We start from the raw sequence: 57,551 nt of genomic DNA, 5'->3' as shown, positions 1-57,551 counted from the left end.
TCGCCGCGCTTTAGGACATCTTGCACTAGATCATATACTTGAATTGCGCGGTTGATGGTGTCCGTTCTGGTATCTCCCGACTTCCGGACGGCACTATCGAGCGCCAACATTGACCTTTGAGTAAAATTGACGGTTACACGGGTTAGCGGCCCGCTGCTCCCACTCGCACCTCCAGACGCAACTGCCGGAGGGGTGATGCCGCCATCGGACTCACGCCGTTTCGGAACGCCGCCATTGCCCGCTTCAACAGACCCCTTCGCTGGCATATATATCCCCTTCTCCCATGCCCGGTACTCTTTATCGCTGCTGACAGTTCCCAGGAAAATTTAAGACACTTCGCGTTACCAATGGGCGCCCGTCAACAGACTCACGGGTTCAGGGCTGCTAGTCAACCGTCCCTCCAAGCTGGAACATCGCACACCATGTGCGACGGGTCTTGCGATGCACGTTGAGACCATGACAATGGGCCTAGGAGTCTCGTCCTACGACCCATGTCGGTCAGTCTTTATGCACAGCGACCGCACCCGATCCAACACGCAGGAAGGAAGTGAAGCTTGTTCGCTTGCACGATTGGGGTTATGCAGTGAACCAGGGGCGTTGCCCGTCCCAGCAGATTGACCAAGAGCTCAACCTGGCCGATCACACTGACCCCATCGAGTCCGAACCGTCGGACAAGGCACGCGTCTGGGCGCATCACCGAACAGAAAGATCAACGGAAGGGAATTTCTTCGCAACCTGGTGGCGATTCGCCATTGAGATAAAGTTTCTGCCTTCGAAGCGAACGGCTCGACACGCCCTAACCCTATCCGGGCTACTGGTAGCCGCAATCGCCGCAGCGGTTACATGGGTTGCCGCTTCGGTGAATGAAATTCCCGACGCCATTTCCGTGCCTACACCGATACTGGTCCCGTTGATCCTTCTAGCAGTTAGGGCAATCGTGACGAAAGGTCGGCGATAACTGGCCCGACTGCACACTTCGGACGCCAAGGCCAGGATCGACCGAAGCGGTTCAACCATCACGCACCAGCACTTTACTTGGGGCCGGACGATGTGTCCGGCCCCGCCAGCGCTTCACGACCATTGGGCACTAGCCCCCTCTGTGAGGAGTCTGCTGTGTCTTGAACTTGCAAGCGCCGCGCGACTGGGCGCATCGACCTCTGTTGGCGGTACCGCAGATGGTGGTACGGGTTCGACCGGGCGTGGCCACTGCTCGCCTGGCGGCACGGGGGCACGGCCGAAGATGGCTTCCGCGGCTGCTTGGGCGAGGACGGCCTGGGTTGTGGCGGGTATCCCGATCCGGTTCCAGTGGAAGATCACGTGCTCTGCGATCACGGCGCGTAGCCCACGGGTGAGTTTTCCTGTGTCGCGTAGGTGGCGGAGGGCTGTGCCGGCGTTCTCGAAGGCGGTCTGCCAGTCGCTGGTGGTGCGGGTGGTGCCGAGTTGCAGGTGACGGACCTTGCCGGTGAAGGCTTCCCAGGTGGCGGGGTCGGCGGCGGGGGGCCAGGTGCGGTGTTCCAGGCGGTGTCGGGCGACTCGCGCCCATACGTCGCCTTGTTCGTTGAGGTCGAGTCCGGTGGCGCGCATGAGTGCCGTGCACAGGATGAGGGAGCGTTCCCGTCGGTCTGCCGGCTGATGGTGAAGGTAGGTGAGGAGGTGGCGGCTGTCGTGGTGGAACAGGGTGTGTGCGGTGTCCATCGCGTCGGGGCCGCCGAAGGCGTGGATCTCGGGTTCGTAGATGTCGCTGGTCCAGGCGCGCGTTCCGGTGAGCAGGTCGTGTACCGGGCCGGGGTCGGTGTCGGGCGTGGTGGGCAGGTAGCGGATGCGCCACGGTCCTTTGCGGATGAACCACCAGGAGGTGATGAGGCCGGCGGTCTCGGCGGCGGGTAGGACGCGGTGGAGGTGGGGTATCGCGTGTTGTTCGCGTTCGTGGCGGCTCTGGCCAGGGTAGGTGATGTTCACCTGTTGCCAGGGGGTCTCCTTCATGGCGGGCCTTTCGTCAGCTGAGTAGGAGGCAGGCGTCCCACGAGGTTGAGGTTGTGGAGGCTGCGGCCAGGGCGTGACCGGCTGTGCCGTCAAGTAGTCCGGTGGGTTCGTCCGCGGCGGGGGTGGCGTGCCGGTGGAGGCGGGTCAGTGGGGCGAGGGGTGTCGGGGTGAGTGCGTCGGCGGCGATGCGCCGGCCGGTGGCGAGGAGGCCGGCGGTGCCGTGGCAGAGGCTGCGGTCGGTGAGACGGCGGATCTGTGCGGGGTCGTTCACGCAGGTGGTGAACGCCGTCTCGGCGAGGAGCTGCCGGGTGGTGTCGTGCAGGGCGAGGGCGGCCAGTTGTTGGGCGCGGGCGATGCCGGGGGTGCCGTAGCACCAGGAGGGGCGTAGTGGGTGTTGTTGTGCGGGTGCGCCGTGGTGCAGGTCGTCGAGGGTGAGGGTCTGCGGCCACCAGATGGTGCCGGCGGTGTGCTGCTGCCAGGTGTCCAGCCATCGGCATATCCGCAGGATCGCCTCGGTGTGTCCGTCGACGGTGATGCCGGCGCGCTGGGTGAGGGCGAGTAGCGCGAGTGGGCCGGTGATGCCGTGGGCGATCCCGTGGTTGGCGTGGCCTCCTGGTGGTGGTGGCTGGTGTCGGTCGGGTCCGTTCGCGCACCACCAGCCGGGGAGGTCGTTGACCGGTTCGGTGAGCCGGACCAGGTAGGTGAGTACCTGGCGGAGCAGGTCGTGGTCGCCGAGGCGGTGCAGGGCGACGCCGAGGCCGGTCAGGCCGCGGATGAGGTCGTACTCGGCGTAGTGGGGCCGCTGGTGGGAATCGATGCGGCGGTGGGCGGCGCGCAATCGTCGGCGGGTGACCGTGACGGTCCCGGTGGCGGCGATCGCTCGTGCCCGGGTGAGGCCCGGTTGGTTGGGGGTGGCGAGGACGAAGGCGAGTGCGGGTGCGCCGTAGAAGAGGCTGGCGCCCGCGGCGATGCTGACGCCGTTGGCGGTGGCGGCCCGCAGTGCCGCGTGGGCGGCGGGCCGGTTGCCGGTTTCCAGGTGTAGAAGGGCGACGCCGGCCGCCCCTTCGGCGAGGGACTGTGCTGCGGTCATGACGTCGCCTGGCGGGTGCGGGCGACGGCGCGGGCCAGGCGGAGGCAGTGCCGTTCGGAGGCGGGGTCGACGCCGATCATGCGGGCGTGGTGCAGGTGCAGAAGGTCGGCCAGTACCTGGTCGAGGTCCAGGTTGTCGGCGTGGGCCAGTGTCCGGTAGGTGGCCAGTGCCTTGTCCAGGTCGTCGTCGCGGTAGGGGATGCGGGCGAGGTCGAGCTGGACGGGTTCGAGTCGGGGGCCGCTGTGGTGGGGGACGTGTTCGGCGAGCCAACGGGGTCCGTCGCCGGTGAAGGCGTCCGCGATGGTAATCATCGTGGCGGCGGTGGTGGCCTGGCGGTCACCGGTCAGCCGCTGCAGGGTGGCGCGGGAGTCAGCGGCGAAGACCGCTTCGGCGGCGGTGAGGGTGGGGCCGGTGCCGTGGCGGGTCTCGGGCCGGTAGGTGTGCAGGCTGTAGTCGTGCAGGACGCGGTTGTGCTCCAGTTGTTGCGCCCAGTCGGCGAGGCCTGCGGCGGTTGCCGCGAAGGTGGTGTCCTGGAGTGGGATGCGTAGCCGCAGGTGGGGCTCAGGGTTCGGGTACCGGAGGAACCACCAGCCCGCCGCCGGGAGGTTGCCGGTCCGGTGGGCGAGGTCGGTGAGGATGTCGTCGAGCCGGCCGTACAGGCGGGCCTCCAGCCACGGTGACTGGCCGGGTCGATGCTGTTGTGCGGTCGCGGCCCGCGCTGGTCGGCTCGGGTGGGTGGCCGGACGGGTGTGCGCGAGGGTGAGGAGGAGTTCGGCGGGTCGGCCGCCGATCCAGCCGGCCGGGCCGGGAGCCTCGGTGAGGGTGGTGCGGGCGTGCCGGTCGAGGTGCCGGCGCAGTACTGCCAGGTGGGTGTTGTCGTTCAGGTCCAGACGTACCTGCACGTCGTCGGCGCCGACCAGGACCTCGTCCGGGAGCCGGTGCTGTTCACGGTATCGCTGCCAGGCGTCGCGCCAGTGGGACCATGCCAGGGTGCGGGCGGGGAGCGCGGTCCGGTCGATGGTCCAGCGGGCGGGGTGCACGATGCTGCGTCCGCGTCGCAGGCGTGGCAGGAACGGCAGGCTACGCGCGTGCCCCCAGTCGAATCGGCTGCACGGAGCCGTCCACGCCGTCCAGATCTCGGTCAGGAACCGCATCAGGGGCTGCTGGAGGTCGGGTAGCAGCACGCTGTTGAGCAGCAGCGGCTCGACCGGTCGCCCGGAGGTCCGCGACACCAGCCACAGCCGCTGGCCGTCGCCGGTCACCGCGAGGTCCGCGAGCGTCCACGGCGGGTCCGGGTGGAAGTCGCCGACGGGCAGGACGGGCAGCACCGCAGGTGTCCGGGCGACCGCGGCCAAGCGGGCATCCAGCGGCGGGCCGGACAGTTGCACCGTGTCCGCGCCGGGCAGGGCGGTCGGCAGGTTCCGGTAGACGTGCTGGAACGACGCCAGCTCGGCGGGAGAAAGCAGGTGCAGGAACCGGCCGGCGGCGACCCCGGCGTGGCGGGCTCCGCTGACCACCGTCAACGTGAACGCGCCTCGGTCCAGGTCCTGTGGGGTCGCGGCGGCGAGGGTGAACCGTAGTTCGGTGTGTGGGATCGGCGGCCGGTCGTCATCTCCTCGTAGGCGGCCTGTCAGCTCGTCGTCGAGGATCACCTCCGTACAGTCGTTCAGCGCCGACTGCTGGGCGAGCTGCGCGAGGAGCCGGTCGCGGGCGGTGAACACCGCAGGTACACGCCGGGTGGAACCCCGGTATCCGGCGGGAAAGCCCAGAACGTTCAGGACGTCGCGTAACGGCACGGCCGCGCCCGGGCCCCACCGCTGAATGAACGCGCCGTGGTATTCCGCCCATCCCGGCAGGGGCGCTGCCACCGCCACCAGCGTCGACGCGGCACGGGCCGCCTCGTGGAGCACCGCCGGTGGCAGCGTCACCGAGGCGTCGACACGCAGGTCGACCGCGACCCGGTCGCCGGGATCGGGCATCGGGACGTGACGGGCCAGGTGGGAGGCCGGGTCGGTGACAGTCGTCGCCGGCCGCAGCGCCGACAGCAGGACACCCGCCTGGACGAGCGACGCCAACATCCGTTCGGCCGCCCCGGTAGCGGCGGGCAGCGGCCCGGCGACCCGGGCGGCGAGGTCACCGAACATGACCGGGGAACGCGCCGCGCGGATCGCCGCCCGCACCGGCCTGGTCAGACGGATCTCTATGTCCCACCTGCGGTCGCCGTCGCCGCGCAGGCAGGGCAGCACCCACACCTCGCCGCGCTGGTACCCCACCGAGTTCGTCACCACCGCGACGTCGCGCAGCGCCGCCAGGTCCTGCTCGGTGCGCCCGGTGTGCTCGGCGACGAACGTCCCGTCAGGGCGGGTCACCACCTGATGCGCCTCGCCCCACCGAACCGATGCGCGGGCGCCGAACTCGACCGGAGCCACCCCGGCGAAGGTGCCGAACGGTGTCGCCCGGGTGGTCCACCTCAGCAGGTACCGGACCGTCGAGTCGACCATGCGCCCGAACCGGCGGTCGGTGGTCGGCGCACTGGCCACGGTCCGGGTGATCTGTTCGGCCAACTGGGGTGTGGCAGCGGCGACGGCGGTGGCGAATCCCGGCAGCGCCCACACTGCGGCCAGCCACTGCCGCCACTGCTCGGGCTGATCCGTCGTCAGGTCGGGCCACGCGGGCAGGGTCAGACCGCTGGGGTAGGCGGCAACTCTGATCAGCGCCGCACCGGCCGTGGGGAACATGAACGCACCCTCGAAGACGGGGGCCCGGCGCTGGAGACGCCGGGCCCGGGGTGGATCGTCAGGGACGGTTACTTGCTGCCGCCGGAACAGGCGTTCGAGCCCGTGTTGCCCGAGCCGCAGCCGTCGTCGGTGCTGGTGGCGTACCCGCTGGCAGCGGGGCCGGCGTCCACCAGGGTGATGTCCAGGTCGAACTCCTCGAGTTCCATGGTCTCCACTCGCGTGTTCCTTCCTATGCGGAGGTGAAGGTGAGGACGAGGCGACTGTGTCGCTTGTCCAGCACCGTCCCGGCCGGCAGGGCGCCGTCGGGAGTACCTGCGGGTAGGACGTGCAGCACCGGAGAGGGCTCGCCAGCGTCCACCCACGCGCGCATGTGCCCGGCCATCCGTCCCGCCGCCGCGGCGGCGTCGGGCCCGTGAGCGCAGGCGCCGAGGTCGAACGTGTCGTCGGTCCAGCGCAGCGTCGACCGGTAGGAGAACGTCCCCTCGTGCAGGGCGGCGGGCGTACCGAACCGCCAGGCAGGGGCGACGATGCCGGCGTCGACGGCCTCCTGCTGCGCCGAGAGCACCACGAACTGGTCGACCTCATCGGCGAGGCGGGCCGCCAGCCACAGGTCCAGGTCGGCCAGGACGCTACGAGGCGGCAGGCCCACCCCTGCCCATGCCTGCTCCTGCGGCTGCGACAGCAGCCCACCGACCGATTCCGGGTCGACCTGCTGGCCCTCATCCAGCCGCAGGTGGACACCGGCGGCGATGTCGACATACCGCATCTCGTGGGCTCCGGTGCCCCGCATCGCCACGAACCCGCAGAGGCGCTGGCTGTGGCTGACCAGCCGGTCACCGACCCGGCGCAGCGCCCACGACCGGGTCATCCCGAACGTCCGTAGCGGCACCACCAGCACGCCGTCCTCGGCGAGCTGCGCGATCCACGCCGCGGGGATGTCCCACGCCCCGGCCGTCACGATGATCAGGTCGTAGCAGCGCCCCAGGTCGATCGGCTGCTCCGCGTCCGCGCACACCACGCTGACATCGCCGTAACCTGCCACCGCCAGACACGCCACCGCCCGCTCGGTCACCTCCGGGTCGATGTCCACGGTCGTGACCGAACCCGACGGCCCGACCAGCTCGCGCAGCAGCGACGCGTTGTAGCCGCCCGATCCGATCTCCAGCACGTGCCGGCCGTGCAGGCCACCGGTGAGGGCGTCAGCCGCCTGCCCGAGCATCTCCGCGATCAGCCACGGCGCGGACACCGAACTGACGGTCTCATCACCGAGCCGCTTGGTGACGACCGCGGTGTCGCTGCGGTACGCCTCCTCCATCGGGACACCCGGCGTGTACAGCTCGCGGGGAACCACCCGCAGTGCCGCCTCGACCTCGGGCCGCATCGTCAGCCCCTTGGCCGCATGGTCAGCGACCAGCTGGTCGACCATCGCGTCACGGAGGTCGTCGCTGCTCATCGTGTCGACGCTCATGTGCGCGTCACTCTCCTGTTCGTCAGGACCGCCGCCGTTGCGGACGGCCCGCACTTTCCGTTATCCGCCAAGGACGAACACGGCCTCAGACGCCCGAGGACTGTTCCCCTGCTGGGCAGGACGCAGGCCGAACTCACCGGGTGCCCAACCGGCAAGGCGACGCAAGGCGGCCCGGGTTCGATCAAGCCGCAGTCAACGTGAGGTCCGAGCCGTCCCGGCCACCAGCGGTCCCGGATTCCTCGGCAGCGGCGAGAAACTGCGGTACAGGGTCACACGGATCAACTCCCCTCGGGTTGGGCGGTGCCGGGGACCCCTGAGCGGCGGGCGCCGAGCGGTCATGTCCACCACTCAACGCCGGTCTGACCGTGTCGAACACCCTCGACACGGGATTTCGACACGGTCAGACCGGCCCCAGCGCCTCTCGGGGGCCGACTACGACAGGCGGGCGGACAGCCTGTGGAGTTCGTCGAGGATCACGTTCCAGCGGAAGGGCTGATCGTCGTGAGCTGGTCGCAGCGCCTCGGTGGCGGTGAGGCGTACGCCGTGGTCGGCGAGGAGCCGCAGGTGGGCGTCGAACGCGGGGTGGCGGGCGAGGGTGGGTTTGACGTACGGGGAGACGATGATCGGCATGCCTGCGCCGAGAGCTTCGTTGAGGATGCCGAGGGCCAGACTGTCGTTGATGCCGGTGGCCCACTTGTTGATGGTGTTGAACGTCGCCGGAACGACCGCGACGGCATCGGCGCGTGGCAGGACGCTCGGTTCGTCAGGATGCCGCTGCCGGTAGCTGACGGGCCTGCCCGTAACGGCGGCCAGCCGATCGTTGGGAAGCCAGGTGTGCGCGGTTTCGGTCGCGATGACGTACACATCCCAGCCGTCGCGCCGCACCGCCTCGACCAGCTCGACGATGCGGCGGGCCGGTGGCGCGGCACAGACCACCAGGTAGAGCAGACGGGCATTCGCGGATCCGGACGTCACGCGGCGATTCCGGCGCGTTCGGCGAGTGCCCGCAGGCCGGGGGTGACGGCGCGCCGCTCACGGGTGAGCAGGTCGCCGATCAGATGGCGCGTCCGGCCGTGCACGTGCACCGTCTGCGGCGCGATGCGTTCGGCTTCGAGCAGGTGCAGCACGGCTGCGGGATCGTTGCCGGGCGAGCAGGCGTAGGCGGCGGCGAGGTCGAGGTGGACCCGGGCGCGGCGGCTCACCAGGGCCGCCGGCAGCGACGAGGTGTCGAGCTGTTCTCCAAGGTGGATCGCCAGCTGAGGCTGGTCCGTTCGGGCGGCGATGCTGATGCGGTGGATCATCACGTTCGTCGGACCGAACCCGGTCCACAGGTCGTTACGATCGGCGCCGAGCCGCCGGGCCAGGGCGTTCGCGTCGTCGAGGTGCCGCTCGACAGCGGCGGGCTGGGCCTGCCGGGCGGCGATCAGCGCCGCGAGCAGAGTCAACGCCCCGTGGGCCGACAGGACACGCGGACCCGTCGACGCGGAGTCCCTCGTGTCCGTCACACCATCGAGAGCGGCCAGCACCACCTCCTCGGCATCGCCGACGCGGTCCGGCATCGCCAGCAGCGCAGTACCCACCGAGAACGCCGCCGCAGCGACGAGCGCAACATCCTCGGCCTGCTCGGCGGCGACACGAGCGGCACGGTCCGCCGCCACCCAGGCAAGGCTGGGATCGCCGAGTTTCACGGTGAGTTTGGCGGCGGCGAGATTCGCCGCCGCCAGCGACCCGACGGCCAGGGCGCGCTGCGTGCCGGTGCAGGTCCGGGTCAACAGGTTCGCCTGCTCGAACGTGTCGGGCAACGCCCGGACCGCCTCGGCATAGTTGCCACGCTGGTAAAGGCTATGGAGATGGGCCACCCGCTGACGGACCTCCGAAAGCGTGAGAGGCTCGACCGGCTGTTTCGGTGCGGCAGGTGCGAGCAGGTGCCGGCGCAGCTCGGCCAGCAGTCGCGACCTGGCATCGTGGTCGGCTTCCTCGCCACGGCCTGCTACCGCGTTGACGACTGAGACCTGCCCGGTTCGTGTGGTGCGGCCCGCCTCCGGGCGCTCGCCGTGGAACCGGTCCGGCGGGCGTCGATTGTCGCCGACTTCGCCGTACCTTTCGCCTGTGGCCTCGCCGGCTGCCATCACCGCCTCGGGTACCGCTCCCCACCGCGCCCGCTGTGCCGCCTCGGCCTGCTGTGCCTGGAACCGGGACTGGAGGTGTCGGTAGGCGTCGTAGGCGGCGAGTAGCTCGCCCTGGGCGTCCAGCAGGGTGTCGCACTGCAGCCAGAAGATCCGGTCCACGACCTGCCGGCCCCGCTCGACCATTCCCAGGGTGCTGCGCGTCGTGTGCACCTGGCGTGCGAGGGCTTCCTGAATGAGTCCCCTCGACCTACGCAGGGCGGCGAGCTTACGGCCGAGATCGTCCCTGGCCTGTTGAAGATCCTGGCGATCAATCATGGGCTCGCCTTTCCGTTCGCATCGGCCTGCGTCGAGCCGACTGTTGCGGCGCCCCGACGCACGGCGATTCGACGTTAGCGGATCGCACGCGACCTGGGCGTGGAGCTGGTGCGAATGGCGTGCTGGCCTGGCAGAGAGGGCGCCTGTGTCGAAAACCGGGGGAGCGGGGTTGGCACCTCGAACGTCAGCCACGATCACGGCGGAACACACTTCAGCCATCCCCACTCCCGGCCCAACGGGCACGGCAACCTCAGCCTGCCGCCGTCACCGACAGACACCCCGGACACGATGTGCGAGTTCGGTGGGCATCGGCCCTCTTCGACGAGCGCGGAAGAGCGTGCGGTGATGCCCATAAAGGGCGCGCGGCGCCAGCCCTGCCGCAAGGGCTTTCGGCGGTTCAGTAGCCCCACCGGTGCCGGACGCGGGTTTCGCGTACCGGGATTTCGGGGTGGGGACTTCGGGTTCGTCGCCTACGCCGACACCGCCCAGGACGTCCTGGTCCGCGTTGTCGGTGGCGACACCGACCCGGGAGCCCAGACCGCCCCCCTCGCACGCGCCCGCGAGTTGTGGTGGCTCTCCCGCGCCGTACGGGCCAAGTACACCGCCATCTCCCGCGCCGTGCCGCTGCTGCTCGCCGGGTACGCCGGCGCCGCCACCACCGCAGCCCTGGCGATCTGGGCCCGGTGACCACGATGACCGCGACCACCACCCTCGTCGTGCAGGACCCCGTCGACGCCTACGAACTGTTCGCCCACGCCCGCACCGTGCTCAGGCTGCCCCTGGACGGCCGATGGCACCTGGTCGACCACGGCCGCGTCCACATGCTGCAAACCCTGCCCGGACAGGGCGCACCGGCCCTGGCCAGCGTGCACCTCCCCGTCGACGGCAGCCGGCACCCCGGCGAGCCCCACGCCGGCATCCCCGGCGGCTACGCCCTGCTCGCCTTCACCACCGACGGCGGCGACACCAACAGGACCCAGCGCCGGCACCGCGACCTCGCCGGCCAGGCTAGTGCGTGGCTGACCCACCGACGGCTTCGCTGGACCTGGTCACACGCCGACGGGCCCTTCACGACCAACCACGCCGATCTTGCGACCAGGGGCCAAATAGTTGATCTTTTTGGGGGTCTGCGCGGTCCCTGATCGCTGCCACGGTGGTTGACCGCTGTGAGTCGATCTCCTCTGAGCATCGGCGAGCTGGTCGAGCACTGGACCCTTGTCCCTGCTGAGCTGGACCTGGTTGCGTCCAAGCATGGCGAGATACGGCCGGGTTCGCGCTGTTGCGGAGGTTCTACGACCGGTACGGCCGCTTCCCGCGAGGTTGGGCAGATCTGCGCCCGGAGGCGATGGACTTCGCCTCTCGCCAGGTCAAGGCGGAGCCGGGTTACTTGGCGTTCTACGGAGACCAGGGCCAGCGGATCCATCACACCCCCAATCGGCTAGATCAACCCGACAACGCACCCAGAATCCAATCCACGGATTCAGGCTAAGGTCCGGTCCGGCAGCGGAACAGGGGCGCAGGACCTGCGGCAGGGTGGGGCGAGCGCCCCACCCTGCCGTTGAACTCAGCCGATCTGCAGGGTCACGTCGTCCAGCACGAAGCTGGTCTGCAGGTAGGCGTCCTCGGTGCCGGTGAAGGTCAGCGTGACCGTCTGGCCGGCGTACGCGCCGAGGTTGACGGTGCGCTGCGTGTAGCCCGTGGCAGCGTTCATGTTGGACAGCGACGCCACGGTGGTGCCGTTGGCCTTGATCGTGAACACGTCGTAGGCGAGCGCCCAGTACTCGCTCGTGTCGATGTGCAGCCAGTAGGTCAGTACCGCACTGGTGCAGCCCGACGGGATGGTGACGGTCTGGCTGATGGCCTCGGTCGCGGTGTAGCCGTTTCCGCCGAGCCACGCGTACCGGGTGCCGCTGCGCGGCACCTGCCCGATAGAGGTGCCGATCACGCCGGTGGAGCCGGTCCACGGCGAGGTGCCGCTTTCGAAACCGCCGTTGAGGATCAGCTGGGCGGCGGTGCAGCCGCCCGGCCCGCCGGTCACGGTCAGCGTGTACGTGGTGCTGTGCGACACCGAACCCGCGCCGGTGATGGTGATGGTGTAGGTGCCGCCGGCCACCGACGAGCCGACCGCGATGGTGGCGGTCGACGAGCTGCCGGAGGTGACCGACGACGGGCTGAACGAGACCGTTACGCCCGTGGGGGCGCCGCTGGCGGTCAGGGTAACCGTCTGGGCGCTGCCCGAGGTGGTGGCGGTGCCGACGGTGGTCGTGGTGCTGGACCCCGCGTTCACGGTGCCCGACGCGGGGCTGGCCGAGATCGAGAAGTCGTTGGTCGGCGTCGAGGTGCCGACCGCCCGGTTCCACAGCGTGTAGGCGATGCCGTCGGCAGCCCGGTTCAGCGCGGTGGCGTCGATGTTGCTGAGGGTGTCGCACGAGGAGTGGTAGCAGGAGTCGTAGGACTGACCGGCCGTGCCGCCCCACTTCGACGCCTGGGCCGACGTCTTGGTGGCGCTGGCGCCCATCGCGTAACCGGAGGTCGGGATGCCCGCGTTCTGGAACGAGTAGTCGTCGGAACGGCCCTGGCCCTCGACGTTCTCCTCCGGCTGCAGGCTGAGGGAGTCCCAGTACGCCTTCATCGGCTGCGACGCGGTCGAGGTGATGTTGTTGATGAAGTAGCCGCCGTTCTTCGACGCGATCATGTCGAAGTTGTAGTAGGCCTTGATCGCCGTTCGCTGGGTACTGGTCAGCGAGTTGACGTAGAACTTGGAGCCGTTGAGGCCCTGTTCCTCGTCGGTCCACCAGCCGAAGCGGACCTTGTTCAGCATGGTCGGGTTCTGCGCGGCCAGCGCGAGGGCGACCTCGAGCAGCGCCGCCGAGCCGGAGCCGTTGTCGTTCATGCCCGGACCGGCCGAGACGCCGTCCAGGTGGGCGCCGAACATGTAGACGTTGCTCGCGTTACCGCCCGGCCACTCGGCGATCAGGTTCGGGCCTGCACCGCTGGTGCAGCCGGAGGTGCAGGGCTGCTCGGTGACGGTGAAGCCGGCGGCCTGCAGCTTGCCCTTGACGTACGCCACCGACTGCAGGTAGCCCTGGCCGGTCGAGCGGCGGGTGCCGCCGTTGTTGGTGGCGATGGTGCTGAGCTGTGTCAGGTGCGCCTGCACGTTGGCGACGTCGATGTCCGGCGCGGTGCCACCGGGGGTGCCGCCGTTGACCGTGAGCGTGTACTGCGCGGTGTGGGTGATCGAACCGGTGCCGGTCACGGTGATGGTGTACGTGCCCGCAGCCGCACTGGAGGTGGTCGCCACCGTCATCGTGGAGCTGTTGCCCGACGTCACCGACGTCGGGCTGAACGACACGGTGACCCCCGACGGGGCACCCGAGGAGGTCAGCGACACGGTCTGCGCGCTGCCGGAGACGGTCGCGGTGTTGACCGTCGCGGTGACCGAGGAGCCCGCGTTGACGCTGCCCGAGGTGGGGCTGATCGACATCGAGAAGTCGGTGCTGGTCGCGGTGCAGGTCGGGTCGCCGGTCTGGGCCGGGACCGCGACCGCGTTCCACGCGTCCTTGGTCCGGTTGAACAGGACGCACGAGGAGTCCAGGTTCTTCGCGGCGGTCAGGGTCGCGGTGCGGTACTTCTTGTGGGTCATGCCGGAGGTCTTCAGCAGCATGCCGCCGTAGAAGATCTTTCCGGCGGACTGGATGCCCACGCCGGTGACCGACGACGGGCCGCCCGAGCAGATGGGGCTGTTCGGCTTGCCGCCGCCCGGCGCGCTGCCCTCGGCGAGCAGGTAGAACCAGTGGTTGAGCGGACCGGCGGCCGCGTGTACCTCGGTGTTCGGGATCGACGAGGAGTAGCAGTTCGGGTGGCCGCCGACCAGCGAGGGGTTGTACATGTTGCGGATCGGGCCGCTGCCGACGAGGTCGATCTCCTCACCGACCAGGTAGTCGGGTTCGTCGTAGGCGCTGGACTGGTTGGCGTATGCCTCGGTCAGGGCGCCGAAGATGTCGCCGGTGGCTTCGCCGAGGCCGGCTTCGGAGCTGGTGCCGCCGGGGGTGTTCTGGTCGAGGCCGTGGCCGAACTCGTGGCCGACCACGTCCATCGAGGAGATCCAGTTGCCTGCCGAGTTCTTGCCGATCGTGATCGTGGAGCCGTCCCAGTAGGCGTTCTGCTCGTTCAGGCCGACCTTGATCGGCCAGCTGCCGCCGTTGCCGTTGTGCCCGTTGCGGCCCAGCCAGGCCGACAGCATGTCCCATTCCTTCTGCGCCGAGTACAGTGCGTCGACGCAGCCGGTCTCCTTGCTGGTGCCCACCCCGTTGCCCCAGCTGTCGTCCGCGCCGGAGAAGACGGTACTGGTGCTGTAGTCCTGGCAGTTCAGGCCGGTGCGCGTGGTGTCGCGCAGGTAGTACGTGCTGCCCGACTGCGACGTGGTGATCGACAACGGGCTGGGCCCGTTCCACTTGCCGGTGCCGGAACCGGCCGCGGCGTCCTCCTGCTTGGCCAGCACCTGGCCGGTGCGCGCGTCCACGAAGACATGCAGGTGGCTGGGCGCCGAGGCGGTGCGCCCGGCGACGACGACCTCCCACGCGAGGCGGGCGGTGCTGTCCTTGACGTGCACCACCAGGGTGCGCGACTCGACCCGGTCGACCTTCGCGAGCAGGCTCTTGGCGGTCTGCTCGGCACGGTCGACGGCGACCGTCGGCACCACCGACACGTTGATCTTCGTCTTGGTGGCGGCCGAGATCGCCCGGATCGCGCCCTTGCCGTCGGCGAGCACGGCGGCGTCGCCGCCGACCACCGGCAGGCCCCGGTAGGTGCGTGTGTAGGCGATGGAGAACAGCCCGTCGACCCACGGGATCACCATGCGCCGGTCGTACTGCTCGAAGGGGCCTTTCGCCAGCGCGTCGTGACCGCCGTCGGCGGCCCGGTCGGCCGCGGAGATCGCCAGCGACAGCGGGCTCTGCGCAACCGTGGGTGTAGGGGGCGGGGTGGCTGCGGTCGACTGGGTGGCCACCCCGGTCACGGTGCCCAGGGTAAGCGCAACCGCGACAGCGGCCGCCATGGCAGTTCTTCGATACATCGCAATCCTCCCGCCGAGATGGGTTGAGGGGTGTGGCAGCAGGGCCCGTGTTGATGGGATCTCCGGCAACCGGTGACAGCTCGGCTTTGGCGATGACACTAGGAACGGCGGAGGCTGGCCGAAATCAGGGCAACCCCTTGCTCTGGTGCGCGAAGGACCGTCGGGCGCACTATGATCCGGTGCCAGATTCTGCGACGGCAGTGAATGCGCATCAGGGGGCCACCGGCACCATGCTGCCGGTGGTACCGGGCGTCGTGCGCGGCGCCCGTCGGGTGGTGCTGTTCGGTCCGCCCGGGATCGGCAAGACCGCTGCGGCCGGTGTACTCGGGCAGCAGCTGGGCATGCCTGTCCTAAGGCTGGCTCCGAGCCCACAGGACGCCCAGGTCCCCTACACCGGACTGCTCGAACTCGCACTGGCCCTCCAACCGCTGCCGGCCGCGCGGGAACTCGCGACCGGAATCGACAAGGCCGTCGGAGTGCCGGGCTCTGCCGATCCCGCCGGGACCGCTCTACGGCTGCGCCGGTTGACCGCCACCCTGCTGCTGGACACCCCGCCTCTGACACTGGTGGTGGACAACGCCCAGTGGCTGGATACGGCCAGCGCGGCCGTCTTGCGTTGGGCACTGCGCCTGGCTCCCGACCTTCCCGTCATAGCCGCAGAGCGAATCTGGCGCCCGGGGAGCGAAGGCCACTGGTGCGGCGAGGACCCCTGTGCGGTACGCATCCCGGCGCTGACACCCGATCAGGTCGCAACCCTGCTGTCGCCGTACCGGCTAACCCCCTACGAGGTCACGCAGACCCACATCCGCAGCGGAGGGAACCCGGCCCTAGCCCTCGCATTCGCCGGGGCCCGCAGCCGCGCCACCGACCTGCCGGCCGCTCAGGGTCTCGTAGACGACCTGGTCCTGCCGCTGGCCGCCCGCCGACTGGTGAACGAATGGCTGGGCACTGTGTCGGCCGAAGTTCAGGAACTGTTGACGGTCGCCGCACTCGACGACCGGCCCGACCGCGAACTGCTGAGCCGCCTCGCCGGCCCGCCCGCCGAAAACCTTCTCGCAGAGGCCGAGGCAGCCGGACTGATCAACATCGGGCAGGTCGACGGGAAGATCCGGTTCGCCGCCGCCGCGATCGGTGCCGAACTCGCGGCCCGACCGCCGGTCGCCACACGCAGGCTCCTGCACGCCCGCCTGGCCGAAGCCAGCCGCGACAGCATCCGCCGCGACCGTCACACCACGCTGGCGGCCGACACCAACGACCCGCAGTCGGCCGACTGCGCCGACCGCGCCGCCGCCCGCGCCCGGCTGCGCGGAGAACCCGCACTAGCGGCCGAGCTCTCCCTGCTCGCCGCCGAACGTACCCCGGAGACCGACGCCGACCTGCTCACCGAACGGGCGCTGACCGCCGTACGCGACGCCGCCCACAACGGCGACCTGCCCCGCGGCCAGGCTGCCGTCCGCCTCGTCCTGCACCACGACAGCAGCCCCGCCAACCGCGTCAACGCCCTCATCTCCCTGATCGACTCAGGCGGACAGCACCTGTACAACGGCGACAAGCTGTTCGCCGACGCACTTCACGAAGCGGCCGGACATCCGGACCTGACCGCGCAGATCCTCGTCCGCCAGGCGATCTGGGCCAACGTCAACGGCGATCCCGACCGGGCGTGCGCCCAGGCTGCCCGGGCCGCCAGCCTCGCCCGGAGCGCTGGCGACACCGCCACCACCGCCATGGCCCTCACGATGCAGGCCCGCATCCAACGCATCCTCGGCCGCCCCCAAGCCGAGACCACGCTCGGCCACGCCCTGTCCCTGCCACGCAGCACTCACATCCCCGTCAACGCCAGGCCCGAACAGCTCTCCGCCCGGCACGCCATCTTCGACGACCGTCTGGACGAAGCCCGCAGCGCACTGCTGCCTCTGCTCGTCGAAGCCGAGCGGACCGGAGACGCCGAAGCCACCGTGGATGTCCTGCGCAGCCTCGCCGAAGTCGAGATCCGCGCCGGACGGTGCGGACTGGCCCTCGACTACGCCGGCCGCGCCCTGTCGCTTACCGACAGAGCCGCCTTGGACCCCGCCCCAACGTGCTACACCTCCGCCCTGGTCGAGGGCACCGCCTCGTGCACCGACTCCGCCCTCGCTCACGCACGCCGCGGGGCGGACACCTCCCGCCGGGAGGACAACAAAGTCTTCCTCTCCCGAAACCTCTTCGTCCTCGGACATCTTCTCCTGGTCACCGGGCGTCCGAAAGAAGCCCTGGAGGCGCTGGAAGAGGTCCGTACGCTTGAGAAGCGCCAGCAGGTCCGCGACCCGTCCGTCCTGCGCTGGCACGCCGACCTCGCCCAAGCCCTCATCTCCCTCGGCTACCTCGACCAAGCCCGCAAACTGCTGACCGATACCCGTCGCACCGCGACTGATCTAGATAGAAGCTGCGTCCTCCCCGTGCTCGACCGCTCCCAGGCACTCCTGGAAGCCACCCTGGGCAACTACGATGCGGCCGCCGACCTCCTCACCGCAGCAGCCGACCACCTCCGCCACCTGCCCATCGAACACGGTCGAACCCTCCTGGCCCTCAGCCACACCGAACGACGCGGACGCCGACGCGCCAGCGCCCGCACCGCGGCGCAGAGCGCCGCCGACCTCTTCAGCACGCACCAGGCACACCCCTGGATCGAAGCCGCCACCCGCACCCTCCACCAACTGGAGCCCGTCCCCGCGCACAGCAGTACGCTCCCCTGCCTCACCTCCGCCGAACAGCGCTGCGTCGAGCTCGCCGCCAGCGGAGCGACCAACCGCGACATCGCCACCGCCCTCACCATCAGTGTCAAAACAGTCGAAGCAAACCTCACCCGCGTCTACCGGAAGCTCGGCATCCACTCACGCGTCCAACTCGCGCACCTTGCAGCCCTGACGGCAGCGCCGGCAGAAGCCCTGCAGCCCGGCCTGGCGCATCAGCCTGGCAACGCGTTTGCGCCCACTTCCGACTCCGGTGCCCAGGCGTAACTCGGCGTGCGGCGTAAAGGAGCGGGTTGGGCGAGGATCGCACGTGCTTCCCCGGACAGCATCCTCGCTACGTCAAGTCGCAAAATGCCGTGACGAGGATTTAGAATCGAGAAAGTTGACACAAAAAGCAACAGAGGCGGCCGGTTTGCTACTGTAACCGCCAGCAACGGAGCGCAGCAGCTATCCAATGCGACCAACAAACAGAGGTAATGAACGGCTGAATCGCAGGCAGTCGGCCTACCGACATGCATAGATGACGGTCTTAGGAGTCTCCATGTGACTCCGGTTTGATCTTGGTGGGCAGGGTGAAGCGGCCGGCGCGTGGGCTCGCGCCGGCGGGGAGCCGATTGGTTCAGGCTGCCGCGCGGATCACCGGTGCCGGTCGAGTGAATGTCTTGCGGTCGCGGATGAGTGCCCAGAGGACGTCGACGCGTCGCCGGGCGAGGGCGAGTATGGCTTGGCGGTGGTTCTTTCCTTCGGCGCGTTTCTTCTCGTAGTAGGCGCGGGAGGTGGGGCATTCTCGGGCGGCGGTGAACGCGGCCATCCACAGGATGTGTCGCAGTCTTCGGTGGTAGCGGCGGGGCTGACGGTGATTGCCGGAGACCGTTCCGGAGTCGCGGGAGACGGGTGCCAGGCCGGCGTGGGCGGCGAGTTTGGTGGGGCTGTCGTATTCGGTCATGCCGGCGGTGTGGACGAGTAGTTCGGCGGTCAGTAGTGGGCCCATGCCGGGCAGGCTCCCGATGATCGGCGCGAGGGGGTGCTGGTCGAGCTGTTCGGCGATGAGGTCGTCGACGGCGGCGATGCGTTGGTCGATGGCGAGGATCTCGGTGGCCATCTGCCCCACCACCACGGCCGCGGCACGTTGGCCGGGGAGCGTGACGGTCTGCTGGCGGGCGGCGGCCACCATCGCCTCGGCGACCTGGACGGCGTTTTTCACGTGACCGCGTCGGAGTAGGGCGGTGATCCGGTCGACGCCGGCGTGCCGGATTGCGGCCGGGGTCTGCCAACAGGCGAGGACCATCATCGGGGCCTTCCGGTTCAGGTCCACAGCGCGTTCCAGGGCGGGGCTGATGCCGGTGAGGAGTTCCTGCAGCCGGAACAGGGTGGCGACGCGCTGGCCGACGAGGTCGGCGCGGTAGCCGGTGAGCACGCTGAGTTCGGCCAGGAGCCGGTCGGAGGGTTCCAGGATCGGAATGTCGGGGCGCAGGCGGATGGTCTGGGCGATGACGACCGCGTCGCGGGCGTCGGTCTTGTTCTCCCCGGCGAACGCGGCGGCCATGTGGAACGCAACGGTGCCGGAGACGTAACGAACCTGCACCTGCCGCCGCCACAGCAGGGTCAGCAGCAGCGCCGACAGGCCGGTCGTGACGTCGACCGCCCAGCAGACCCCACGGCCGTGCGTTGACACCTCGGCCATCACTGTCAGGAGCGCGGTCTCGTCGTTGGCTACTCGACGGGAGTAGACGAGCCGGCCGTCACCGTCGACAGCGGCGACGTGGTGGTGGGTCTTGCCGATGTCCACGCCGATCCACAGCTTCGCCACCGTCGTGCTCTCCTTCGTCGGTCGGCTTTTTCTCGAATGCGCCTCGTCTGGGGTTCGGGTTTGCCGGCATCTTCTAACGATGCGAACGCAGGTCGCGGATCTCCATCAGCGGTCTACCGAATCTCACAGACGACGAAGCGGCGGGTGGCATCTCCTACCGTGAGCCAAGCGATCTCGACGAAACACACGCAGCCATACCCACCGCTCTCGGGCATCTCCGGGTCTACGGCCGCCAGGGCCGCGCCCGTTCAACCCGGCCCGCCCGCGGAGCGAGAAGTGGGTGGCACCTCGAGGCTCAGCCACGATCACGGCGGAACACACTTCAGCCCTCCCCACCCTCGGACCCCGCGGGCGCGGCAACCCTGAGCCTGCCGCCGTCTCCGGCCGGCACCCCGGACACGATGTGCGGGACCTGCGAGCATCAGCGCTCCACCGAGCGCGGGGCAGGCGTTGGGCATCGTGGCCCACGACGGCTGGTCGCCGGCCGCCGCTCCGCGACCGGCCCGATTGCCACGCCAACCGTCGCCGCAGCGGCTTGAATGGTGGTGTGCAGGTCAGCAAGGACGGGCGGGGCTGGTGCGTCGGCACTGCCGCCGACGTGGGCTGGATCGCCGGGCACACCACTGCCGGCGTCTCGATCACCACCGCCATCCCGCCGATCTTCGACGCCTACGCCACCACGTACCAGACCGACGACGTCACCGCCACCGCCTACGAGCACGCCCTGATCGAGGACCTCACCACGCATACCCCCGACCAGCCGTGGTGGCTCGCCTACCTCGACACCGGCGCCCACGACGTCGTCTTCCCCCACGCCCCGAGGGTGTGCCTCTACTGGAACTGGCCGTACGTGCTGGTCCAGGCCGGCCCCGAACAGGCCCTCACCTGGCGGACCGGTGGTCATATCCGCCGCCCGCACGGCGCGCTGCCGGACATGTTCTTCCCCGCCGACCTGTCATGGCTGGTCTCCGCTCTCTGGGACGACACCTGGACCTGCGTCGGCGGCCCGGCACCACTGATCCACACCCTGGAACATGACCCGGTGGCCAGTGCCCGCCAGGTCCGACCTGGCGAGGACGCGCTGCCACCGGGGCTGACCCGCGAGTGACGACCCACGCCCCACGCCCCGGGCAGCGGGCAGCGGGCAGCGGGCAGCGGGCAGCGGGCAGCGGGCAGCGGGCAGCGGGCAGCCTCCGATCATGGCTAACGCCCCCACGTCTCGGCGGGACGGCAGTCGCTGGTCGGTTTGCCGTAGATCCGCTTCCCGTCCGGGTCCGCGTAGCAGTGCTCGAGTTGGTCTTCGGCCTGGAACAGCGGACGCCTGTCGATCTCCGTCCCGCGGGCGTCGTAGCTGACCAGTTCAGGGTCGTTGCCGGCCTTGAGTCGGGCGTCGTTGGTCATCAGGCCGAACGCGCCTTCGGACAGTCGTGCTGTGGTGGTGTGGCCGTCGCCGTGGTCGAGTACGAGCCGGTGGACGCGGCTGCTGGCCCGGCCGCTGACGCTGACGTCCCCGCCGTCGTGCTCGGTGGAGGTCAGCAGCAGCCGCTGCACCGGCCCGGGCAGCAGGTCACCGTGCGGCCACGGCTCAGTGGCGCCCCCGCCGGACTCCCGGGCTGTTCCCGCCCCGTCCACGTCGCAGGTGGCGTAGCCGACGTCGTTCATGAACAACACCAGCGCACGGTCACCTCGCTCCGTGGCCACCGCCAGGTCAGCCAGGGCCACCGGAACGGGTCGCTCCCCTGGTGCCTGGCGGGTCTGTCGTTGCGGGGAGTTCCACTGCAGGCACCGCTGCGCCGCGTCCCGCAGCGTCGGCGACAGCTCACCGGCCCCCATGGCCAGCACCTGCATGGTCGAGCGCTCCGGCCGGTCCCACACCACCGCCGCGGCACCGGAAGCCACGGCCAGCAGCACCGCCGCAGCAATGGCGATCCGCAGTCGTGGAATACGCGGCGGAGGCGGGCTCACGAAGCCGAGGATCCGGGCCCGCATCGCGTGTGCCGCATCCGGCGGCAGGTCCCGCTCCGCGGGCAGGTCGAGAATGTCGTTCACCGCTTCCCCTCCTGGATCTCCTCTGGCATCAGACGGGTCAGGCGGCTGCGCGCACGGCTCACTCTCGACCGCACCGCCACCTCGCTGATGCCCAACACGGCTGCCGCGTCCGGGTACGACACGCCGGACCACAGGCACAACGCCACCGCCTCCCGCTCGGCCGGCGGCAATCCGCGGACCACCGAGAGGACCTCGGTCATCCGCCTTTCGTCGTCGAGCCGAGCGGAAACCTCGTCTGCGAGGTCACCATCGGCGTACCGCTCACCCGGTAGACGCCGTAGCAGCGCCAGCCACCGGCGCGCGGACCGCCACTCCGAGCGGACCGTGTTGGTGGCGACGACCAGCAGCCACGGCAGCGCCGAACCGTCCACCAGGCGGGCGTCGTGCCGGCGGCGCCACGCGACGAGGAACGTCGCCTGAGTGACGTCCTCAGCCGTCGACCACGACCCGGTCAGCCGGAACGCGTGGTTGTAGACCGGGCGGGAGTATCGGTCGAAGAGCCGACCGAACGCCGCCTCGTCGCCGGCGGTGATCGAGGACCACAGTTCCTCGTCCGGCGGCCATACTTGATGCCTCACACCACACTATGGCCGCCCACGCCGACCTTGTTGCAGGCCGACGGTCGACGTCTGAGGTCGTGGCGCCGGCGCGAGAGCCGCAGCGCGTGAAGGCGATGGTGGCCAGCTCACCGGGCGGCGGACCAGGCGTCAGGTGTCGAGGCCTGCGAGGTTGAGGCGTTCGAGCAGGCTGGGCTTGCGGGCGTGCGCCGCCCGCAGCTCGGCCAGCCGGTGTTGGAACGATGCGCTGTCTCCGTCGCGTTCGCCGAGGTCGCGCAGGTCGACGAGGAGTTGTACGGCGGTGTCGTACTCGCGGGGCTTCTTTGTGGCGATGAGTTCGTTGACCCGTTGCCAGGCGGTGGGTTGGTCGACTGCGAGGGTGTCGAGGTGCCGTTGCCGGGCTGCTGCGGCGGAGCGTTCCCGGCGGACCCGGTCGTGTTCGCGCAACTCGGCATCCCGTCGTTCCCGCACGGCACGCAGGTCCGCAGCGGCTGCGAGCAGTTGACCGGCAGTACGGACGGCCGTCGGCGTGGACGCGTCGACGGGATGCGCGTCGCGGTAGCGGCGCAGCAGTCGGTTGCGCAGGTGGCTTTCGCCGCTGGTGATTAGGTCGGTCAGGATGGCGTCCTTGTCCCGGGCGTGTAGCCCGACGACCCACTTCCGTAGTTGTGCGGCGGTCGGTTCGCCGGAGGCGTCCGGCGGCGACCCAGCCGCCGCGGCCGCGATCAGGTCGGGGTCGATGCGCAGGAACTCGGCGACGGCGGTGAGCGGCGCGTCGAGGGTGTCCAGCCCGGCGGGGACGGGCGGTTCGGGCTCGTCGTCGGTGATCTCCTCGGACTGTACGCAGCGCAGCCAGGCGAGGTAGAGCAGGCGCAGGTCGCCGGCGGCGAGGCTGGCCCGGACCGGGATGATCGAGGTGAGCAGGCCGTGGCCGTCGAGGTCCCACTCGTCCGCGCCGTCCTCGTCCTCGTCGTGGAGGTCGATGATGACATGCTTGCCGGCAGTCCACGCGGATGCGCTGTCGCCCTGGCAGTACCGGGCGACGGTGGCGGGGTCGAGCACTTGTTTCGGTAGCCGGAGCATGAGCTGGCGGGTGCCCCAGTTCGCCAGGTACAGGTGCGCGTCGAAGTACCGTTCCATCAGCTTGCGAGGGTCGCCCTTGAAGTCGCCCCACTCGTAGGTGTTGACGAAGCTGGTGGCAGTGATGTCGGCCCGTGTCGACAGCGACCGCAACTCGGCCCGCTCCCGGCCGGTGAGGGGACGGTCGACGGCGGTGAACTCGTAGTACTGGTACTCGCTCACCGTGGCCTACCTCCCGGCCCAGTGCCGGTAGGCATCGATCCACGCGGCACCGTCCGGCATAGGGGTGAGTAGCGGAAGGTCGAGAAGACCGACACGTTGCCGGTGGCGGCCTCGGGCGCAGACCGCGACGATGCTGTCCGCGGCCAGCTCGATCTTGCCTATGGTGACCTCGACGCCGAGGACGGTGGTGGTGAACGGCACCGCCAGATGCTCCTCGATCATGGCGAACAGGCCGGCACGCTCGTCCTCGTGACCGTCCGTGTCGACGGTGGCTTCCTCGATCATCGCCTCCAACGCGGCGGTCCCCTTCGATGCCATCGGCGGAGGATAGCGGACCGGTGTCGAGGTGTTCGGAGCCTGATACGCGAGGATGGTCGGCATGGGCTCGGTGGCCGAGTCCGTCGATCTTCGGCGGGAGGTGGAGCGGTTACGGGCGGAGAACGCCCGGCTGGCGCGTCTGCTGGAGCTGCGCGGCCAGGACACGACTGCGGCGCCGGAGCAGTTGTCCGCTCCGGTTGAGCCGCCAGGGCTGGTCACCATGGCTTCGCCGACTCGGGACAAGCTGGCGCTGTTCGCCGACCGGTTCCGGGCCCGGGCCGACGTGTACGCCGTGCGGTGGGACAACGCCCGTACCGGCGCTGCCGGCTGGATGCCCGCGGTCGCGGGCGGTTGGCGTAAGGGTATGGACCGGCGGGGTGCCACCTACCTGCCCCGCACGACGGAGGTCGTCGCGGCGCATCTGGTCGGCGACGTGTTCATGGGCCTGTATCCGCTGATGCCCGGCAACACCTGCCACTTCGTCGTGGCCGACTTCGACGGGCCGACGGCGGTGCTCGACGCCCTCGCGTACGTGAAGGCGGCACGGGCCAGCGCGGTGCCCGCCGCGTTGGAGATCTCCCAGTCGGGCCGCGGCGCCCACGTGTGGGTCTTCTTCACCGGCGCTGTTCCCGCGGCCACCGCGCGGTCCCTCGGCACCGTCCTTCTCCGTGAGGCGATGGTGCTGCGCGGGTCGATGGACCTCCGCTCGTACGACCGGCTGTTCCCCAACCAGGACGTGCTGCCCGAGGGTGGCTTCGGCAACCTCATCGCCGCGCCGCTTCAGGGTCGCCGCCGCAAGGACGGACTGACCACCTTCCTCGACCTCGGCACCCTCGAGCCGTACGCCGACCAGTGGGCGTTCCTGTCGACGCTGGATCGGCTCAGCCCTGGCGACGCCGAACACGTCGCCCGGCAGGCCAAGCACGCCCTCACCGGCGCGGACGTCGCGACGATGAGCCGGTCCACCGCGACCCAGGTCCACCCTCCGCTCCCTGCGGTGGTCCACGCGGAGGCCGGTGCCGGGCTGAGCATCGACGCCAGGCAGCTCACGCCCGCCGCGCTGGCGACGTTCAAGCACGCCGCCGCCATGACCAACCCGAAGTTCTACGAGCTGCAGCGGCTACGTAAGTCCACCTGGGACACCCCACGCTTCATCCAGGGCTACGACCTCACCCTCGATGACCGCCTGGTCCTCCCCAGGGGCCTGCGGCACACCATCGCCACGATCGTCGAGCGCGCCGGGTCACGGCTGGCCGTCACGGACGTACGAAACTCCGGGACCGAGATCGACGCCGCGTTCACCGCCGAACTCACCAGCAGGCAAGCCAACGCGGTCGGCGCTCTGCTCGCCCACGACGACGGGATCCTGGTCGCTCCACCCGGCTCCGGCAAGACCGTCATGGCCTGCGCCGTGATCGCCGAACGCAGCACCTCCACCCTGGTTCTCGTCGACCGCAAAGCCCTAGCCGACCAGTGGCGCACCCGCGTCGAGCAGTTCCTCAGCATCAAGCCCGGTCAACTCGGTGGCGGCCGACGCAAGCTCACCGGCACCGTGGACATCGCGCTGCTGCCCTCCCTCGCCCGGCGCGACGACGTCGCCACCCTGACCCAGGGGTACGGGCACGTCATCGTCGACGAATGCCACCACCTCGGCGCCGCAGCCTACGAGCACTCGGTCAAACGAGTCGCTGCGCAGTTCTGGCTCGGCCTCACCGCCACCCCCACCCGACGCGACGGCCTCGGCCAACTCGTCACCTGGCAACTCGGACCCGTCCGCCACACCCTGACCGACGAGGAACAAGGCACCCTCGCGGCCGCGATGCACACCGACGCCGGACCCCGTCGAGCGCTGTTCATCCACGAGACCACATTCCAACCCGGCGACGTCGACCTGGACGCGCCCGGCGCGCTCGCCGAGGTGCACCGAAGGCTGGCCCTCGACGAGCCCCGCAACACCCAGATCGCCGACGATGTCGCCGCGGCCCTGACCCGCCGTCGCAACTGTCTCGTGCTGACCCGCCGGGTCGCCCAGGTCGAGGCACTCACCGCCCTACTCGCCGCACGCGGACATCAGGCGCTTGTGCTCCAAGGCGCGATGAGCACCCGCGAACGGCGGGCCATCGTTGACCGGCTCGACGGCGCCAAGGCCGGCGACGGCCTCCTTGTCGTCGGCACCACACCGTTCATCGGTGAAGGCTTCGACGCCCCCGCCCTCGACACCCTCTTCCTCGCCGGCCCGATCTCCTACGACGGCCTACTCGTCCAATGCGCCGGCCGCGTTATCCGCGCCGCGCCCGGCAAGGACCTCGCCGAGGTCCACGACTACCACGACCCGGCCACACCAATCCTCGCCGCCTCACTCCCACGCCGCATGCCCGGATACCGGGCCCTCGGCTTCACCAGAACATGAGCGCATCAATCGCGATCATCATGACTGGTCCGCCGGCTACAGAGCTACGACGTAAGCCAAGCGCGCTGGGCCTAGCCTGGTAGGCTTACGGGCCATGGGCCGGTTCTCCGAGGATGAGCTGCAGGCGGTCGTCTCCCGGTATGAGGCGACGCGGGCCGCCGCGCTGACCGAGCGGGACGAGCAGCTGCGGGCGTTCCACGCCGCCGGCTGGCGGCCGGTGGATCTGCAACGGGTCACCGGGTACAGCCGGGAGACGATCCGCCAGGCGCTACGACCGGAAGTCCGGCGGGCGACCAATCTCAGCCGACGCAGGACGTCACCCCAGCCGCCGGCGGACTACCGGCCCTACGGCGACCGGAAGCCCTACGTGGTAGCCGCGACTCTCGCCGATCTGCATGGCCCGACCGCGGGCACGGTGACGCTTCCGCGTCATCTCGACTGGTCCGGGCACGCCGAGTACGACCTCAACCGGCCCGCACGCCTGGCCAGCATGTACAAGGTGGTCCTCACCGAAGCCAGTACCGTCGAGGATCTGAACACCTGGCTCGACGCCGACCTCCTCCGGCAGCTCTGGCCCACCCTCTGGCTGCCGCCCCAGCTTCGCCAGCGCTGGGAGGACGCCTTCCCCGAACTCGCCGCGACCCGCAGCAACGCGGCATAGCGGTGGACCCGTTCCACGAACGCCTCGCCCGTACCGGGCTCGCGGCTGCCAATCGATACGGCTTCGCACTGGCCGGCGGTTACGCGGTGCAGGCGGCCGGGCTGCTGGAGCGGCCCAGTGAGGACGTCGACCTGTTCACCGCTTGGGACCGCCGCGACGAGTTCACCGCCGCGGTCACCGCCGTCGTGCACGCCTACCGGAACGACGGCCTCACCGTCGAGACCGAGCGGCAATACGACACGTTCGCCCGGCTGGCCGTCACCGACGGCACCCGGGTTTCCAAGGTCGAACTCGGCGTGGACTGGCGCGCCAACGAACCAATCCTCATGGCGATCGGACCCGTCCTCCACCCTGACGACGCGGTAGCGAACAAGATGAGCGCCCTCTACGGGCGAGCGTTCGCCCGGGACTTCATCGACATCGACGCCACCCTGCGGTCAGGCCGCTACACCCGCGAAGCCCTCCTCACCCTCGCGCAGCGCGCCGACCGCGGCTTCGACCCGCGCATCTTCGCCGACGCCCTCGGACAAGCCGCCCAGCTCGACTCCGACGACTTCACCCAGTACGGCATCACCGGCCCAGCGCTGGACGATCTCCGTAGCCGATTCGCGGAGTGGCGCCGCGACCTGCTCGACGGCGAGGAAGGGTGACTCGGTCCCGACTCCCGGCAGCGTAAGCCTGCACACGCAGGGCCCAGAACGTCCAGCTGGTCTTCGGCAAGCGATCGCAGCGAGCCCGCGAAGCGACCGGCACGCCACGAGGGACAGCAGGAGAAAGCAGGTCGTCGGCCTGTGGACACCGGCAGACCGTCGTCTTAGGAAACCGATGCTCTATCCCCTGAGCTACGCCGTTCGCCCGGCCCGGGACCACACGCCGAGTCTCCATGCGGCTCCGATTGATCTTGTCAAGCAGGGTCGACTGATCGGCGGGAGGTGTGCCGACCGGAATTCCGGAGAAAACCCCTCGGATTCACCCTCGACGAGATGCGCGACCTGCTCGCCGTCCTCGACGCCCTCGACCCCGCCACCGGCACCGAGCGCGCCGAGTTCCTCGACCGGCTCGACATGTTCCACACCGCCGCCACCACACGCGTCGCGGCGCTACGCGACCAACTCGCCACGGCCGAAGGCTTCGCCGACACCCTCCGCGACAAACTCCACCACCACGGCGGCCCCGCACTCTGAACACCGCCGTCGGCGCCGGCCAGTACGTGCCACGAGCGGGCCGCCATCCAGGTCGTGCCGGAGCGGGCGGTGATCCGACCGGTGCCGGCGTACCGGATCACGGCCGATTTTGTGGCACGCAAGGTTTCCGTCATCGAGCCCTCGCGGCCGAGGCCGACCGAGTGTGCCCGCGATACGGGCACGACGACCGACTCGGCGGTCCGCAGTACTGAAGCCTCGCGATCCGAACACGCTTGCCTCGCAAAGAGCCTCGCTCCGACGTCCAACTGCCACCCCAGCTCCGCCGACGCCGGGAGGACGCCTCCCCCGAACTGGCCGCGACCCCCAGCGACGCGGCATAGCGGTGGACGCCTTCTACTGACGCCTCGCCCGTACCCGGTTCGCGGCGGCCGATCGATACGGCTTGGCGCTGGCCGGCGGATACGCGGTCCGGGCCGACGCCGTCTGCTGTCAGGCCACGGGAGGAGCGGCGCTCAGTTGCCGGGGCCGGACGCGCCGACGGTGGGTACGGGCTGCCGGTCGATGTCGGGTTCGAGGTAGATCGCCGTGGCGATGGGCAGCGCCCGACGGATCCGCGCCTCGGCGTCGTCGATGGTGGCGGCGACGTCGGCTCCCCGGTCGGAGGTGCTGATGGCGATCTTCGCCGCGACCAGGAGTTCCTCCGGCCCGAGGTGCAGGGTGCGCAGGTGGATGACCCGGTCGACGCCGGGGGTGGAGACCAGCTCGGTGTGGATCGCGGTGACCTCTTCGGGCAGCGCGGCCTCGCCGATGAGCAGGCTCTTGGTCTCGACGGCGAGGACGACGGCGATGACGACCAGCAGGACGCCGATGCACAGGGTGCCGATGCCGTCGAACAGCGCGTTCCCGGTGAGCACGCTCAGGCCCACGCCGGACAGGGCGAACAGCAGGCCGAGCAGGGCGCCCGCGTCCTCCAGCAGGATCACCGGCAGTTCCGGGGCGCGGGCGTGGCGGACGAAGGAGATCCAGCTCCGCTTGCCGCGTACCTTGTTCGCCTCCTTCACCGCGGTCCGCAGCGCGAAGCCCTCCAGGGCGATCGCGATCAGCAGGACGGCGACGGCGATCAGCGGCGAGGACAGCTCGTGCGGGTCGCTGATCTTGTGGTAGCCCTCGTAGAGGGCGTACAGGCCGCCGAGGGTGAACAGGATGATCGCCACGATGAACGAGTAGACGTAGCGCTCGCGGGCGTAGCCGAACGGGTGCAGCGCGGTCGGGGCGCGGCGGGCGCGCTTGCCGCCGACCAGCAGCAGGGCCTGGTTCGTGGAGTCCGCGACCGAGTGCACGCCCTCGGCGAGCATCGACGCCGACCCGGTGATGCCGGCGGCCACGAACTTGCTCACCGCGATACCCAGGTTCGCGATCAGCGCCGTCACCACGGCCTTCGTGCTGCCCTCCGCCGCCATCGGCTGTTTCCCCTCGTCGTACGCCACGGTGTGGGTGGTCAGTGTGCCAGCGCCCCGGCGGACCGCTGACACAGGCGCCGACGAGCCCTTGCCCGGAAGCGCCCGAAACCAACCACACCGGCCGGAGCCGGCGTCCGGCGGCCCGGAGAGGTCTCCCGGGCCGCCGACGGCGGTGCTACTTGGCGCCGGTCAGGGCGACCAGGGCGTTGGCGGCCCGGAAGTACGGGTTACGGCCCAGGTCGCCGACGGTGGTGATGTTGAAGGCGTCTAGTCCTGGTAGGCCTTGCCGACCAGCTTGGTGAGGTCGGCGGTGACGGGCATGCGCACTCCTTCGAGATCCCGATCGGCCCAGACCTGGCTCACGCCTCCTCGTCGCCGCCCTCGTCGTCGCCGAAGGAGTCGAAGACCTCGTCGGCGACCATGCCGCCGGCGAAGCCCAGGGCGGCGCCACCCACCACGCCCGCGGCGACCGCACCCATGCCGGGGCCGCCGTGGCGCTCGTGGTGGTGCTCCTCCTTGTGGTGCCCGCCGGGGTGGCCGTACGCGGGCTGCCCGTAACCGGGGGGCGGGTAGCCGGGCGCGCCGTAGCCCTGGGCGGGCGGGGCGTAGCCGTGGCCGGTGTGCAGGCTCCGGTAGCCGTCGAGGGCCTGGCGGACCCACGTGTCGACCTGCGCGGCCCAGTCCACACGGTCGGCGTCGGCGTGTGCCGCGTGGTAGCGGCCGTACGAGTCGTGACCGCCGGTGAACAGGCCGCCGCGCTTGTCGAACTCCAGCACCACGTCGACGCCGTGCTCGTCGGCGACGAAGGTCAGCTCGACCTCGTTGACGCCGTGGGCGTACTGCGGGGCGGCGTAGTACTCGACCTCCTGGTAGAACGGCAGGCTCTGGTGCAGCCCGGAGATGTGGCCGCGTTCCAGGTCGGCGCCCTTGAACCCGAAGCCGAGCCGGCCGAACGCGTCGAGGATGCGCTCCTGGACCGGCAGCGGGTGCACGTACACCGGGTCCAGGTCGCCCTTGTCGATCGCGCCGCGGATCGCCACCTCGGTGCGCAGGCCCATCGTCATGCCGTGCAGGCGCTGCCCGTACAGGTCGGTCACCGGGGTCTCCCACGGCATCGCCACCTGGAACGGCAGCGACAACTGCCGGCCCTCACGCAGGTGCAGACCACCCGCCACCTGCACACGGTGGAACTCGACGAGGGCGTCGTACTCCTCCTCCGCGCCGTCGATCTCCACGCGGGTGACCAGCCCGACGGTGATGTGGTCGATCTCCACGTCGTGGCTGCCGCCGGTCAGGTTCACCTGCCCGCCCAGCATCAACCCCGGACGGGTGCTCGGATTGGACAGGACCGTATCGACGCTCGGGCCGCCCACCCCGAGCGCGCCCAGCATCTTCTTGAACACCACGAACCTCTCCCTCGACGACTGCCGACGCGCGACACGAGGATCGTGAGGAATTCACGTGAAACCCTTGTGCCACAACGAGATCAACGGCGTCCATAATGGAAGCCGTCGACCCGGGAAGCTACCAACGCCACCTGAGAAGTAGCTGAGTGGATTCAGGGGATCACTCTCTGGAATCGGGGTGGAACGCCGCGACGGCCCGCGTGGCGACGACGTGATCGCGGGGTGCTCCGGCAGCTCACCGCCGCCCGCCGAGGGACACCGACGACGAGGGCCCGGCGCGGAGAACGATCCTCCGTGCCGGGCCCTGGCGCCGGGTCCGGTCAGGCGGCGCAGGTCGCGGTCGCGCCCTGGCCGGTGCCGGTGCCCTGGAAGCCGAAGTTGGTCGTCTGGCCGGCACCGACCTGCCCGTTGTAGCCCACGTTCGTGAACCGGACGGTGCCGCTGGTGCCGCTGGCCTGGGCGTTCCAGGTGCCGGTGATCGCGGCGCCGCCCGGCAGCGCGACCGTCACGGTCCAGCCGTTGATGGCCGCGGAGCCGGCGGTGACGTTCACGCTCGCGGTGAAGCCGCCGTTCCACTGGTTGATCGCGACCGACGCGGAGCAGCCGTTACCGGTCGGCGGCGGCGTGGTCGGGGGCGCCGTGGTGGGCGGCGCGGTCGTCGGCGGGGCGGTGGTCGGCGGCGCGGTCGTCGGCGGGTTGGTCGTCGGCGGGGCGGTGGTCGGCGGGTTGGGCGCGCCGTTCGCCAGGCTGAAGGCCAGGTCCGGCTGGAACGAACCGGCCGTGTAGCGGCAGCCGTCCGCCTCACCCGGCGGCTTCACCCAGAGGTACGCGTCGATGTTGGCGTCGCCGGTGTTCGTCGTCGGGTACTGCCCGATGCGCCGGTCGGTGTTGTCGTCGGCGCACCAGTCCCCGGCGGCTCCCCCGTTGCGGCTGGTGTCGATGACCTGGCGCTTGCCGGAGATGCCCATGCCGTTGAGCGCCGAGATGACCGCCCGGCCGAAGTTCGCCTCGCTGGAGGTGGGGTTGAAGTTCGACACGTTGGTGAAGAAGCCGTCGGCGTACTGCACGCCGGCCGCCCGGAGCCGGTTGGCCGTGTCGTTGGCGCTGTTCCAGGTCGAGTGGCCGCCGTCGAGGTACACCTTGGCGTTCGGGTTCGCCGACTTGATGGTCTGCGTCGCCGTCGTGAGCGCCTGGTTGCGGGCGTTCAGCTCACCGGTGCTCAGGCAGGTCTGGAGCGCGAGCGAGTCGGTCTCCAGGATGATCAGGACGGTCTGGTTGCCGAGTCCCCGGGCGAAGTTGGACACCCAGGTCTGGTACTGGTTGAGGTCCGGCGCGCCACCGGCGCTGGCGCCGCCGCAGTCCCGGTTGGTGATCTCGTACACCGACAGCACCGGGATCTGCTGTGCCGCGTTGGCGGCTCCGATGAAGCTGGAAACCTCGGACTGGATGGTCGACGGGTTGAAGTTGGCGTACCAGCGCGCCTGCGGCTGGCTGGCGATCTTGTCGCGGATGACGGCGGCGCGGGAGTCGCCGGGGTTGGCCGCGACCCAGCGGACCACTGCCGAGCTCGGGTCACGGTAGAGCGATCCGGACACCGTGCCGGCGGATGCGCCACCGACGGCGAACCCGACGCCGGCCGCGGCGAGGCCCGCGACGGCGGCCACGCTGATGGCCGCTGATCTGCGGCGGGACGAGAGGATAGCCACGTCGTGTTTCCTCCTGATCACATAGACGTATCTAAGTTCATGGGAGCGTTCCCACGACGGTAACGGAGGCAGGCGTCGATGCCAAGATGTGAACCCCGGCCACTGCCCCGTAATCTGGGGGTGATCACCGGGCGAAAGGCCCGCCAGTCGACCGACGAGCCGGCGTGGGAGGAAGACCAGGCATGACGGCGCTACCAGGCCAGCGTCCGACCGCTGTGGATTCGCCGGCCGCCGGGCGGCCCGTCGACGAGGATCTGCGGACACTGTTCGGGCAGTCCATCGCCGTCTTCGCGGCGCTCACCGGGCCGACGCACGTGGTGGAGGCGGCGAACCCGGCGTTCTTCGCCGCCATCGGCGAGGAACGCGCACGCACCGGAGTCCCGCTCGCCGAGTTGATGCCCGAGCTGGACGGCCAGGGCTTCCTCGCCCTGTTGGACGAGGTCTACCGCACGGGCGAGCCCTACACCGGGCACGACGCCCGGATCATGCTGGGCACCGGATCGCAGGCGCGGGAGGCGTTCTTCGACTTCACGTACGAGGCACGCCGCGACGCCGCCGGCACGGTGACCGGGATCCGCGTGATCGGGGTGGAGACCACGCAGGTCAAGCAGGCGCAACGGCTGATGGCCGAACACCGCGCGATGCTGGAGCAGATCGCCCGGCAGGCGCCCCTGGCCGAGGTGCTCGACGGGATGGCCCGCTGCATCGAGAACCTCGCACCGCAGGAGGTCCTCGTCTCCGTCCTGCTCGCCGACGCCGACGGCCGGCACCTGCGCCACGGCGCCGCGCCCAGCCTGCCCGACTTCTACAACGAGGCGATCGACGGGATCGCCACCGGGGAAGGTGTCGGCTCGTGCGGCACCGCCGCGCACCGGCGGGAACCGGTCGTCGTCACCGACATCGCCACCGACCCGTTCTGGGCCGACTTCCGCGACCTGGCCGAGCGGGCAGGGCTCGCCGCCTGCTGGTCCACCCCGATCCTGGCCCGTGACGGCAGCCTGCTCGGCACCTTCGCCATGTACCACCGCACCCCGCGCGTCCCGCGGGACACCGACCTGGCCCTCGCCCGGGTCTTCACCGGCACCGCCGCCCTGGCCATCGAACGCCACCGCATCGAGGAGGAGAAGGCCGCCGCGGACGCCCGCGCGCGAGCCGCCCACGACGAGCTGGCCCGGGTGGTGCGGGCGGAGCGGGAGCTACGCGCCGAGGCCGAACAGCGCGCCGCCGCCGCCGCGGAACTCACCGCCCGGCTGCGCACCGCGGCTGCCGCGCAGGCCGCCACTCCCCGCCCCGAGCGGTGTCAGCTCGGCGGCGGCGACGGCTGCACGGCACCCGCCGAGATCAAGATCGCCGACTCGTGGGGCGACTCGGCGTGGGGCTGCCCGGTCCACGTCGAGGAGGCGATCATCAACGTCCGTTCGGTCTTCATCGCCAACGAGGAACTCGGCGGCCTGGCCGCCTACGTCAACCGCTGACCCATCTCCTAGCGCCGGGCGGGAGCGCCGGCCGACTCGCGAGCGGGACGCACGGCGGTGAACGGGCTCCGCAGGCGGGTCATGGATTCGGCGCTGACGTCCGCGATCGGACTGCGCTCGTCGTCGGTGGCCCCGAGCCCTTCCACACGGAAGGGGTTCAGGGCGAACGTGTTGTCGGGCACGTGGTGCTCCAAGGAAATCTGCACGGCAGCGCTCGACTCAGTCATCGCGGCTGGGAAACCGTGGGAGAAGCAAGGGGTGGCGATCAGTCATCGGTACCCCGCGTCGTCAGCCTAGCGCGCATCGGCCGGGCTGGCGCGCCGCGGCCGGAACCGGTGACGTTCTCAGAGCTGGACGACGTGGCCCACGCGGGGCGGCGTACGGCCCGCGAGGACGTCGAGCCACGCGTCCCGCAGCGCCTCCGGGCCGGTGCCGACCCGCACGTCGAGCCATCCGCTCACCACCTGGGAGAACCGCTGCCAGGCGTCGGCGAACCGATCGTCGAGACCGGCCCGGCCCCAGTCCTGGCTCCGCTTGCGGATGCGCACCGGCGCGAAGAAGACCTCCCCGGCGGCGCCGGCGTTGGGCGTCTGCTGGGTCAGGCCGACGGCGATGTCCCGGACGAGCAGGTCGCCGAGGTGCGCCCGCAGGGCGGCGCGAGTCGCGGGTGAGCCGGACAGGTCGAGGTAGACGGTCGGAACGGCGTCGAGCGCGCCGATGTCGTCGTAGGAGAGGACGTCGTCGTAGCAGCCCAGCGATCGGGTGAAGGCGAGGTTGCCGGACGAGGTGAGCCCGATCAGGCGCGGGCCGCGGCCGTGCAGCTCGAACGCGGCGGCGTACGCCGTCTTGCTCGACGCGGACGACAGCACCAGCGCCCGCGCCCCGTAGCCGTCCTCGTCGACGACCTGGTCGGCGAGCATGAACGAGGTGAAGAACAGCGGCCGGAACAGGATCAGCAGGTCCTCCTGCTCCGCCCGGTAGGCGGGGTCGCCGTCGGTGGCCCGGTAGGAGTTGTACGGCGAGGGCAGGTCGGCCCGGTGCGGGCTCGCGTCGCGGAACCCGGACGCGTCCACCCGGTCCGGGCGTACCACCAGGTGGCCGGCGGGCGGCAGGTAGCCGTAGACCCGGCGTCCCGGCTCGACGCCGGCCACCGTGGACGCGACGACCTCGGCGAAGCCCCACAGTGGCGGGAGCCCCCATGCACCGTCGAGCCCACGGGGCTGCGGCGGGAAGAACTCCCAGTAGCGCATCGCGTCGCCGAGCACCGCGTAGGTGACGTTGTTGGCGGTCAGGCCGACGCGGTCGACGCGCAGCAGCGCCTCCCCGTCGGCGAGGCCGGGCGCGGCGCCGTCGACGAGTGTGGTGCGAGCGAGGTCGTCACGGGCCACAGCGAACGTCCACGAGTCAGCCATGGCCTGACGCTAGGCAGCGGCGAAACCGGAGACAAGTGCACTGGGAGTGCAAAATCCCACTCGACGGCATCGTTGCGTGCCGCCGGTTCAGAGGTAACCGACACCCGTCAGCTCCGCCGCCGCAGCCCAGAGGCGCTTCCCGACGGCCGGGTCGGCGGCCTGCCGGCTCAGCCGCGCCTCGGCGACCGGGCCCCAGGTCTCGAAGAACCGGGACGGACCGAAGAACTGGCCGCCGCGGACGTCCGGGTCGGTCGCGGCTCGCAACTGCGGCAAGACGCCCCGCTCGACCGGCTGGGTGGCGAGCAGACCGAGCCGCGCGATCACCCGTCCCAGCCGGCCACGGTGTTCCCAGGCGCGCGGCGTGAGGTTGCTGCGGGTGAGACCGGGATGCGCCAGCGCGCTGACGACCGGCGATCCGGCCGCGCGCAGGCGGCGGTCCAGCTCGACGCCGAAGACGGTGGTGGCGAGCTTCGAGCGGCCGTACGCGGCAGAGGCCCGGTAGTCGCGCCCGGACATCAGGTCGCCGAAGTCGAGGCGCGCGTTCCGGTGGGTCAGGGAGCTGAGGCTCACCACCCGCGCCGCCCGCGCCCCGGCCAGGGCGTCCAGCAGCAGGCCGGTCAGCGCATAGGGGCCCAGCATGTTGGTGGCGAACTGGAGCTCGAAGCCGTCGGCGGAGGTACGGCGCGGTCCGAGCAGCACCACACCGGCGTTGTTGACCAGCAGGTCGATCGTCGGATGGTCGGCGGTCAGCTTCGCGGCGAACGCGCGTACCGATTCGAGGCTTGCCAGGTCCAGCTCGCGCACCTCGGTGTCGCCGCCGATGCGGCGGGCGGCCTGCCGGCCGGCGGTGGTGTTCCGCACGGCCAGCACGACGTGGGCGCCGTGGCGGGCCAGCTCGGTGGCGGTGACCAGGCCGAGGCCCGAGTTCGCGCCGGTCACGACGGCGACCCGGCCGCGCTGGTCGGGTATGCGGTCGGCGGTCCATCCGGTCATCTGCTGTTCCTCGGGTGCGGGGTTCGCGTCCGGCGATGACGCTAGGAGCGGTCCGGCCGGTCTCGGTCGTTCGCGGTTGCCTAGGTCCGCCGGACCTACCCTGGGCGCGCGGCGCCGCGTCAGACTGGCGGCATGAGCACCCCGCATCCGTACGCACGCGAGCTGGGCGCCTTCCTCCGCGCCCGGCGCGGTCGGCTGCGCCCCGGCGACGTCGGCCTGGAGCCGGGCGGACGGCGCAAGGTGACCGGCCTGCGGCGGGAGGAACTGGCCCTGCTGGCCGGGCTGAGCACCGACTACTACCAGCGGATGGAGCAGGGCCGGGAGGTGCGCCCCTCCGACGACGTCCTGGACGCGATCGCCGGCGCCCTCGGTCTGGACGACACCGAACGCCGGCACCTGTTCACGCTGGCCCGGGCCGCCCGGCGGCCGGTGGCCGCCCGCGTCGACCGCGGGCCGGAACGGGTGCCGGACAGTACCCGGCGGCTACTGCGGGTGATGGACACCCCGGCGGTCGTCCTCGGCCGGCATCTCGACCTGCTCGACTGGAATCCGATGGCGCAGGCGCTGCTCGGCGACCCGGCGGACCATCCGCCCGGCCGGCTCAACATGCTCCTGCTGCTGTTCGACGACGCGCTGACCGGGGGACGGAGCTGCCCGGACTGGGAGCGGCAGGCGCTGGACTACATCGGCATGCTGCGCGCCGCCGTCGCCGACGACCCGGCCCATCCCCGTGCCACCGCTGTCGTCGGCGAGCTGAGCATCCGCAGCGCGGAGTTCCGGCGGATGTGGGCACGGCACGACGTCCGCGCCTCGGTGAGCGGCTCCAAGACGTTCCGGGTGCCCGGACTGGGGGACATCGTCCTGGACTGGGACACCTATCCGCTGCCGGGCAGTCCCGGCCCGGTCGTGCTCGTCTTCACCGCCGAGCCGGGCAGCCCGGACGCGGACCGGCTGCGCCTCCTGGCGTCGTGGCGCGCTACCCGGCCGGCGTCCACCGGGCACCGGGTCTGATCGGCGGGCGCCGGTCACCGTCCCCGGTTGAGGCCGACGATCGCGCCGTTGAGGGCGGTGGCGAAGAGGGTCCACGCGACGTACGGGGCGAGTGCCGCGCCGGCGGGCCGGTCGCTGCGTGCCGCGCGGCGCAGCAGCACGAGGTTGGACACGTTGAGCGCGGCGATCTCGGCCAGCGCGGCGCCGGGCTTGCGGGCGCCGAAGAACAGGGCGGTCCAGCCCGCGTTGAGCGCCAGGTTGAGCGCGTAGCCACGGGCGAAGGCGGCGCGTTCGGGCCCGTCTGAGCGGTCCAGCGCCCGGGCGCCGGCCACCGCGATCAGCCCGTACAGCGGGGTCCAGACCAGGGGGAACGCGGCCGACGGCGGCTGCCAGGCGGGCTTGCGCAGGCGGCGGTACCAGCGCGACGAGGTGCCGGTGGAGGTGGCGGCGGCGCCCGCGGCGGCGGTCGCGCCGACTGCTGCAGCGGTCTTGACCAGGGTCGGTACTCGCATACCGCTCAGCTACCCGTCCGGCGGCGGATGAACCGCCACCGCCGGAAGATCCATTTCCGGTACGTCCCGATGCACAGATCCTTCATCTCTGGGTTTGGTATTCGTAGACAATTTTCATCACCGTCGATAGCCTCTCGATTCAGTGACACATGTCGATAAGGAGGCTCCATGCGACGGCTCATGCTCTCCTGCGCCCTGGCGGCGATCGGCGCCTGGGCGGTGGCGCCGGCACCCGCCGCGGCCGCACCTCGCACGACACCGGAACCCGTCACCGACGCCGTGACGGCGAAGCTTCTCGGCTCGGCCGGCACGGCCACCGCCCGCGCGACGGGCGCGGAGCGGACCCGGGTCACCGTCACCCGCGCCGACGGCCGGTGGGCCTTCGGCACCGCGGTGCTGCTGGCCGACCGGTCCGCGGACTCGCACCCCACCGGATCGGTCTTCCTCGCGAGGGCCGACGCCAGGGGCTGGACCGTCGCCTTCGACGGCGAGGCGTCGTTCGGCGACCTGGCCGCCACGTCACCGCTGGTGAACCAGGACGAGAAAGCCGTGTTCAGCACGCCTGTCGCACCGATGTACGCCGGGAGCGACTTCCGGACCGGCATGGCACTGCCGTTCGCGGTCGGGCAGACGTGGACGCTCACCTCCGGGCCGCACGGCTGGGGCGGGGCCGCCGCGCCGTGGAGTTCGGTCGACCTCGCCGGTGGCGACCAGGTGGTCCGCGCCGCGCGGGCCGGTACGGCGTACACGATGTGCACGGGATGGATCCGGGTCATCCACGACCGGGGCTACTCGACCGACTACTACCACCTGTGGAGCAGCATCTCGGTGAACGGCGCCGCCGTCGCGCAGGGCGCGTACCTCGGCTACACCGGCACCGACGTCACCTGCGGCGGCTCCGCCACCGGTCGGCACGTGCACTTCGGGCTGCGGCAGAACTCGGCGTACGTGCCGATCGCCGGGCACGGCATCGGCAAGTGGGACTTCGTCAGCGGCGCGGCCGCGTACCAGGGCGGCGCCCGGCACGGGTCCGCCTACGTCGGCGGGGGTGGCGGCGTCTACAACTACGGCGCGCTCGGCTTCAACCAGGGAGTCGTGGACGCCAACGGCGGCGGCACGCTGACCCGGCGCTCCGGTCCCGGCACGGGGTACGGCGCGGTCGGTTCGCTCGCCGACGGCGCCACCGTCACCGTCTCCTGCTCCGCCAACGGCACCTCGCACACCGGCCGGTACGGCACCACCGCGCTGTGGGACCGGCTCAGCGACGGCAGCTGGGTGTCCGACGCCTACCTGTCCACCGGGGTGAACGGGCCGATCAACGGCTGGTGCTGACCGTGCGGTCCGCGCGTGCCGGTGCCCGGACACGGCACCGGCACGCGCGGCGTATGACGCAGACGGGATGCACAGATCCATTGCCGTGCGTCGATGTCTGCCCATAGGCTCCCTGCCACCGCGTGCGGCCCCGGCGGGCGGCACACAGTCGATGTCTGGAGGGGACCATGGTCCGTTGGCGTAGATGTGTCGGCCGGATGGCGGCCGTGTTGGCAGTGGTCACCGCGGGAGCGGTCGCCGTGACCGCGCCGGCCGCGGCGGCGCCGGCCGGCGACATGACGCCGTACGTCGTCGGCGGCACCCGGGCCGCGCAGGGCGAGTTCCCGTTCATGGTCCGGCTCTCGATGGGCTGCGGCGGAGCGCTCTACAGCCCGCGACTCGTCCTCACCGCCGCGCACTGCGTCGGCCGCACCGGCACCAACACCAGCATCACGGCCACGCTGGGCGTGGTGGACCTCCAGTCCTCCAGCCGGATCCAGGTCCGCTCCAACTACGTCTACCGGGCCCCCGGCTACAACGGCAACGGCGACGACTGGGCGCTGATCCGGCTCGCCACCCCGGTCACCTCGCTCGCCACGCTCAAGATCGCCACTACCACGGCGTACGACAACGGCACCTTCACGGTGGCGGGCTGGGGCGCCGCACGAGAGGGCGGCGCACAGCAGCGCTACCTGCTCAAGGCCACCGTGCCGTTCGTCGACGACACCACCTGCAACCGCTACTACGGCGGCGACGTCATTCCGAGCGAGGAGATCTGCGCCGGTTACGCCAGCGGCGGTGTGGACACCTGCCAGGGCGACTCGGGTGGCCCGATGTTCCGCCGGGACGCCGCCAACGCCTGGATCCAGGTGGGCATCGTGAGCTGGGGCAACGGCTGCGCCCGCCCCAACTACCCCGGCGTCTACACCCAGGTCAGCACGTTCGCCTCGGCGATCCAGTCCGCCGCCACGAGCCTCGGCGGCTGACCGCGCACGGCGCGGTGGCCCGGTCGCGGCGTTGCGGCCGGGCCACCGCCACGTCCACGCGGATCCGCCGGTGACGGTGACTGCTACCTTCCGGACGCATGGACGACTCCCCTCGCTGGTACCGCCCGGCCCCCGACGTGCTGCTCACGGTCGGCAGCGCCACCGCGCTGCTCGGCTACCTGATCCCGTGGTTCCGCGCCAGCCGCCGCCACCAGTGGTCGTACTCGGGCTGGGCCTACCTGGAGGCCGAGGGCGGTTGGACCTGGCTGGTCGTGGTGTCCCTGGTGATCGCCGTCCTCGCCGGTCTCTGGCGCGGGCAGCAGGGCTCACGAGCTGTCAACCGCTGTCAGCGGCGCCGCTCGGCGACAGACAGACCTCGACCGCTACTTACGCCAGCGACTCGGCTCCGTGAGTTGCTGTGAGTGGCGCACGTCTTCACTTGCATGGCCACCGGAGTTACAGTCCGCGGCCCTCACCGACGCCGAACCGCCGTCGACTCCGGCCGGCGAAACCTGGCGATCGAACTTCAGCAAGTTCCCACCAACCGAGAAGGAGATGCCCATGGCCCCACACGTCGACCTCACGCCACGAGCCGTCCTGGGAGGGACATGGCCACACGCCGTGACCAGCAATCACGCGCGAACACACCACACCCGTCGTCGCCGACCACGCCCACGCGGACAACCGGCGGCGAGGCCCCGACCGCACACCCCGAGGGGGCGGATGCTCCGCTCCTGCCGGGGACGCTGTCGATGGCCCGTTACCTGACCGACCCCGCCACCGAGACCGAGATCCAAGCCTTGGCCGCTGAAGCCGGCCTCCCGACCGTTGACCAAGCCGCCACCCTCGCCCGCCTGCTCCGCCTACACCAACCCGCACCGCCACGCGCCGCCTGACCCGCGCCCGCCCCGCCTCGGGGCGGGCGCAGCCTCCTCCACCCGAACCCGCCGAGTGAGCAGCCATTGCGGCGGCGACCTCTGTCGCCCGCGACGAGGTGCGGAGCGAGGAAGCATGGGCTTGACGATCACCACCACGCCGGTGACATGGCGGGCGTAGAACAGGATTCAGGAACCGAGTTCTACCGTGGCGTACGGCTCCCACACGTACATGCCCTCGTCCCGGTTGAGGACGATGAGCTGGCACGAGGTGATCAGAGCGTCAGCGCTGATCTTCGGGGAGGCGGAGAGGGCCTCGATGAGCGGCGCTGCGGGACCGTCGGTGTTGGTGTAGGCCAGGCTGAGGTGAGGGTTGTAGGGCTCGGCGGCCTCGGGTACGCGGTCCTGCCCCCAGACGTCGGCGATGGCGGCACGGATGGCGGCGCGGAGTTGCCGCACCGGCTCGATCGGGTCGACGGCGATCTGGATGGACTCGGGATCGACATGAGGGGTGCCGATGGTGAGCTTGAAGGGTGACAGGCGCGAGCACCGGTCGGTGGCGGCGGCCACGATGGCGTCGACGTCGTCGGTGGCGACGTCTTGGACGAAGCCGATGCCCTGCATGGTGAGGTGAAGCCATCGGTTCGGAATGACGTCGAGGCTGGGCTGCGAAGACAGTAGGGACCGGTACTGGTCAGCGAGCTTCTCGACCTCGGGCTGCCCGTCGAAGGTGATGTGCCAGGTGTAGAAGCGGGAGCCGATGCCCCACCCCGGTCGCCAGTACCAGTGGTTACGGATATCGGTGGCGTGCGGGACTGCCATGGGTTCTCCAGGTTCAGGGAAGTTGCCGGGCGGCGCCGGTGGCGCAGAACTCGGTGATTGCTGCTTGGACACTGCGGGCCTCGATGCTCGTGCGCAGCGACGGGTTGCCGGCGATGTTGCGCCCGACGCCGCGCAGGCGGTGAACCAGCGGGTCGAGCCGCTGTTCGGGTGGTAGAGCGAGCACCGGTGACAGGGCCGAGACCGCGCCGTCGAGGCTGCCGGCTTTGAGATGTGCTGCGGCGGCCCAGATGCGGATCTGGGCGAGCGTGCCGTAGGCGACCGACGGGTCCGCGGCGGCTTCCGTCAGGGCGTGCTCGGCATGCTCGATGGCGTTGGCGGCCTCGCCAATGCGGAGCAGCACTGATCCAGCGTAGTTGTGTAGTCGCACCGTGCCGCAGGCGAGAAGGCCACCCACCGGGTCGCGGCTGGCATGTTGGCGGGCCTCTTCGGCGCGTTGCAGTGCTGCCCGGGCCGGCTCGACAGCGCCGATCTCCGCCCACGCGTCCGCTTCCTGGCACGCCAGCATGACCGCCGCGCTGCCCTCGGCGGCATGACCGTAGCCACGCACGGCGGCGTTGGCCGCGTCTTCGAACCGCCGCTCCCACAGGTGGGTCTTGCTGATCGTGGAGAGGACCCAGGCGCGGAGGGTGTTGTCGCGGACGGTCTCGGCGCACATCCAGGCGGTGCGTGCCTGGGACTCGGCTGCGGCCGGGTGTCCGAGATCGCCCGCCATCCAGGCGAGCAGTGTGCAGAGGTAGCCCGCCCAGGTGTAGAGCTCCCGAGACTGATCAGGGTTCTGGCGCCCGGTCTGCAGAAGGCGGAATACGCGGTCGGCCAGGAGCCCGGCCCGCGCGTAGACGACGACGGGCGGCTCGGTCAGGTAGTCGACGGCGATCCTGCGGGTGGAGGCAGCGACATCGTCGAGGGTGAAAGGCCCGACGTTGGAGGCTTGCGCCCATGCGCCGAAGCTCGCCGTGCGTTCTGCCACCGCTATCACCAGTTCCGTCTCGTCCTGCAGAGCGCCGAGGTCCCACCGCAGAGGCTCAGCCATCGCGCCAGGCGGTGCTGAGGATGCGACCGATGGTGCAGGCATCGGGGCGGCGTTCCTGCCGCCCAGCGCCGCTCGGTCTGCTTCCGGCATAGCGGTCAGGTCGTCGAGATCGACCAGACTGCCCGGTTCGGTGCCGAAGACCTGCGCCAGTGCGTTCAAGGCGGCCAAGGTGGGCCGACGACCGCCGAAGGGCCACCGCTCGTAGTCGCTGATCCGCGCCCCGGTGAACGTCGCCGAACCGTTTCCCTTGGCGTTCAATTTCTCGGCTACCGCGTCCTGAGTCCAACCATGGGCCTGGCGGAAGGCATCTCGGGGGCGCAGCCCGAAGCGGCGCTGCAGCTCGGCGGCGATGGCTGTGGGTGTCGCTCCGAAACCGGCCAGTGTCTGGCGTACGTGATCACGCTGCGCCTTGGTGCCCGTCGTCCTTGCCATCGCGGTCACCCCCTACGTGCGGCCTCCTGTCGCACGGTATCGCCCCTCTCATCGCAATCGGTACGGGGCGCGGCGAGGCCAGCGGCCCCGGAGTGGGTAGCTCGCCGCTAATTGATCAAAGTATCTGCAGGTCACAGGCGTGCGCGGGTGGGGAAAAATCTCACCACCACTGGGGATCCATTCACGTGGATGCGCTTGGCAAGCTTGCCGAGCCGGATCACCGTCGGTCCGGATGTAGCCACCGCCGGTGACTAATGGAGTAGCTGCCACAGCAACGTCAACCGCGGATGCCCGTCGCCGCCGGGTCGTTGACGACCACCCGGCAGGCGTCTCTCCGCACCCTGCTCGCGCTTCTCATCCTCGTGAGGATTACCGATGACAACCTCGAACGACCTCGCCCGCTACGGCTATCGGCAGGAACTCAGCCGCCAGTTGCGCTTTCGGGACCTGTTGGCGTACGGCTTGGTGTACATGGTCCCGATCGCGCCGATGGCGATCTTCGGCAGCGTCTACGCGGGCTCCGGCGGCATGGTGGCCCTCGCCTACGCCATCGGTGTGGTGGCGCTGGTGTTCACCGCGTTCTCGTACGCGCAGATGGTGAAGGCGTTCCCGATGTCAGGCAGCGTCTACAACTACGCCGGTCGGGGCATCAGCCCGCCGGTCGGGTTCCTCGCCGGCTGGGTGATCCTCCTCGACTACGTGCTCGTTCCCGGCCTGCTGTACCTGGTGGCGTCGGTGGCGATGCACTCCACGGTGCCGACGGTGCCGGTGTGGCTGTGGCTGCTCGGGTTCGTCGCGGTCAACACCGTCGTCAACTCGGTCGGCATCCGCATGACGGCGGTGGTCACTCGGGTGATGCTCGTTGGTGAGCTGATCGTCCTGGCGTTGTTCCTGGTCGTCGCCGGTTGGGCCCTCGCGGCGGGTAGGGGCCGGTTCAGCTGGGACGCGTTCTACAACGCCGACACCTTCACCTGGTCCCTCGTGGCGGGGGCGGTGTCAATCGCCGTGCTGTCGTTCCTGGGTTTCGACGGCATCTCCATGTTGGCGGAGGAGACCCGTGACGGCGCCCGGCAGATCGGCCGGGCGATGGCAGCCGTGCTCGTCCTGGCGGGGGTGCTGTTCATCGCGCAGACATGGCTGGCGGCGATGCTCGTGCCCAACCCCGGCGGGCTGCTGGCCGAGGGCGACGTAAACGGCACCGCCTTCTACGACGCCGCCGCGGTGGCCGGCGGGAGCTGGCTGGCGACGGTGTGCGCGGTGGCGACCGCGATCGCATGGGGTTTGCCGAACTCGATGGTCGCGCAGGTCGCCACGTCCAGGCTGCTGTACGCGATGGCCCGTGATCAGCAGCTCCCCGCATTTCTGGCGAAGGTGTCATTGCGTCGCAGCGTGCCGATCAACGCGACCCTGCTAACCGGCATCGTGTCCCTCGCCCTGGGCCTGTACATGGCGACGCGGGCGGATGGGATCACGCTGTTGTCGTCGTTGATCAACTTCGGGGCGATGGTGGCGTTCCTGGTCCTGCACGTCTCGGTGGTCGTGCACCACCTGATCCGCCGTCGCAGCGGCAACTGGTTCGCGCACCTGCTCATGCCCTCGGTCGGCTTCGTGATCCTCGCCTACGTGGTGGTGAACGCCAACATCGCCGCCCAGCGCCTCGGCCTGGCTTGGCTGGCCCTCGGCATGGTCGTCCTGGCCGGTCTGTACCTGACCGGCCGCCGGCCGGTGCTGTCCGGCCTGGCTCCCACCCAGCCGGCCGGGCGTGACTTGGAGCGGGTGTGATCGCGATGAGCCCTTTCACCTACCGTCCCGCCCACGACGAGTTGGCCTACACCTTCGGTGGACGCCTGCCGGTGGCGCACGTCCGCTCCGGCGACGTCATCACCGTGCACACGGAGGACTGCTTCGGCGGTCTCGTGCGGGGGGCGGCTGACCTGCCGTCGCAGGTGTGCCAGATGCCGTATCTGAACCCGGTGTCGGGGCCGTTCTTCGTCGAGGACGCTGAACCCGGCGACACCCTCGCCGTGCACCTCCTGTCGATCGAACCGGCCCGCGACTGGGGAGTGTCGGCGACCTTCCCGTACTTCGGGGCACTCACGTCGACCTCGCACACAGCCACGTTGCAGCCGCCGCTGGAGGAGCGGGTGTGGGTGTACGACATCGACCGGCACGCGGGCATCGTCCGCTACCGGGCCACCGCCAGCGAGCACACCGTCGAGCTGCCGCTGGATCCCATGATCGGCACCATCGGCGTCGCCCCAGGTGGCATGGAATCCCGGTCCACGATCGTCCCGGACTACTACGGCGGGAACCTCGACACCCCGGAACTGCGCGCCGGGACCACCCTGTATCTCGGGGTTAACGTGCACGGGGCGATGCTCGCCCTCGGCGACGGCCACGCCCGCCAGGGACACGGCGAAGCCTGCGGCGTCGGCGTGGAGATCGCCACCGTCACCACCCTCGGCGTCGAGGTCGTCAAGGGCGCCGCCACCGCCTGGCCGCGCCTGGAAACTGAAACGACCATCATGTCGGTCGGCTGCGCCCGCCCCCTGGAGGACGCCTACCGCATGGCTCACCAGGACCTCACCGCCTGGACCGTCGACCTGTGTGGTCTCCAGACCCTGGACGCCTATCAGCTCATCTCCCAGGCCGGGCGGGCACCCATCGGCAACGTCTGCGACCCCAACTACACCGTCGTGGCGGCCATCGACAAAGCCCTGCTCCCGCAGCCGCAGGCTGCCTACCGCGACGCGCACGCCCGGCTGCGGGACATGGCCGCAGTTCAGGAATAGGGGAATCTGATGACCGCGTCGATACCCCAGCTGTCGCTGCGCGACGAGCTGTTCCTGCTCGGGCACCACGACGACACCGGCCAGCCGCACGTTCACCGCCAAGCCTTGGCCCTCGGCATGGCCGGCGGAGTGCTGATCGACCTGTTCCTCGCCGGACGGATCACCCTCGGCTCCTACGACGACCATCCGGCCGCGGACCGGTGGCTACGTCTGAACTCCGACCAGGCAGTCGGTGACCTGATCGCCGACACCGCCCTCGCCGCGATCCACCACTCCCGGACCACCCCGACCGTGAAGGCGTTCCTGCGCAGCTTCGCCGACGACCTGTACGAACGCACCCGCGCCGGACTCGTCGCCGCCGGCATCCTGCGCCACACCGCCCGCCGCCGTCTCGGCGGCCTGATCCGCGCCGACGCCTACCTCGCCACCGACACCAAGTGGGCCGTCGTCGCCCGCGCCCGGCTGCGCTACCTCGCCGCCGGCCGTGAACAACCGGACAACCACACCGCCGCGCTCGCCGGCCTCGTCGCCGTCCTCGGCCTCGCCGATCACCTCTACCTCGACGACGACACCGCCACCCTCACCGCCCACCTGAAGACCATCGCCGACCAACATCACCGCCCCATCCGGGAGATCACCGCCGCCGTCGACGCCGCGATCGGTGACCTCGCCACCGCCACCTACCGATAGACCGCCGAGAGGGACGAAAACGCCGTGGACTCAAGCGTTCGTATCCGCGCCGCCCGCTGGACAGACAGACAGGCCGTCGCCGCGTTGATCGCCGACGCCCTGCACCCCAGCCCGCTCGGTGCCTGGCTGGTACCGGACGCGGCGCAGCGCCGCCAGGTGATGACCGACGTCGTCGCGGTGTGGGTGGAGCACGCGATGTTCTTCGGCGACGTGCACCTCACCGAAGACCTCACCGCCGCCATCGTCGGCTTTCACCGCTACCGACCGATCCCGCCACCAGCCAACTACCCGACCCGCCTCGTGGAGGCCGCCGGAGCACACGCTGAGCGCTTCACCGCCCTTGAGGGCCTGATCGCACAGCAGCAGCCCACCGAACCGCACTACCACCTGGCGCTCCTCGCCGTAGCCCCCACGCGGCAGAAGGCCGGCTGCGGCAGCGCCCTGCTCAGCCATCACCGCGCCCGCCTCGACCGCATCGACCTGCCCTCCTGGACCACCGTTACCGCAGAACCGGAGCACCTGCTCGCCCGCTATGGGTACACGCTCCGCCCGCCCCTCACCCTGCCGAACGGGCCGAGCCTGCGCCCCATGCGCCGCAACCCCCACCACGCCAGCAGAGCCATGCCGATCAATCCCACGCGCCCGGTCGGTGACCGCTGGCAAGACCAGCACGCCTACCCGTCCACCCCATAGGACAGATCATGGGCTTCCCTCGCAGATACCCGACCGACCTCGTGGACGCTGTCGTCCAGCGCGTCGCCGACGCCCGCACCGTCCAGGCATACGGCGCCGTCACCACCGTCGCCCGCCAGTTGGACCTCGATCCCCGCACTGTGCAGAAATGGGTCACCAAGGCCACCGCTCCACAGGCGCAGCAGGCGGACCGAGCGGCGGACGGAACCCGACCGGGGTATCTGGTCCCTGGGCTGCTGCACTGCAAGTTCTGCCACCAACCGGTTTCTCTGGCTGAGACGGCCGCCGCGGCACCGGCGTACCTCTGCGGAAACGACTGCTGGCCCAGGCCACTCGACGCCGTCGTCATCGCCGATCATGTCGGTCGAGCGATTCTGCGACACGCGCCACGGATCATCGCTTCCCCCGCAGGGACACCAGCGCGCCCCCACCTGGCCGCCATGCACGCTCACCGCGTCCTGACCTGCGTCACCGTCGGCGCCGCCGCTCACGATATGACTCTGACCTGGCGCGCGGTACCCGTGGCCGGTCCAGGCCGATGGGAGACCGAGCGCGCAAAGCGTGTCGCCGCCGCCCGCGACCTCGCCGTCAGCGATCCCCTTCGCGCCCGGCAACTCCTGCACGGCAGCCTCACCGGCATCGACCCCGCGACCGCCCCACCCCATCCGGTGCATGCCGAAGCCGGAACCCTTCTGGCCGCACTGCACCTGCGGCTCGGTGAGCTCGATGCCGCCATCCGCTGGGCCGGGTACGGCCACCACAGCGCCGACCACCTCTACGGCCCCACGCACCGGCGCAGCCTGCACGCCCTGCACCTGTTCGCCGCCGCTCACCGCAGCGCCGGGCACCATCAACGCGCATACCACCTCTATCGGCAGCTCGGCGAGCACGCCGCGAGCAGCGATGGCCCACGCGGCCACCGCACCCTCGCCGCTCATGCCACAACAGCCCTCGTCCTGCACGACCTCGGCCACTGCCAAGCCGCCCAGGACCTCCTCGCCGACACCATCGCCACGCAGCGCCGTGAGCACCCCGGAAACCCCACCACCGCCCGCATGACCCACCACCTCGCCCGCATCCGACAGGACTGCGCCACCAAGAGTCACCACCACGAGGACGGTCAGCGGTGAGTTCCCCTCGCCACTGCCCGCACCCTCACAACGCCAGCCCTGCCGTCGCCACCGACTGCTCAGTGCCAGGAAGGAACCCCGACACCGTGATGGCCACCCCGACTGCCCCCGCCCGCCGCCTGGCCGTCAGCCTGCTCGGCAGCGTTCTCCTCAGCGGCTGCCACGCCACCACCCCAGCCCACCAGAACCCCGCGTCGACGCCGCCCGCAATAGCCGACAGCCGGACTGTCGCCACGCAGCCGGCCGCTACCGGGCCTGGTCTCACGCCGTCACAGCGGCTGACCGCCCTCGCCGACACCGTCACCGCCACGCCCGGCGACACCACCACCGCTCTGCCTTACACCTACCTGCACACCCAGTCCTGGACCTGCGCCACCAATGCCATCACCCGCACCGACCTGCGCCAATGGCGCCGCGATATCGACGGCTCGGGCCAGGAGGCAATTCGACGCCTCCCCGACCTGCCGGGACTGAACCACCAACCCGAGCGCCACGAGCCGGCCCTGTTCACGCAGGCGCCTGAGACAACGACCGAGCACCTGTCAGGCGGCCTGCATCCGTACCTGCCCGAGCCGCTGCCCGATGATGCGCCCACCCTCGCCGCCATGCTCGCCCCCAGGGAACTGGCCAACGAGCCCGCCTATCCGCGGCTGCTCGCCAACGGCGTCGTCGCACTCGCGACCACCCAGTACCTCAACCAAGCCCAACGGGCCACAAGCCTGCGCGTTCTCGCGGCCATCCCCGGCATCACCTACCGCGGAGAGAGCGCCGACATCGTCGGCCGCACCGGCCTGACCTTCACCATCACCGCCGACGGATCCACCTCCCAGCTGCTGGTCAATCCGCACAGTGGCGAGATCCTCGCCGCGCACGAGCGGCTGAGCGGGCGCCGGCCAGGCCTGTTCTCCGCCGTCCTCATCCTCGAACGCGGCCACACCAACGACACCGCCACCACCCTCCGGCCCTGACAGGCCGAGCACCGGCCACCGCCTTACCAAGGATCAAGGAGGCTCACCCATGCCCCTCCCTTCCGTCGGTCACTCACCACTCGCCCCCGACACGCAACGTTGTCCACCGCTGCCCAGCTCAGAACTGATCACCAGTACGTTCGGCGGCCATCCGCGGGTCCTGCCAGAGGTCTGGGCGGTGCCCCTTCACACGGCGTCCCGCCTCGCCTCGCACCACCGCGAACAATGGGCGGCGGAAACAATCTCCCGCGACCCGGCCGCTGACGACCACGTGGTAGCTGCTGCCAAGAGATCGATCGATCGTCTCAACGCCACTCGCGTCGCTCTCATCGGGGAGATCGACTCCTGGGTTGAGCGTGTGATCCGGCCTCCGGGCGGGGCGCCGTTGCACACCGAGACGATCGGCTCCGTGATCGACCGCCTGGCCATCGCGTGGGTTCGGTGGAGCCGATTCTCGGAGACCGCCCAGCTGGACCCGAGCGACGTCGATCCTTCGTTGGCGCTCCAGCAGTTCACCGAGCTCACCGAAGCCTTCGACACCCTTGTGCTTGACATTCAGGAAGGTCGCCGCCGCATTCCTCACTGGCGCACGCTCAAGAGCTATCGGGAGCCGCGATGAGGATCGCTGTCACCCTCAACGGCGCCGACAACGTCGGCAAGACCACGAACGCCCGCTGGCTGGCGTCGGCGATGCCGGATGTCGAGTTCACCGGGACCGTCGATCGGTGGGACCGGCGATGGGCCGAAGTGTCGCGACGAGACTTCAGTGAGTGGTGGTTCGTCGACAGCACCACCGACGAACACATCGACCTCGTCTTCAGCTCCCACGCCGCACGGTGTGCCGGTGGCGGCCCCTTGGCTTTGGAAGACCGCGGTTGGCCGATGCTTGTGGCGACCTGCGCAGCGACAGCGGCGGTCAAGGACGGCACATCCACCGCCGAGGCGCTCGCCCACGTCGAGGCCAGAGCACGCCGCTACGCCCCCGCGCCGCGCCGTGAGCTGCACCTACTGCTGCGCCACAGCGACCAGCCGGTAGCCGAGGCGCACCACGCCGTGGCACGCGAGCCTGTGCCGACCACCGAACGCTACGTCGAGTACCAGCGGCGACTGGCCGAGGCGATCGACCTTCAAGTCGATAGCGGGGAGTACCAGGCCACCGTGGTGCGCGGGCACCGCCCACTCCTCGATGTGCAGCGCGAAATCCGCCAGGTCCTGACGCAACTCGACGTGCCCGTCGTTCCGCTGCCACCAGACCGGATCCAGCACCTATGGGTGCTCGCTGGTATGTCCGAGAGCGGCAAGAGCACGGTCGGCGAGTTGCTCCGCACGGAGCACACAGCCACTCGGCTGAAGATCGGCTACCTCATGCAGCTTGCCGCCGATCGGCTCGGTACGGCAGATCCGTATCGCGAATGGGACGAGCTAACCCAGGCACAGATGCTCACGGAGGAGATCCTGCGGTTCGCCGCGCTGAACCCGGGCTCGCACCGGATCAGCCTGGAAAGCGCGCACCGCTTCGACGCCACAGCACACCTTCGCAGGATCTGGGGCGAGCGCTGCGAGATTGTGTTCCTCCGCCTCCCGGACAGGCTTCGCGCGCAGCGCGCCACCGAGGCCATGGAATCGCTCTCCGCCCGCGACGCGATCAAGCGAAGCCGGGGCGGAGACCGCATCGCGTCGATCGCCGACACGGTCATCGACAACGGCCGCAGCCTGGCCGCGCTGAAGAGGGCGGTCACGGAAGTTGTTCACCGCAGGTCCGGGGCCAGGCTTCCACCGCACGTGGACACGGCCATCCCCGAGGCTCTGCAACCGGTACTCGCCGACTGCGTCGCCAGACTGACCGATTCTGAGACCGCGCTCGTCGCCGCCACGGGGAGTCTCGCCCATCAGGGCTGGCAACCGGGATGGAGCGACATCGACCTCCTTGTCGTACGCGACACGCTGCCGCTGCACTGGCTCCAGACCAGGTGTGTACCCCAGAGCGGACCGGCAGGGGAGAAGATCGCACTGTCGTCGTTCACCACCCGGGAGATGCTCGCCGGGTTGGTCCCGCCCCGAGTACTGCACGCGGTGCGGCAGATAGCCCGCGATGGCTGCGGCCTGCTCTACCGCCGAAGCGACCTCGTACTCAAAGCCTTCGACGCACCGGCCGACGACCGCACCTCACGCAGCGAGCTGCCGCTCGTGGCGATGGTGTTGCGGCGACTCGCCGCGAACCCCGAGCCCGATGTCCGCGCTGTCTACAAGCACGTCGTGCTGATCATGAAGATCATCCTGCGAGCCGACGGCGTGGATCTCGACGCCAGCGAGGAGGTCCGTCTCGCCTTCACCACCAGCCATCCGGACGCCGACATCGACCTCCCGTCGGTGGCCGAGGTCAGTGGCGACCGGTGGCGACAGGACGAAGCCCTCTCCCATCGGGTCTGCGGAGCCGCCGCCAAGATCCTCGCCTACCACGACGTGCTCGGCTGCTCGGTCGCGTCCAACACGCCCCAGACGGAAGGATCAGATCCTCGATGACCACCGCCTTTGACGATGTTCTTCACGCCGATCGGGTGACCCGGCTCGGGGTGGGAGACACCACTCGTCCGATCCGCGTCGTCCACGGCCTTGATGGCATCCGCACCGACGTGGCCGCCGAACAGGTACTGGCGACGGGACGTAGCTTATGGAAGCGATGGTGCGAGCACCCGGCGTACCGGCCGCACGATCTTCTCCTGGGCTTGGACGCCGGCGGCATCGTGCCGACGATCGCGCTGGCCTGGGCCAGTGGTAGCCAGTATCGGCTTGCCTGGAAAGTCAACCTCGATCTACCCGGGAAGCTCGTGTTCCACGAGCCGCATGCCCGGCGTCTTGAGGTCTTCGCCTACGGCGACTTCGAAGGACTGCGCGTCCTCATCGTGGACGACGAGATCACCACCGGACTCACTCTGGCCAATCTCGTCGAGGCGCTTCGCGCGGCCGGCGCCGACATCACCGGCGCGCTCTGCCTCGTCGAAGACACCGCTGGCGAGGGCCGACAGCTACTCGAGCGCAATGGGGTCCCGCTGTGCGTACTGACAACGCTGTGACCCTCGTCGAGGAACCGGTGTGCCACCGCGGCGGGCAGTACCTCGTCCGACGTGAACAGGCGCCGCTCGGCCGGCTCCTGCCGTATCGGCGGGCTAACGGAGAGACCCCACCCCGACGGACACGCCTCGACGCGGTACGTGAGACCGGGTGGCGCGTCGACTTCGGCTCTCGCGGACTCGGTGACCTGCTACTCGGCCTCGCCATGGCGCAGGCACTTCACGACGCCACACACGATCAGATCGGCACCCTGGAGTACACGGGCAGCCGGGCGGATCTGATCGCCCGGTGCACCCTTCCAGTCACGGTTGCGTACGGCGACGGGCACCAACTGGGCACGCTCGGCAGCGAAGACGCCTTGGAATTCGACGCGGTACCGGAATCGCCGCCAATGCTGCTCGACCTTATCGACGCCGACATTGTCGAGGTCCATGCGGCGCTGCCGATGCGCTACTACCTCGACGTCGAGCAAGCCCTCGGCGTCAGGCTCCCCGCATCCGGTGACCCGTCTCCCAGGTTCCGGTCGTCGGCCGCAGCGCCGGAGCCACTTCACGTGGTCTTCGTGGGCACGACGAGTCGCCCCGACCGCAAGGACTACGGCATCGACAACTTCGGCGCCCTCGCCGAACACCTGTCAGCCGGTCACTCGGGCGCCTGGCGCTTCAGCCTGGTGACACCACCGGACCACCAGCCTCCGGCATCCGTAGGGCAGATTGAGGTACTTCACGGACCAACGGCGGTCGAGTGCATTGACCTGTTCGCTGCCGCCGAGCTGGTCATCGGCAACGACACCGGCTTGACCCATCTCGCCGCACTCACCATTCGAGCGGACGGCACCCAGCCGCAGGTGGTCGGCCTCTACGGACGGCACGGCTACGCCAAGTGGATCACCGGATCAGCAGGCCACCACGCGGTGGCTACCCCGTTCTCGCACCTGATGTCGGTCGCCGACGCGTGTCCCGTGCGAGACCGCTACGACGACAGGCTCTGGTCCACCGCGAGCGACCTTCGCGCCATCCCCGCCAAGATCATAGCCGACTTCGCGGGGCAGTGCGCGGGCTGGTGGACTCGATGATCCGCGTCGGCCGCTACCGCCGCTTCACCATGAACCGCACCTTCCACCTCGACATCGGCGCACACCGCCTCTTCGCCAAGGTGAATCCGAATCCCGTGGAGGCTGCGGCCGAAGTCGCCGGGCACCACCGAATCCGCCACCACTACCGGCTACCGAGGCTGCATTCCCAGCACCGCATCGGGCACTGGACCCTCACCCTCTACGACCGCCACCAACCCGATCTTCCGAACACCGGCCTGCTCCTCGACGCTCTCACGTCCACCGGCCCCGGCAGCGCGCACAACCTCGACTGCGGGCTCGACGCGACCTTCCGGCACTACCGCCGAACCATCGACGCGACCACCTGCCGAGTCCCCGCCTCACACATCAACAGCAAGCTTTACCGCGACCGGGTCCAGCCTGGTGGCAGGCTGGACCACTACTACGGCCACAACCCGATCGTGCTCAAACTGACCGACGCTGACGGTCTCCGGCCCTCTGAGCTGCGGGAGACCACGTTCATGATCAACGGACAGCCTCGACGGCTCGACCTTCCTGCCCTCGTCAGCGAGCTACGCGACGCCTTCCACCCGGACGAGCAGGTCTGGGCCGCGATGACCCAGGGCGACCCCACCGACTTCAACATCGGCCTCGACGCCGACAACCAGCCCGTCTGGTTCGACTACGACACCGCAGGCCTCAACGCCATCCCCGGCGAGATCGCCTGCTTCCTCTGGTACCAGAGACTGCACGGCGCCTGGCTTGTCCCTCACTACAACACCGACGCCTACGCCGACCACAGGAAGGCACTCGCCGAAGCTGTCGAACCCGCCGTACGGCTCAGAAGACTCTCCCCCCGCGCCGTCGGCATCGACTACCAGCACCAACCATCGCCGGCCCGACAGCAAGCCATCACCCGATACCTCACGACGCTCGCCCGACCGCTCGCACTCTCCACCGCCACGGATCTACTCACCTGGATACGCCCGTACCTCGCCATGCGGATCCTCGCGGTATACCCACTACAGCTCCTGGAACCCCGCGACGCCGCTCTGTCGCTGGGCCTACTCGCCGACCTCTACGCACCCGACGCCGACTTGGAGCAGATCCTCGGACTTACCACCCAGACGCCAGCGGAGCCGCCCTCATGAGCCGCCCCATCGCCGTCATCACCGGAGCAGGCACCGGCATCGGCGCGGCCACCGCCGCCCGGCTGTCAGCCGCCTTCGACCTCATCCTGACCCACCGATACGACGACACCAACCTCGACGCGGTCGTCAAGGCCGCCCGCCGCCACGGCGCACAGACCCACACCGTCACCGGCGACCTAACCACCGCTGGCACCCAGACCGCACTCCGCGCCACCATCGAGCAACATGCCAGCCAACTCGCAGTCCTGATCAGCAACGCCGGCGCGTACCCCCGCATCCCGTGGAGCCGGACGGACCTCAACGTCCTACGCGACCAACTCGAACTCAACCTCGTCACGCACGCCGCTGTCATCCGCGCCGCCACACCCGCCCTCATCAGCAACAACTACGGCCGCATCGTCGCTGTCTCCTCAGTCATGACTCAGCTCGGGCGCGTCGACCTCGCCGGCTACATCGCCGCGAAAAGCGGCCTGGAAGGACTCGTCCGCGCCCTCGCCCTCGAACTCGGTCCCCACAACATCACCGTCAACACCGTGCGGCCCGGCTCGATCGAGGTCCCCGCAGAACACAGCGTCGTACCCGATCACCAGGCCATGGTCCGACGCCAACTCGACCGACAGTGCATCAAACGACGGGGCCAGCCCTCGGACGTCGCCGCCGCCATCGCCTTCCTGGCCACCCCGGAAGCAGGATTCATCACCGGCCAAGCGATCAACGTCGACGGCGGCTGGCACCTGTCATGACGACCCTCTGGATCCGCCACGGAACCAGCCTCGACGGAATCACCCGCCCCCACGCCCATGCCCGCCCCGACACGCCCCTCACCGCACGCGGCGCGGCACAGATCGCCGCCACCGCCCACGCACTTCGTGACCGCGGTGTCCGGCCTGCGATCGTGTTGACCAGCCCGCATCCGCGCGCCGCCACAAGCGCGGAAATCCTGGCTGCGCTGCTCGGCGTGCCGCTCGCCGCTCCCAACCCGCTGTACGCCGAGTGGCGCGCCCCCGATTGCGTCCTCGGCAAAGGACCGGACGACTACCCAGCCGAGTACCAGACCTGGCGCGCGAACCGGCTCCGCGACCCAGACTCGTCCCTGCCCGGCGGCGAAAGCCTCACAGCCCTTTACGAAAGGGCGATGGCCGCCGCGACGATCCTCGGACACCCCGTCGAGGGAAGCACCGCATTGATCGTCTCGCACCGAGTGCTCATCGGCGCCGTCGCAGCGATCACCACCGGAGCGAGCCGCTCCCCAGACGTGTTCCAAGCCGCGCGCCGCTTCTCGCTCGCACCGGCAGGGATCTGGCCTGCCCTAGCTGAGCTCCGATAGCAACGCGTCAGTGTTGGCAAGGATAAAATCCTTCAGGGCTGCAGGCTTCAAGTCCACCTCAGGGAGGCGGTCGACAGCCACTCGGTCGAGAACGTAGCCACCCCGGCCCGGATCAGCGAACTCCGGACCCGTACGGGCATTCTCGTCTACCTGGGTTAGCCGGCAGGAGACGAAGTGCTGTACGGACACCCCATCCCCTGACGGCGAGCTGAACAAGAACACTTGGCTGAGCCGATCTGCCTCCGCGCCCAACTCCTCCCGCAGCTCACGACGCAGGGCCGCATCGAGGGATGCGTCTGTCGGCTCAAGGCCGCCACCGGGCGCAGTCCAGTAAGGGGCCTGGCCGGGCTTCGTCCTCTTGATCAACACGAGCTGATCACGTTCGTCCCACAGGATCGCCCGTACCGATCGACGCACGACCTCACGCATGTAGACCCCAATCAGCAGCCGTCCGAGGCGAGGGCGACTCGAAGTTACACCGTGACGTCGTGCGAGCACAAAGTGTTGAATAGCGTTCGGCAAGCGTTACCCAGCCTCAACGGGTGCGGGCCGAGTGCCAATTTAGCGAGGGCAGGATAGGCCCCATGCGACGGCTCTGACTCCAGGTGGGGCGGTGCCGCTCGTAAAGTAGTGCACGCCGAACGTCAGCCCATCCACAGCCGGGCACCGGCACCGAGGAGGTCAGACTTGCGGCGTTTGTAGTCGGGCATAGCCCGTTCCACCGTCGCCCAGAACGTGGGCGTGTGCTGTGGGTGCGCCACGTGCGCGAGCTCGTGTACTAGCACGTAGTCGATCAGTGACGGTGGTAGTTGCAGTGTTGCCCAGTGGATGTTGAGTCGGCCGTTGGCGCTTAGGGATCCCCATCGGTAGCCGAGGTCACGCACGTCCAGTCCAGTCGGGACCAGCCCCATCCGGTCGGTCCACCGACGGATCCGAGTGGGCAGCCAGTGCCGGCCCCGGGCGCGGTACCAGCGGACCAGATGTGCGCCTGGGTCTGGGCCGGCCGCCGCCGATCGGGGTAGAAGCAGCCGGCCGCGTTCCATCCGCACCTCGTCGGCGTCGGTGACGAGCAGGCGGTGGCTGCGGCCCAGGTAGGCGAATCCTTCCCCGCTGACGAACTCTTTCGCTGGGCGGGCCGATAGCAGCAGGTCCTTCTCGGCCAGCTTGCGGTAGACCCACATCCGTTTGGAGTACGCCCACGCGGCCAACGCGTCCGGCGGGCACCCAGTAGGGGTTTGCAGGTACAGCGATCCGTCCCGATTTACGGTGATGCCAACGGTGGCGCGTCGCGGCGATTCGCGGACCGCGAAGTGTAGGTCCCCGATGAGCATCGTGTCGGGCAGCGCCTCGGCCACGCTCATGACGACACCAGCCGGTGGTGGTTGTGCATGGCCAGCTCCAGCAGCCGGTCGGCGAGCGGCCGTAGCATGGCGTACTTGAATAGGTCGCTGCCGTCCTCCAGCCG

At 70.0% G+C, this 57,551-nt stretch carries 50 protein-coding genes and 2 pseudogenes (1 of these 52 running past the window's edge); 25 read left to right on the top strand and 27 right to left on the bottom strand.

The genetic code is table 11. From position 1 onward, the window contains the following. Positions 1–1,071 precede the first annotated feature (1,071 nt). The 7 genes from V6U82_RS06315 to V6U82_RS06285 all read right to left on the bottom strand — a co-directional run bounded on the left by V6U82_RS06315 (position 1,072) and on the right by V6U82_RS06285 (position 9,723). Positions 1,072–1,983, bottom strand: coding sequence for a thiopeptide-type bacteriocin biosynthesis protein (locus V6U82_RS06315; RefSeq protein WP_069089169.1), 912 nt, complete (start codon positions 1,981–1,983; stop codon positions 1,072–1,074). A 13-nt stretch (positions 1,984–1,996) separates the two neighbouring features. Further along, entirely contained in the window at positions 1,997–3,073 is a 1,077-nt protein-coding gene (locus tag V6U82_RS06310) for a lanthionine synthetase C family protein (RefSeq protein WP_334459793.1), read from the bottom strand. Further along, positions 3,070–5,811 (bottom strand): lantibiotic dehydratase, encoded by a 2,742-nt coding sequence (locus tag V6U82_RS06305; protein ID WP_334459792.1) that lies wholly within the window; start codon positions 5,809–5,811, stop codon positions 3,070–3,072. The genes V6U82_RS06310 and V6U82_RS06305 overlap by 4 nt, the downstream gene beginning before the upstream one ends. A 68-nt stretch (positions 5,812–5,879) precedes the next feature. Then, positions 5,880–6,017, bottom strand: coding sequence for an FxLD family lanthipeptide (locus V6U82_RS06300; protein ID WP_082159628.1), 138 nt, complete (start codon positions 6,015–6,017; stop codon positions 5,880–5,882). Positions 6,018–6,040: 23 nt separating this feature from the next. Then, the gene (gene fxlM / locus V6U82_RS06295) at positions 6,041–7,279 is read right to left on the bottom strand and encodes a methyltransferase, FxLD system (RefSeq protein ID WP_043330488.1); all 1,239 of its coding nucleotides are present in this window, start codon (positions 7,277–7,279) and stop codon (positions 6,041–6,043) included. Between the two features lie 432 nt (positions 7,280–7,711). Continuing rightward, complete coding sequence (locus tag V6U82_RS06290; RefSeq protein ID WP_046569670.1) at positions 7,712–8,254, bottom strand: flavoprotein; 543 nt, start codon at positions 8,252–8,254, stop codon at positions 7,712–7,714. Next, positions 8,251–9,723, bottom strand: a complete 1,473-nt coding sequence (locus V6U82_RS06285; RefSeq protein WP_051611166.1) for a helix-turn-helix transcriptional regulator — start codon at positions 9,721–9,723, stop codon at positions 8,251–8,253. Before V6U82_RS06285 ends, V6U82_RS06290 begins: the two co-directional genes overlap by 4 nt. Before the next feature lie 345 nt (positions 9,724–10,068). On the opposite strand from V6U82_RS06285, the gene V6U82_RS06280 reads away from it, so the two are divergent. Together V6U82_RS06280 and V6U82_RS06275 are read left to right on the top strand one after the other, a co-directional pair. Beyond that, entirely contained in the window at positions 10,069–10,410 is a 342-nt protein-coding gene (locus tag V6U82_RS06280) for a hypothetical protein (protein ID WP_128136123.1), read from the top strand. A 5-nt stretch (positions 10,411–10,415) separates the two neighbouring features. Then, on the top strand, positions 10,416–10,865 hold the full coding sequence (locus V6U82_RS06275) for a hypothetical protein (protein ID WP_124778772.1): 450 nt from the start codon (positions 10,416–10,418) through the stop codon (positions 10,863–10,865). Between the two features lie 422 nt (positions 10,866–11,287). Here V6U82_RS06275 and V6U82_RS06270 read toward each other — a convergent pair whose 3' ends face one another. Continuing rightward, a complete protein-coding gene (locus V6U82_RS06270; protein ID WP_442933428.1) occupies positions 11,288–14,779 on the bottom strand; it encodes a M28 family peptidase in 3,492 nt (1,163 codons plus the stop codon). Between the two features lie 71 nt (positions 14,780–14,850). Here V6U82_RS06270 and V6U82_RS06265 point away from each other — a divergent pair. Then, a pseudogene (locus tag V6U82_RS06265) lies at positions 14,851–17,682 on the top strand (LuxR C-terminal-related transcriptional regulator); the annotation flags it as partial. On the opposite strand, the gene V6U82_RS31545 reads toward V6U82_RS06265, so the two are convergent. Both V6U82_RS31545 and V6U82_RS06260 read right to left on the bottom strand, forming a co-directional pair. Next, the gene (locus V6U82_RS31545; RefSeq protein ID WP_223201434.1) at positions 17,668–17,787 is read right to left on the bottom strand and encodes an IS3 family transposase; all 120 of its coding nucleotides are present in this window, start codon (positions 17,785–17,787) and stop codon (positions 17,668–17,670) included. The pseudogene V6U82_RS06265 and the gene V6U82_RS31545 overlap by 15 nt on opposite strands. 358 nt (positions 17,788–18,145) lie before the next feature. Continuing rightward, positions 18,146–19,336, bottom strand: coding sequence for an IS110 family transposase (locus tag V6U82_RS06260; protein ID WP_091113578.1), 1,191 nt, complete (start codon positions 19,334–19,336; stop codon positions 18,146–18,148). Between the two features lie 547 nt (positions 19,337–19,883). On the opposite strand from V6U82_RS06260, the gene V6U82_RS06255 reads away from it, so the two are divergent. Continuing rightward, positions 19,884–20,444, top strand: a complete 561-nt coding sequence (locus V6U82_RS06255) for a hypothetical protein (protein WP_181726474.1) — start codon at positions 19,884–19,886, stop codon at positions 20,442–20,444. Positions 20,445–20,539: 95 nt separating this feature from the next. Here V6U82_RS06255 and V6U82_RS06250 read toward each other — a convergent pair whose 3' ends face one another. The 4 genes from V6U82_RS06250 to V6U82_RS06235 form a co-directional block, all read right to left on the bottom strand. Further along, on the bottom strand, positions 20,540–21,385 hold the full coding sequence (locus V6U82_RS06250) for a hypothetical protein (protein ID WP_334459785.1): 846 nt from the start codon (positions 21,383–21,385) through the stop codon (positions 20,540–20,542). Continuing rightward, positions 21,382–21,963 carry an RNA polymerase sigma factor gene (locus V6U82_RS06245; protein WP_091113571.1) on the bottom strand — a complete coding sequence of 194 codons (582 nt, stop codon included), beginning with the start codon at positions 21,961–21,963 and terminating at the stop codon, positions 21,382–21,384. Before V6U82_RS06245 ends, V6U82_RS06250 begins: the two co-directional genes overlap by 4 nt. A 129-nt stretch (positions 21,964–22,092) precedes the next feature. Next, on the bottom strand, positions 22,093–23,244 hold the full coding sequence (locus V6U82_RS06240; protein WP_334459782.1) for a hypothetical protein: 1,152 nt from the start codon (positions 23,242–23,244) through the stop codon (positions 22,093–22,095). Positions 23,245–23,250: 6 nt separating this feature from the next. After that, positions 23,251–23,562 (bottom strand): hypothetical protein, encoded by a 312-nt coding sequence (locus V6U82_RS06235; RefSeq protein ID WP_334459781.1) that lies wholly within the window; start codon positions 23,560–23,562, stop codon positions 23,251–23,253. Between the two features lie 61 nt (positions 23,563–23,623). On the opposite strand from V6U82_RS06235, the gene V6U82_RS06230 reads away from it, so the two are divergent. The 4 genes and pseudogenes from V6U82_RS06230 to V6U82_RS06215 all read left to right on the top strand — a co-directional run. After that, a complete protein-coding gene (locus V6U82_RS06230) occupies positions 23,624–25,972 on the top strand; it encodes a TOTE conflict system archaeo-eukaryotic primase domain-containing protein (protein ID WP_334459780.1) in 2,349 nt (782 codons plus the stop codon). Between the two features lie 94 nt (positions 25,973–26,066). Further along, positions 26,067–26,633, top strand: coding sequence for a hypothetical protein (locus V6U82_RS06225; protein ID WP_091044878.1), 567 nt, complete (start codon positions 26,067–26,069; stop codon positions 26,631–26,633). Positions 26,634–26,635: 2 nt separating this feature from the next. After that, the gene (locus tag V6U82_RS06220; RefSeq protein ID WP_047891456.1) at positions 26,636–27,283 is read left to right on the top strand and encodes a nucleotidyl transferase AbiEii/AbiGii toxin family protein; all 648 of its coding nucleotides are present in this window, start codon (positions 26,636–26,638) and stop codon (positions 27,281–27,283) included. A gap of 300 nt (positions 27,284–27,583) precedes the next feature. Next, a pseudogene (locus V6U82_RS06215) lies at positions 27,584–27,817 on the top strand (MerR family transcriptional regulator); the annotation flags it as partial. Between the two features lie 473 nt (positions 27,818–28,290). On the opposite strand, the gene V6U82_RS06210 reads toward V6U82_RS06215, so the two are convergent. From V6U82_RS06210 to V6U82_RS06200, 3 genes are all read right to left on the bottom strand, one after another. Continuing rightward, positions 28,291–29,238, bottom strand: coding sequence for a cation diffusion facilitator family transporter (locus V6U82_RS06210; protein WP_334460306.1), 948 nt, complete (start codon positions 29,236–29,238; stop codon positions 28,291–28,293). Positions 29,239–29,597: 359 nt separating this feature from the next. After that, positions 29,598–30,644 carry a sporulation protein gene (locus V6U82_RS06205; protein WP_334459777.1) on the bottom strand — a complete coding sequence of 349 codons (1,047 nt, stop codon included), beginning with the start codon at positions 30,642–30,644 and terminating at the stop codon, positions 29,598–29,600. A gap of 320 nt (positions 30,645–30,964) precedes the next feature. Next, a complete protein-coding gene (locus V6U82_RS06200) occupies positions 30,965–32,350 on the bottom strand; it encodes a glycoside hydrolase family 6 protein (RefSeq protein WP_334459774.1) in 1,386 nt (461 codons plus the stop codon). Between the two features lie 182 nt (positions 32,351–32,532). On the opposite strand from V6U82_RS06200, the gene V6U82_RS06195 reads away from it, so the two are divergent. Further along, positions 32,533–33,825 (top strand): GAF domain-containing protein, encoded by a 1,293-nt coding sequence (locus tag V6U82_RS06195; RefSeq protein ID WP_334459772.1) that lies wholly within the window; start codon positions 32,533–32,535, stop codon positions 33,823–33,825. Between the two features lie 8 nt (positions 33,826–33,833). Here the strand turns inward: V6U82_RS06195 and V6U82_RS06190 are convergent, their stop codons facing one another. The 3 genes from V6U82_RS06190 to V6U82_RS06180 form a co-directional block, all read right to left on the bottom strand. Then, on the bottom strand, positions 33,834–34,052 hold the full coding sequence (locus V6U82_RS06190; protein WP_334459771.1) for a hypothetical protein: 219 nt from the start codon (positions 34,050–34,052) through the stop codon (positions 33,834–33,836). A gap of 117 nt (positions 34,053–34,169) precedes the next feature. After that, entirely contained in the window at positions 34,170–35,237 is a 1,068-nt protein-coding gene (locus tag V6U82_RS06185) for a DUF2855 family protein (RefSeq protein WP_334459770.1), read from the bottom strand. An 87-nt stretch (positions 35,238–35,324) separates the two neighbouring features. Then, a complete protein-coding gene (locus V6U82_RS06180) occupies positions 35,325–36,230 on the bottom strand; it encodes an oxidoreductase (protein WP_128137560.1) in 906 nt (301 codons plus the stop codon). Positions 36,231–36,362: 132 nt separating this feature from the next. On the opposite strand from V6U82_RS06180, the gene V6U82_RS06175 reads away from it, so the two are divergent. Beyond that, positions 36,363–37,241, top strand: coding sequence for a helix-turn-helix transcriptional regulator (locus V6U82_RS06175; protein ID WP_334459769.1), 879 nt, complete (start codon positions 36,363–36,365; stop codon positions 37,239–37,241). Between the two features lie 14 nt (positions 37,242–37,255). Here V6U82_RS06175 and V6U82_RS06170 read toward each other — a convergent pair whose 3' ends face one another. Then, entirely contained in the window at positions 37,256–37,732 is a 477-nt protein-coding gene (locus tag V6U82_RS06170; protein ID WP_128137562.1) for a TspO/MBR family protein, read from the bottom strand. Positions 37,733–37,900: 168 nt separating this feature from the next. Between V6U82_RS06170 and V6U82_RS06165 the strand changes: the two genes are divergently transcribed. The 3 genes from V6U82_RS06165 (at position 37,901) to V6U82_RS06155 (ending at position 40,451) form a co-directional block, all read left to right on the top strand. Then, on the top strand, positions 37,901–39,064 hold the full coding sequence (locus V6U82_RS06165; protein ID WP_128137563.1) for a peptidoglycan DD-metalloendopeptidase family protein: 1,164 nt from the start codon (positions 37,901–37,903) through the stop codon (positions 39,062–39,064). A gap of 167 nt (positions 39,065–39,231) precedes the next feature. Continuing rightward, the gene (locus V6U82_RS06160) at positions 39,232–40,029 is read left to right on the top strand and encodes a S1 family peptidase (RefSeq protein WP_334459767.1); all 798 of its coding nucleotides are present in this window, start codon (positions 39,232–39,234) and stop codon (positions 40,027–40,029) included. 98 nt (positions 40,030–40,127) lie between these two features. Beyond that, positions 40,128–40,451, top strand: coding sequence for a hypothetical protein (locus V6U82_RS06155; RefSeq protein WP_334459766.1), 324 nt, complete (start codon positions 40,128–40,130; stop codon positions 40,449–40,451). A gap of 642 nt (positions 40,452–41,093) precedes the next feature. Here the strand turns inward: V6U82_RS06155 and V6U82_RS06150 are convergent. Together V6U82_RS06150 and V6U82_RS06145 are read right to left on the bottom strand one after the other, a co-directional pair. Further along, positions 41,094–41,726 carry a 2'-5' RNA ligase family protein gene (locus tag V6U82_RS06150; RefSeq protein ID WP_334459765.1) on the bottom strand — a complete coding sequence of 211 codons (633 nt, stop codon included), beginning with the start codon at positions 41,724–41,726 and terminating at the stop codon, positions 41,094–41,096. A 13-nt stretch (positions 41,727–41,739) separates the two neighbouring features. Further along, the gene (locus V6U82_RS06145) at positions 41,740–43,209 is read right to left on the bottom strand and encodes a helix-turn-helix domain-containing protein (protein ID WP_334459764.1); all 1,470 of its coding nucleotides are present in this window, start codon (positions 43,207–43,209) and stop codon (positions 41,740–41,742) included. A 375-nt stretch (positions 43,210–43,584) separates the two neighbouring features. Between V6U82_RS06145 and V6U82_RS06140 the strand changes: the two genes are divergently transcribed. The 4 genes from V6U82_RS06140 to V6U82_RS06125 are packed head-to-tail and all read left to right on the top strand — an operon-like array spanning position 43,585 to position 47,384. Beyond that, positions 43,585–44,991: an APC family permease gene (locus V6U82_RS06140; protein ID WP_334459762.1), complete on the top strand. Its 1,407-nt coding sequence runs from the start codon at positions 43,585–43,587 to the stop codon at positions 44,989–44,991. 5 nt (positions 44,992–44,996) lie between these two features. Further along, positions 44,997–46,001 (top strand): acetamidase/formamidase family protein, encoded by a 1,005-nt coding sequence (locus V6U82_RS06135; RefSeq protein ID WP_442933423.1) that lies wholly within the window; start codon positions 44,997–44,999, stop codon positions 45,999–46,001. Between the two features lie 9 nt (positions 46,002–46,010). After that, positions 46,011–46,691: a GOLPH3/VPS74 family protein gene (locus V6U82_RS06130; protein ID WP_334459760.1), complete on the top strand. Its 681-nt coding sequence runs from the start codon at positions 46,011–46,013 to the stop codon at positions 46,689–46,691. Between the two features lie 24 nt (positions 46,692–46,715). After that, positions 46,716–47,384: an N-acetyltransferase gene (locus V6U82_RS06125; protein ID WP_334459759.1), complete on the top strand. Its 669-nt coding sequence runs from the start codon at positions 46,716–46,718 to the stop codon at positions 47,382–47,384. On the opposite strand, the gene V6U82_RS06120 is transcribed toward V6U82_RS06125, so the two are convergent. Further along, positions 47,366–48,415, bottom strand: a complete 1,050-nt coding sequence (locus V6U82_RS06120; RefSeq protein WP_334459758.1) for a hypothetical protein — start codon at positions 48,413–48,415, stop codon at positions 47,366–47,368. The genes V6U82_RS06125 and V6U82_RS06120 overlap by 19 nt on opposite strands. 188 nt (positions 48,416–48,603) lie before the next feature. Between V6U82_RS06120 and V6U82_RS06115 the strand changes: the two genes are divergently transcribed. The 8 genes from V6U82_RS06115 to V6U82_RS06080 are packed head-to-tail and all read left to right on the top strand — an operon-like array spanning position 48,604 to position 56,086. After that, positions 48,604–49,482 (top strand): hypothetical protein, encoded by an 879-nt coding sequence (locus V6U82_RS06115; protein ID WP_334460305.1) that lies wholly within the window; start codon positions 48,604–48,606, stop codon positions 49,480–49,482. Positions 49,483–49,531: 49 nt separating this feature from the next. After that, a complete protein-coding gene (locus V6U82_RS06110) occupies positions 49,532–50,101 on the top strand; it encodes a DUF4254 domain-containing protein (RefSeq protein ID WP_334459757.1) in 570 nt (189 codons plus the stop codon). Next, entirely contained in the window at positions 50,098–52,005 is a 1,908-nt protein-coding gene (locus V6U82_RS06105; protein WP_334459756.1) for a hypothetical protein, read from the top strand. The genes V6U82_RS06110 and V6U82_RS06105 overlap by 4 nt, the downstream gene beginning before the upstream one ends. Beyond that, positions 52,002–52,556 carry a phosphoribosyltransferase gene (locus V6U82_RS06100; protein WP_334459755.1) on the top strand — a complete coding sequence of 185 codons (555 nt, stop codon included), beginning with the start codon at positions 52,002–52,004 and terminating at the stop codon, positions 52,554–52,556. The genes V6U82_RS06105 and V6U82_RS06100 overlap by 4 nt, the downstream gene beginning before the upstream one ends. Then, the gene (locus V6U82_RS06095) at positions 52,553–53,629 is read left to right on the top strand and encodes a glycosyltransferase family 9 protein (protein ID WP_334459754.1); all 1,077 of its coding nucleotides are present in this window, start codon (positions 52,553–52,555) and stop codon (positions 53,627–53,629) included. The genes V6U82_RS06100 and V6U82_RS06095 overlap by 4 nt, the downstream gene beginning before the upstream one ends. Beyond that, complete coding sequence (locus tag V6U82_RS06090; RefSeq protein ID WP_334459752.1) at positions 53,617–54,759, top strand: hypothetical protein; 1,143 nt, start codon at positions 53,617–53,619, stop codon at positions 54,757–54,759. The genes V6U82_RS06095 and V6U82_RS06090 overlap by 13 nt, the downstream gene beginning before the upstream one ends. Continuing rightward, entirely contained in the window at positions 54,756–55,502 is a 747-nt protein-coding gene (locus V6U82_RS06085) for an SDR family NAD(P)-dependent oxidoreductase (protein WP_334459750.1), read from the top strand. The genes V6U82_RS06090 and V6U82_RS06085 overlap by 4 nt, the downstream gene beginning before the upstream one ends. Beyond that, positions 55,499–56,086 carry a histidine phosphatase family protein gene (locus V6U82_RS06080; RefSeq protein WP_334459749.1) on the top strand — a complete coding sequence of 196 codons (588 nt, stop codon included), beginning with the start codon at positions 55,499–55,501 and terminating at the stop codon, positions 56,084–56,086. Before V6U82_RS06085 ends, V6U82_RS06080 begins: the two co-directional genes overlap by 4 nt. Here V6U82_RS06080 and V6U82_RS06075 read toward each other — a convergent pair. The 3 genes from V6U82_RS06075 to V6U82_RS06065 form a co-directional block, all read right to left on the bottom strand. Beyond that, positions 56,069–56,515, bottom strand: coding sequence for an NUDIX hydrolase (locus V6U82_RS06075; RefSeq protein WP_334459746.1), 447 nt, complete (start codon positions 56,513–56,515; stop codon positions 56,069–56,071). The two genes, V6U82_RS06080 and V6U82_RS06075, sit on opposite strands and share 18 nt — an antisense overlap. Before the next feature lie 215 nt (positions 56,516–56,730). Then, positions 56,731–57,447 carry a M48 family metallopeptidase gene (locus V6U82_RS06070; protein WP_334459745.1) on the bottom strand — a complete coding sequence of 239 codons (717 nt, stop codon included), beginning with the start codon at positions 57,445–57,447 and terminating at the stop codon, positions 56,731–56,733. After that, on the bottom strand, positions 57,444–57,551 hold the 3' portion of the coding sequence (locus V6U82_RS06065) for a type I restriction endonuclease subunit R (protein WP_334459744.1). The gene runs 3,183 nt beyond the window's last position; the window shows 108 of its 3,291 coding nt (coding positions 3,184–3,291); the start codon falls outside the window, past its right edge — the gene reads right to left on this strand; the stop codon is at positions 57,444–57,446. Before V6U82_RS06065 ends, V6U82_RS06070 begins: the two co-directional genes overlap by 4 nt.

The sequence above is a fragment of the Micromonospora sp. CPCC 205554 genome (genome assembly GCF_036902745.1).
GTDB classification, from domain to species: domain Bacteria; phylum Actinomycetota; class Actinomycetes; order Mycobacteriales; family Micromonosporaceae; genus Micromonospora; species Micromonospora tulbaghiae.
The sequence above is the reverse complement of the archived record's forward strand: the minus strand, read 5'-3'. Positions and strand labels throughout refer to the sequence as shown.

Coding starts and splice junctions, on each gene's coding strand:
- V6U82_RS06315 (WP_069089169.1), bottom strand. CDS start 1,983: ATGAAGGAGACCCCCTGGCAACAGGTGAACATCACCTACCCTGGCCAG.
- V6U82_RS06310 (WP_334459793.1), bottom strand. CDS start 3,073: ATGACCGCAGCACAGTCCCTCGCCGAAGGGGCGGCCGGCGTCGCCCTT.
- V6U82_RS06305 (WP_334459792.1), bottom strand. CDS start 5,811: ATGTTCCCCACGGCCGGTGCGGCGCTGATCAGAGTTGCCGCCTACCCC.
- V6U82_RS06300 (WP_082159628.1), bottom strand. CDS start 6,017: ATGGAACTCGAGGAGTTCGACCTGGACATCACCCTGGTGGACGCCGGC.
- fxlM (WP_043330488.1), bottom strand. CDS start 7,279: ATGAGCGTCGACACGATGAGCAGCGACGACCTCCGTGACGCGATGGTC.
- V6U82_RS06285 (WP_051611166.1), bottom strand. CDS start 9,723: ATGATTGATCGCCAGGATCTTCAACAGGCCAGGGACGATCTCGGCCGT.
- V6U82_RS06280 (WP_128136123.1), top strand. CDS start 10,069: ATGCCCATAAAGGGCGCGCGGCGCCAGCCCTGCCGCAAGGGCTTTCGG.
- V6U82_RS06275 (WP_124778772.1), top strand. CDS start 10,416: ATGACCGCGACCACCACCCTCGTCGTGCAGGACCCCGTCGACGCCTAC.
- V6U82_RS06270 (WP_442933428.1), bottom strand. CDS start 14,779: ATGGCGGCCGCTGTCGCGGTTGCGCTTACCCTGGGCACCGTGACCGGG.
- V6U82_RS06235 (WP_334459781.1), bottom strand. CDS start 23,562: ATGGCATCGAAGGGGACCGCCGCGTTGGAGGCGATGATCGAGGAAGCC.
- V6U82_RS06230 (WP_334459780.1), top strand. CDS start 23,624: ATGGGCTCGGTGGCCGAGTCCGTCGATCTTCGGCGGGAGGTGGAGCGG.
- V6U82_RS06225 (WP_091044878.1), top strand. CDS start 26,067: ATGGGCCGGTTCTCCGAGGATGAGCTGCAGGCGGTCGTCTCCCGGTAT.
- V6U82_RS06210 (WP_334460306.1), bottom strand. CDS start 29,238: ATGGCGGCGGAGGGCAGCACGAAGGCCGTGGTGACGGCGCTGATCGCG.
- V6U82_RS06195 (WP_334459772.1), top strand. CDS start 32,533: ATGACGGCGCTACCAGGCCAGCGTCCGACCGCTGTGGATTCGCCGGCC.
- V6U82_RS06190 (WP_334459771.1), bottom strand. CDS start 34,052: ATGACTGAGTCGAGCGCTGCCGTGCAGATTTCCTTGGAGCACCACGTG.
- V6U82_RS06185 (WP_334459770.1), bottom strand. CDS start 35,237: ATGGCTGACTCGTGGACGTTCGCTGTGGCCCGTGACGACCTCGCTCGC.
- V6U82_RS06180 (WP_128137560.1), bottom strand. CDS start 36,230: ATGACCGGATGGACCGCCGACCGCATACCCGACCAGCGCGGCCGGGTC.
- V6U82_RS06175 (WP_334459769.1), top strand. CDS start 36,363: ATGAGCACCCCGCATCCGTACGCACGCGAGCTGGGCGCCTTCCTCCGC.
- V6U82_RS06170 (WP_128137562.1), bottom strand. CDS start 37,732: ATGCGAGTACCGACCCTGGTCAAGACCGCTGCAGCAGTCGGCGCGACC.
- V6U82_RS06165 (WP_128137563.1), top strand. CDS start 37,901: ATGCGACGGCTCATGCTCTCCTGCGCCCTGGCGGCGATCGGCGCCTGG.
- V6U82_RS06160 (WP_334459767.1), top strand. CDS start 39,232: ATGGTCCGTTGGCGTAGATGTGTCGGCCGGATGGCGGCCGTGTTGGCA.
- V6U82_RS06155 (WP_334459766.1), top strand. CDS start 40,128: ATGGACGACTCCCCTCGCTGGTACCGCCCGGCCCCCGACGTGCTGCTC.
- V6U82_RS06150 (WP_334459765.1), bottom strand. CDS start 41,726: ATGGCAGTCCCGCACGCCACCGATATCCGTAACCACTGGTACTGGCGA.
- V6U82_RS06145 (WP_334459764.1), bottom strand. CDS start 43,209: ATGGCAAGGACGACGGGCACCAAGGCGCAGCGTGATCACGTACGCCAG.
- V6U82_RS06140 (WP_334459762.1), top strand. CDS start 43,585: ATGACAACCTCGAACGACCTCGCCCGCTACGGCTATCGGCAGGAACTC.
- V6U82_RS06135 (WP_442933423.1), top strand. CDS start 44,997: ATGAGCCCTTTCACCTACCGTCCCGCCCACGACGAGTTGGCCTACACC.
- V6U82_RS06130 (WP_334459760.1), top strand. CDS start 46,011: ATGACCGCGTCGATACCCCAGCTGTCGCTGCGCGACGAGCTGTTCCTG.
- V6U82_RS06115 (WP_334460305.1), top strand. CDS start 48,604: ATGGCCACCCCGACTGCCCCCGCCCGCCGCCTGGCCGTCAGCCTGCTC.
- V6U82_RS06110 (WP_334459757.1), top strand. CDS start 49,532: ATGCCCCTCCCTTCCGTCGGTCACTCACCACTCGCCCCCGACACGCAA.
- V6U82_RS06105 (WP_334459756.1), top strand. CDS start 50,098: ATGAGGATCGCTGTCACCCTCAACGGCGCCGACAACGTCGGCAAGACC.
- V6U82_RS06100 (WP_334459755.1), top strand. CDS start 52,002: ATGACCACCGCCTTTGACGATGTTCTTCACGCCGATCGGGTGACCCGG.
- V6U82_RS06085 (WP_334459750.1), top strand. CDS start 54,756: ATGAGCCGCCCCATCGCCGTCATCACCGGAGCAGGCACCGGCATCGGC.
- V6U82_RS06080 (WP_334459749.1), top strand. CDS start 55,499: ATGACGACCCTCTGGATCCGCCACGGAACCAGCCTCGACGGAATCACC.
- V6U82_RS06075 (WP_334459746.1), bottom strand. CDS start 56,515: ATGCGTGAGGTCGTGCGTCGATCGGTACGGGCGATCCTGTGGGACGAA.
- V6U82_RS06070 (WP_334459745.1), bottom strand. CDS start 57,447: ATGAGCGTGGCCGAGGCGCTGCCCGACACGATGCTCATCGGGGACCTA.